Annotated in this window: 35 protein-coding genes (2 of these 35 running past the window's edge); 9 read left to right on the forward strand and 26 right to left on the reverse strand. The window is 35.4% G+C overall.

Annotated features, from left to right (window positions below; genetic code table 11):
• The 3 genes from EV144_RS15600 to EV144_RS15610 form a co-directional block, all read left to right on the forward strand.
• Positions 1-2,184, forward strand: partial view of a PepSY domain-containing protein gene (locus EV144_RS15600; protein ID WP_134150099.1) — the 3' portion only. It extends 12 nt beyond the left edge of the window; only the last 2,184 of its 2,196 coding nucleotides appear in the window; its start codon lies beyond the left edge, outside the window; its stop codon occupies positions 2,182-2,184.
• A gap of 149 nt (positions 2,185-2,333) precedes the next feature.
• Positions 2,334-3,338 carry an FAD:protein FMN transferase gene (locus EV144_RS15605; RefSeq protein ID WP_134150100.1) on the forward strand — a complete coding sequence of 335 codons (1,005 nt, stop codon included), beginning with the start codon at positions 2,334-2,336 and terminating at the stop codon, positions 3,336-3,338.
• Positions 3,339-3,578: 240 nt separating this feature from the next.
• The gene (locus EV144_RS15610; RefSeq protein WP_134150101.1) at positions 3,579-3,977 is read left to right on the forward strand and encodes an NUDIX hydrolase; all 399 of its coding nucleotides are present in this window, start codon (positions 3,579-3,581) and stop codon (positions 3,975-3,977) included.
• 146 nt (positions 3,978-4,123) lie between these two features.
• On the opposite strand, the gene EV144_RS15615 is transcribed toward EV144_RS15610, so the two are convergent.
• Positions 4,124-4,999, reverse strand: a complete 876-nt coding sequence (locus EV144_RS15615) for an NAD(P)H-binding protein (protein ID WP_134150102.1) — start codon at positions 4,997-4,999, stop codon at positions 4,124-4,126.
• 84 nt (positions 5,000-5,083) lie between these two features.
• On the opposite strand from EV144_RS15615, the gene EV144_RS15620 reads away from it, so the two are divergent.
• Positions 5,084-5,449 carry a winged helix-turn-helix transcriptional regulator gene (locus tag EV144_RS15620; RefSeq protein ID WP_134150103.1) on the forward strand — a complete coding sequence of 122 codons (366 nt, stop codon included), beginning with the start codon at positions 5,084-5,086 and terminating at the stop codon, positions 5,447-5,449.
• 106 nt (positions 5,450-5,555) lie between these two features.
• On the opposite strand, the gene EV144_RS15625 is transcribed toward EV144_RS15620, so the two are convergent.
• The 15 genes from EV144_RS15625 to EV144_RS15695 form a co-directional block, all read right to left on the reverse strand.
• Positions 5,556-6,536, reverse strand: a complete 981-nt coding sequence (locus EV144_RS15625; protein WP_243854683.1) for a M20/M25/M40 family metallo-hydrolase — start codon at positions 6,534-6,536, stop codon at positions 5,556-5,558.
• Between the two features lie 7 nt (positions 6,537-6,543).
• Entirely contained in the window at positions 6,544-7,590 is a 1,047-nt protein-coding gene (locus EV144_RS15630) for a sialidase family protein (RefSeq protein WP_134150104.1), read from the reverse strand.
• Between the two features lie 221 nt (positions 7,591-7,811).
• Positions 7,812-9,398, reverse strand: a complete 1,587-nt coding sequence (locus tag EV144_RS15635) for a SusD/RagB family nutrient-binding outer membrane lipoprotein (protein ID WP_134150105.1) — start codon at positions 9,396-9,398, stop codon at positions 7,812-7,814.
• 16 nt (positions 9,399-9,414) lie between these two features.
• Positions 9,415-12,510 (reverse strand): SusC/RagA family TonB-linked outer membrane protein, encoded by a 3,096-nt coding sequence (locus EV144_RS15640; protein ID WP_134150106.1) that lies wholly within the window; start codon positions 12,508-12,510, stop codon positions 9,415-9,417.
• A gap of 255 nt (positions 12,511-12,765) precedes the next feature.
• Positions 12,766-15,426, reverse strand: coding sequence for a glycoside hydrolase family 3 N-terminal domain-containing protein (locus EV144_RS15645; RefSeq protein WP_134150107.1), 2,661 nt, complete (start codon positions 15,424-15,426; stop codon positions 12,766-12,768).
• An 11-nt stretch (positions 15,427-15,437) separates the two neighbouring features.
• Positions 15,438-17,690 carry a GH92 family glycosyl hydrolase gene (locus EV144_RS15650; RefSeq protein WP_410501178.1) on the reverse strand — a complete coding sequence of 751 codons (2,253 nt, stop codon included), beginning with the start codon at positions 17,688-17,690 and terminating at the stop codon, positions 15,438-15,440.
• A 2-nt stretch (positions 17,691-17,692) separates the two neighbouring features.
• Positions 17,693-19,177 carry an alpha-L-fucosidase gene (locus tag EV144_RS15655; RefSeq protein WP_134150109.1) on the reverse strand — a complete coding sequence of 495 codons (1,485 nt, stop codon included), beginning with the start codon at positions 19,175-19,177 and terminating at the stop codon, positions 17,693-17,695.
• Positions 19,178-19,645: 468 nt separating this feature from the next.
• A complete protein-coding gene (locus tag EV144_RS15660) occupies positions 19,646-21,961 on the reverse strand; it encodes a family 20 glycosylhydrolase (protein ID WP_134150110.1) in 2,316 nt (771 codons plus the stop codon).
• 5 nt (positions 21,962-21,966) lie between these two features.
• Complete coding sequence (locus tag EV144_RS15665; RefSeq protein WP_134150111.1) at positions 21,967-25,110, reverse strand: glycoside hydrolase family 2 TIM barrel-domain containing protein; 3,144 nt, start codon at positions 25,108-25,110, stop codon at positions 21,967-21,969.
• A gap of 217 nt (positions 25,111-25,327) precedes the next feature.
• Entirely contained in the window at positions 25,328-26,344 is a 1,017-nt protein-coding gene (locus EV144_RS15670; protein ID WP_134150112.1) for an isoaspartyl peptidase/L-asparaginase family protein, read from the reverse strand.
• A gap of 90 nt (positions 26,345-26,434) precedes the next feature.
• Positions 26,435-27,547 (reverse strand): putative glycoside hydrolase, encoded by a 1,113-nt coding sequence (locus EV144_RS15675; protein ID WP_134150113.1) that lies wholly within the window; start codon positions 27,545-27,547, stop codon positions 26,435-26,437.
• A complete protein-coding gene (locus tag EV144_RS15680; protein ID WP_134150393.1) occupies positions 27,525-28,595 on the reverse strand; it encodes a carbohydrate-binding family 9-like protein in 1,071 nt (356 codons plus the stop codon). Before EV144_RS15680 ends, EV144_RS15675 begins: the two co-directional genes overlap by 23 nt.
• Before the next feature lie 5 nt (positions 28,596-28,600).
• Entirely contained in the window at positions 28,601-29,566 is a 966-nt protein-coding gene (locus EV144_RS15685) for a glycoside hydrolase family 130 protein (protein ID WP_134150114.1), read from the reverse strand.
• A 275-nt stretch (positions 29,567-29,841) separates the two neighbouring features.
• Positions 29,842-31,719, reverse strand: a complete 1,878-nt coding sequence (locus EV144_RS15690) for a sodium:solute symporter family protein (RefSeq protein WP_134150115.1) — start codon at positions 31,717-31,719, stop codon at positions 29,842-29,844.
• A gap of 35 nt (positions 31,720-31,754) precedes the next feature.
• Positions 31,755-33,998, reverse strand: a complete 2,244-nt coding sequence (locus EV144_RS15695) for a GH92 family glycosyl hydrolase (RefSeq protein ID WP_134150116.1) — start codon at positions 33,996-33,998, stop codon at positions 31,755-31,757.
• A 130-nt stretch (positions 33,999-34,128) separates the two neighbouring features.
• Between EV144_RS15695 and EV144_RS15700 the strand changes: the two genes are divergently transcribed.
• Together EV144_RS15700 and EV144_RS15705 are read left to right on the forward strand one after the other, a co-directional pair.
• Positions 34,129-35,187 (forward strand): sensor histidine kinase, encoded by a 1,059-nt coding sequence (locus tag EV144_RS15700; RefSeq protein ID WP_134150117.1) that lies wholly within the window; start codon positions 34,129-34,131, stop codon positions 35,185-35,187.
• A 67-nt stretch (positions 35,188-35,254) separates the two neighbouring features.
• Complete coding sequence (locus EV144_RS15705; RefSeq protein WP_134150118.1) at positions 35,255-35,968, forward strand: LytR/AlgR family response regulator transcription factor; 714 nt, start codon at positions 35,255-35,257, stop codon at positions 35,966-35,968.
• A gap of 491 nt (positions 35,969-36,459) precedes the next feature.
• Here EV144_RS15705 and nagB read toward each other — a convergent pair whose 3' ends face one another.
• Both nagB and EV144_RS15715 read right to left on the reverse strand, forming a co-directional pair.
• The gene (gene nagB / locus EV144_RS15710; protein ID WP_134150119.1) at positions 36,460-38,373 is read right to left on the reverse strand and encodes a glucosamine-6-phosphate deaminase; all 1,914 of its coding nucleotides are present in this window, start codon (positions 38,371-38,373) and stop codon (positions 36,460-36,462) included.
• A 144-nt stretch (positions 38,374-38,517) separates the two neighbouring features.
• Positions 38,518-40,614 carry an alpha-L-fucosidase gene (locus EV144_RS15715; protein WP_134150120.1) on the reverse strand — a complete coding sequence of 699 codons (2,097 nt, stop codon included), beginning with the start codon at positions 40,612-40,614 and terminating at the stop codon, positions 38,518-38,520.
• 392 nt (positions 40,615-41,006) lie between these two features.
• Here EV144_RS15715 and EV144_RS15720 point away from each other — a divergent pair, with 392 nt between their 5' ends.
• Both EV144_RS15720 and EV144_RS15725 read left to right on the forward strand, forming a co-directional pair.
• A complete protein-coding gene (locus tag EV144_RS15720; RefSeq protein WP_134150121.1) occupies positions 41,007-41,594 on the forward strand; it encodes a Zn-dependent protease in 588 nt (195 codons plus the stop codon).
• A 103-nt stretch (positions 41,595-41,697) separates the two neighbouring features.
• On the forward strand, positions 41,698-42,090 hold the full coding sequence (locus EV144_RS15725) for a VOC family protein (RefSeq protein ID WP_134150122.1): 393 nt from the start codon (positions 41,698-41,700) through the stop codon (positions 42,088-42,090).
• Positions 42,091-42,092: 2 nt separating this feature from the next.
• On the opposite strand, the gene EV144_RS15730 is transcribed toward EV144_RS15725, so the two are convergent.
• Together EV144_RS15730 and EV144_RS15735 are read right to left on the reverse strand one after the other, a co-directional pair.
• Complete coding sequence (locus EV144_RS15730; RefSeq protein WP_134150123.1) at positions 42,093-42,596, reverse strand: endonuclease V; 504 nt, start codon at positions 42,594-42,596, stop codon at positions 42,093-42,095.
• A gap of 56 nt (positions 42,597-42,652) precedes the next feature.
• Entirely contained in the window at positions 42,653-43,210 is a 558-nt protein-coding gene (locus EV144_RS15735) for a YdeI/OmpD-associated family protein (protein ID WP_134150124.1), read from the reverse strand.
• Positions 43,211-43,360: 150 nt separating this feature from the next.
• On the opposite strand from EV144_RS15735, the gene EV144_RS15740 reads away from it, so the two are divergent.
• Entirely contained in the window at positions 43,361-43,975 is a 615-nt protein-coding gene (locus tag EV144_RS15740) for a hypothetical protein (RefSeq protein ID WP_134150125.1), read from the forward strand.
• Positions 43,976-44,081: 106 nt separating this feature from the next.
• On the opposite strand, the gene EV144_RS15745 is transcribed toward EV144_RS15740, so the two are convergent.
• The 6 genes from EV144_RS15745 to EV144_RS15770 form a co-directional block, all read right to left on the reverse strand.
• The gene (locus EV144_RS15745; protein WP_243854684.1) at positions 44,082-46,556 is read right to left on the reverse strand and encodes a sugar-binding domain-containing protein; all 2,475 of its coding nucleotides are present in this window, start codon (positions 46,554-46,556) and stop codon (positions 44,082-44,084) included.
• A 105-nt stretch (positions 46,557-46,661) separates the two neighbouring features.
• Positions 46,662-50,177 carry a malectin domain-containing carbohydrate-binding protein gene (locus tag EV144_RS15750; RefSeq protein WP_134150126.1) on the reverse strand — a complete coding sequence of 1,172 codons (3,516 nt, stop codon included), beginning with the start codon at positions 50,175-50,177 and terminating at the stop codon, positions 46,662-46,664.
• Between the two features lie 255 nt (positions 50,178-50,432).
• Complete coding sequence (locus EV144_RS15755; RefSeq protein ID WP_134150127.1) at positions 50,433-53,162, reverse strand: glycoside hydrolase family 20 zincin-like fold domain-containing protein; 2,730 nt, start codon at positions 53,160-53,162, stop codon at positions 50,433-50,435.
• Between the two features lie 143 nt (positions 53,163-53,305).
• Positions 53,306-54,193 (reverse strand): sugar phosphate isomerase/epimerase family protein, encoded by an 888-nt coding sequence (locus EV144_RS15760; protein WP_134150128.1) that lies wholly within the window; start codon positions 54,191-54,193, stop codon positions 53,306-53,308.
• Between the two features lie 181 nt (positions 54,194-54,374).
• Positions 54,375-55,520, reverse strand: a complete 1,146-nt coding sequence (locus tag EV144_RS15765) for a sialidase family protein (protein WP_134150129.1) — start codon at positions 55,518-55,520, stop codon at positions 54,375-54,377.
• A 145-nt stretch (positions 55,521-55,665) separates the two neighbouring features.
• A protein-coding gene (locus EV144_RS15770) for a glycoside hydrolase family 78 protein (RefSeq protein WP_134150130.1) crosses the window boundary here: on the reverse strand, positions 55,666-57,671 show its 3' portion. It continues 748 nt past the right edge of the window; the window shows 2,006 of its 2,754 coding nt (coding positions 749-2,754); its start codon lies off the right edge, out of view; its stop codon occupies positions 55,666-55,668.

The following is a 57,671-nucleotide window of genomic DNA, read 5'->3' on the forward strand; positions in this document are numbered from 1 at the left end:
TTTTGGCGTTACTCTCACTTGGCTTTGGCTTTGTTTTCTTCTGTTTTTTTATTGTTAGCATCGGTTACAGGAACTATTCTGGCTTATGATGCGGTTCAGGAAAAAACGCTTCCGTACAAATCTGCGGATTTTGATACTCTGACTTTAGAAAAAACACTGCCGGTTCTCAAAAAATCCTATTCGGAAATTACAGAAGTCAGCGTAGATTACAACGGTTTTGTAACGCTGCAGGCAATGGATAAAGATGGCAACGATATTAATGCGTACATCGATCCTGCAAACGGCAAAAAGCTAGGAACTCCAATTAAGAAAAGTGAATTTATACAATGGGTTACAAGCTTACACCGCTCCCTGTTTCTTCATGAAACGGGGCGCTTTATTGTTGGTGTAATTTCTTTTTTATTGCTTTTGATTTCGATTTCGGGTTTTGTTTTGGTTTTAAAAAGACAACAGGGAATTCGCAATTTCTTTTCGAAAGTCATCAAAGAATATTTTGCCCAATATTATCATGTTGTTTTAGGAAGATTGGCATTAATTCCGATTTTGGTTATTGCACTTACCGGAACTTATTTATCGCTGGAAAGATTTAATTTTTTCATGGGTAAAGAAGATAAAAAAGAAAAAAGTGAAAAGTTAGAAGTTCCTGCAACTTCAAAAACAGACAAAACTTCTTTCTTTAAAAACACACTTTTATCTGATGTAAAGAAAATTGAATTTCCTTTTACGGATGATCCGGAAGAATATTACATCATTGAATTAAAAGACCGTGAAGTAGAAGTTAACCAAGTTACGGGCGCTGTAGTTACAGAAAAACTTACACCGGTTCGCGCGCAATTGGCCGCTTTAAGTCTTGATATTCATGCGGGAAGAATTAATATTTTCTGGGGAATAATAATTGGTATTGCTTCGCTGAATATTTTATTCTTTCTTTATTCTGGTTTTGCAATTACTTTAAAAAGAAGATCAAGCCGAATTAAAAATAAATTTAAGGCCGAAGAAAGTAAATTTATTCTTTTGGCCGGTTCTGAAAACGGAAGTACATTACGATTTGCCAATGCAATCGCTAAACAATTAATAGCGCATGGTGAAAAAGTTTTTGTAGCAGAACTGAATAGTTTTAGAGCTTTCGCGAAAGCAGAACATATTATTATTTTTACCTCAACGCATGGATTAGGCGACGCGCCTTCTAACGGAAATAAGTTTGCCTCGATCCTTAAAAAACATTCTCAAGATCATAAAGTTAATTTTTCAGTAGTTGGGTTTGGTTCAAGATCTTATCCTGATTTCTGCAAGTTTTCTTTTGATATTGATGCTTTATTAAACAATCAGAATTGGGCAGAACGTTTGTTAGAGGTTCAGACTGTAAACGATAAATCGGCAGAGGAATTTGTAAATTGGGTAAAATTATGGAGTAACAAAACGGGAATTGCATTATCTCCAACACCTTCGTTGTACAATGAAATTCCGAAAGGTTTACAGAAATTAATGGTTTTAGATAAAACCGCTGTTACCGATACAGAGCATACTTTTATACTGACTTTGCACGCAGGCAGCAGAACCAAATTTACTTCGGGAGATTTGCTGGCTGTTTATCCTGCAAATGATAATCGCGAACGCCTCTACTCTATTGGTAATCATTCTGGAAACATTCAATTGGTTGTAAAATTACATCAGCCTGGCTTAGGTTCCGGTTATTTGTACCATCTTGAACCGGTTGATACTATAAAAGCGAGAATCCTAAAAAATCCTGCTTTTCATTTTCCTAAGAAAACGCCTAAAGCTGCTTTTATTTCTAACGGAACGGGTATTGCGCCTTTCCTTGGAATGATTGAACAAAATAAGGCAAAAACGGAAATACATTTGTACAGCGGTTTTAGAATGGAGACACCAACACTTTTGGCTTATAAAAAATTTGCCGGAGTAATGATGCAAAAACAACATTTAGAGCATTTTCATGTAGCTTTATCACGCGAAGCCGAACATATTTATGTAATGGATCTTATTAATCGTGATGCTAAATTTTTTATTGAATTATTGCATGAAGGCGGTGTTATCATGATTTGCGGTTCGCTGCAGATGCAAAATGATGTAGAGAAAATTCTGGATGAACTTTGTCTGACTTCTAATTCTAAAAATCTTACTGAATATAAAAACAACGGGCAAATTTTGACTGATTGTTATTAAATTCAAATTATATAATTTAAACGCTGATTAAACGGATTCGCTATCGCGAAGACGCAGAAAAAAACGGATAAAAAAAATCTGTGTAAATCCGCGTTTTCGCGATAGCGAATCCGTGTCATCTGCGTCTTTAATAATTTCATGTTATTTATATGTCAACTCTTCAAAAAACCATTATACTATCATTATTGCTGTTTTATGGATTTCCGTCAAGCGGACAGGTTTTACGAAAGAGAACTACGCTTTTAATGGGAAGCCGTTTTGACATTACAATTGTGGCAAAAGATTCCCTTTCAGCAGAAAAAAATATTGATGAAGTTATTACTGAAATCTCCAGAATTGAAAATCTTATCTCAGACTGGAAATCAGATTCGCAGGTTTCTGAAGTCAATCAAAATTCGGGAATTCGTCCCGTAAAAGTAGATCGTGAAGTTTTTGAATTAACGAAAAGAGCGATTCATTTATCTGAAATCACCAATGGTGGTTTTGATGTGAGTTTTGCTGCAATGGACAGGATTTGGAAATTTGACGGTTCAATGACCGAAATGCCTTCGGCGGAAGCCATAAAAAAATCGGTGGAGAAAGTTGGTTATCAAAACATAATTTTAGACAGCGTAAATTCTACAGTTTTCCTTAAACTTAAAGGAATGAAAATAGGTTTTGGCGCTTTGGGCGAAGGATATGCTGCCGACAAATGTCGCAATATGATAATGGCGAAAGGCATTAAAGCTGGAATTATAAACGGTTCTGGCGACATGAGTACTTGGGGAAAACAACCTAACGGAAAACCGTGGAAAATTGGAATCACAAATCCGTTTAATCCCGATAAACTTTTGGCTGTTGTTCCGCTACAACAAGAAGCAGTTACGACTTCTGGAAGCTATGAAAAGTTTGTTGTTTTTGATGGTAAACGATATTCGCATATTATAAATCCCAAAACCGGATATCCGGCAACGGGTTTATGCAGTGTTACGGTTTTTGGGCCAAATGCTGAAGCTGCAAATAGTTTGAGTACTTCTATGATGGTTTTAGGACAAACTGAAGGTTTATTGCTTCTTAAAAAATTTCCTGATTATAGTTGTGTGATGATTACTGATAATGGGAAAGTGATTAAATCTGATAACTTTCGTATTAAAAAATTTAAGGCTAAGTTTTAGTTTTAAACCATATAAGTTATATAATCATTTAAAGTTATTTAACCGCAAAGAGCGCAAGGTTTACACAAAGTTCACAAAGTATAGCCTTGCGAACTTTGCGGTTTTTCTTTTGTGCGCTTTGTGGTTAAATCTAGATATAGTAATATGCAATTACGTTTAAACTTACATTAAAAGTAAAATCTTATATTTGATAATTGCATTATACCCAATCAATTAGGTTTCTAATTTAAATTTTAAAATATGGCTAATATCGATAAAGTTGCCTTGATTCATATCAAAGACTTTAAGGTCTTAAGTACAATCTCAAAAAATAAAAACGCTTTTTATTTCCCAGGGGGAAAAAGAGAGAACAACGAATCTGATATCGATTGTCTAAAAAGGGAGATTGAAGAAGAACTTACCGTTACATTAAAAGATGAAACTATAAAATTTTTCGGTTCTTTTGAAGCTCCAGCACATAGGCATCCGGAAGGTGTAAATGTAATTATGAAATGTTACTTTGCTGATTATACAGGCGAATTGAAAGCCAGTAACGAAATAGAAAGTTTTGACTGGCTGGAATTTAAAGACAAAATGAAAACCTCTTTGGTTGATCAATTAATATTGGATGATTTATTTGAAAAGAAATTAATAAAATGATTTAACCGCAAAGAGCGCAAGGTTTTACCCAAAGCTCGCAAAGTTATTACCCTTGCGAACTTTGCGTTTTTTGCTTTGCGCTCTTTGCAGTTAAAATCAACAAGTTCAAAAAAACTTCAAATGAACTTATATGGTTGAAGTTTCATTTAGAATTTCAAAGCAAATTCTTTTGCAAAATCTTCTAGCTTAATTTTTCCATCAACAGAAGCATTTGTTTCCAGAAAGTCTGCTGCAATTTTTCCGTTGCGGAGACCTGTTCCCATTTCGGCATATAGACCTGCAATTTCTTCAGGAATTCCGGCTTGCTTCATTCCGTCAAGAGATTGTTCGTCGGTAAATTCAATCCACGGTAATTCTGGTTTATCGATTGCAGTTCCAAGAGTTTTTGCAATTTCGCCTGGCGTGCGCACATCGCTTACAATATAACGAACGTTGATTCCTGAAGTTGATTTTTGAAGTTCCTCAGCCACAGCGATAGCAATATCTTCTGGATGCACTAACGGAATTTTTGATGTAGCAGCAAAATTACCGCCCATAATTCCTGCGCCTTTTATCATCGGGATATCATTAAAAAAGTTGATGTAAAAATATCCTGCGCGCAAGAAAGTTACTGATGTGTTTAGTTTTTCATACAATTTCTCGATATGATATAAACCTGCAATTGGTCCGTTTCCTGTTGGTAAATCAGCACCAATACTGCTTAACATTACCACACGTTTTACATTTGATTTTTCTATCGCTTCCGCGAAAGCTTTTCCGGCTGCTGCTGTATTTTCGATTACATTAGAACCTCCCATATTTGGTGGTGTCATGGCAAACAACGCATCTGCTCCTGCAAAAGTCTTTGTTAAAAATGAAGCATCGCTTATAGAACCAATTGCTGCTTTTGCACCCAAAGTTTCTATTGCTGCTTTTCTGTCGGCATTGCTGCTTATTACAGTTACATTGTGGCCTTCATTAACTAATTTTTCTGTTAATGACTTTCCGATATTTCCTAAAGAACCTGAAATTATAATTTTCATCTTAAAATGTTTTTTTATTAATAAGGACAAAGGTATATTTGTACTTACTTTTATACAAGTACTTACCCTAAAGTATGTATCATTATGACAGCAATTAAAGAATCTTCGACTATTCAGGAAAACAAGCAATATGCTTTAGAAACTTGTCCGGTAACTTTTGTTATGGAAAAAATTGGCGGTTATTGGAAACCGATTATTCTCTATCATCTTTCGAATACTACACTGCGTTACAGCGAATTGAAAAGAACAATTCCTACTATAACCGAAAAAATGCTTATTCAGCATTTAAAACAATTAGAAGCCGATGGTTTGGTTATTCGCGAAGCAAAACCTGTTGTACCTCCGTTTGTAACCTACAAATTGAGTAATGCAGGAATTGGGTTATTGCCTATAATTGATGCTATGGCTGCGTGGGCTTTTAAAGTAAAAGACGGCATCTATAATATATAATAGACACCGTCTTTTTTAAAACAAATAACTAATTCAACTATTTAAAATCGAAAATCATGCTCCTGATTTTCAATATCATCATCAATTATTATATAAAAATTTATTATTAATCCTGTTTAATAAAATGCAAACCCTTTTCGTAATTGGCTATTGAAATCAAAGCATTATAAATATATTGGGAAACCAAAGCGCCTCCTTCAGAATTGATTAAATCGATATCATCTTCTGGCGTATGATATTGCGGATGTCCGCCGGTGTGAAATCCAACTGCCGAAATCGAATCTTTGTAAAAAGTAACATGATCTGATCCGCCAACATCGCCTGCAAAAACTTGCGGATTTAGTCCGCTGTTTTCTCCTAGTTTTTTCATTAGTTCAACTCCGTCTGGAAAAGTCCCTGCACCACCCATATAAATATGTTTTTCTGCATTTAATCTTCCAACCATATCCATATTGAGCATTACTTTTACGGCTTCTTTTTTTACAGGAAGATGGCTCACGAAATATTTTGAACCCATTAATCCTTCTTCTTCTCCGCTAAACGAAATAAAAATGATACTTCTTTTGGGTTTGTTTTTAGACTTAGAAAGTTCCTGCAGAATACACAACAAAGCCGAAACTCCAGAAGCATTGTCGTCTGCACCGTTATGAATGGCAATGGTATCTTTCTTTTTGCTTCCAGAACCTGTTCCACCCCAGCCCCAATGATCATAATGTGCGCCAATAACAATGTATTCGTTTTTGAGATTTGGGTCTGATCCTTCGAGATATCCAACAACATTTTGGGTTGAAACACTGTCTGATTTCATTTTATTAATGCCTTCTTTTACAAAGACTTTAAAAGGCTGATAATACGAATCTCCAAATTTCTTCAAATCATATTGCTTGAAATATTTTAAAATATACTTTGCCGCATCATTGTTGCCTTTTGTGCCGATAAAACGTCCTTCTAATTTATCTGAAGACAAATATTTGTCATGTTTATAAAAGGTTTCTCCCATAGCATATTTTTGTGCATTTAGGTTAATGCCACAAAACAATGCGCAGATAAAAATCAGTTTATATTTTAACGCTTTAAAATAATTCATAACTAACTTATTTTAAATCAAATGAAACGTGTTTGATGAATTTTCTATCATACGTGTACAAAACATGTACTTTTTTGTCTGTGGTCTGAATAATGGCAGGATAACTAAATTCTCCTTTTTCTTCTTTTTCGAGATCAAATAATTTCTTCCAGTTTATACCATCGCTGGAATATTCAACATCTAAAATATTACGTCCGTAAAACCAGTCTTTTCCTTGCGGCAATGGATTATTCACCAATAAAAAAAGCTTTTTATTTATGGTTAAGGCATCAATTCCAGAATTAGAATTTACTACATTAATTTTATCGGTTTTGATCCAGCTTTTTCCGTTATCAATAGACCAGCTGGAAACTACTCTGTCGTGTTTACTTCGCGAAAGCATCTGAATTTCATCTTTACCATGCAGTAAAAATGTCGGCTGAATGATTTCTAATTGCTTCGGATTATCAATTTCGGTTTTCACCCAGGAATCTGTAGCTTCTGTGTAGGTTTCTACATGTACGCTCCAAATATTTTTTTCTACACTTTCTGTACTGCTTCCGCATAAAATAACGCCTGGCGAAGTTTCGATTGGTTTGTTTCTAATTGGACCTAGAATTCCGTTTGGAAGGTATTTTGGAGCGCTCCAAGATTCTCCATTGTCTTTTGAAACGATCATGGCACCAAACCATTCTCTTGGATTTTTTCCGACTTTATAAAACAAATAAAGGTTTTGGCTTTTACTTTTAAAAAGCACCGGATTCCAACACGGCAATGTGTCGCCTTTTTGTATTAAAGGCTCGATAAGTTCTTTTGGTGAAGACCATTTTTGATCTTTAAAAGTTGCCGTATAAATACCGACATCTTTTGCGCCTTCGTATTTACCGCCAAACCACGCAGCCATTATTTCATTTGGCTTATATTCTACAAGTGTGGAGGCGTGGCTGTTTGTGGTCAGCGGTGGATCTACAATATAGCTTTTTGTAATGTTTTCCGCTTTTGTCTGTGCCTTTACCGAAATACAAGACACACACAAAAGTGCTAAAACTGCTATATAATTAAATTTTAAAATCATTTTTTCTTGTGTTTAACTATAAGTCCTTAGTTTTTTTAGTCCTTAGTACTTAGATTTTAGTATTTAATTTTTATTCTTATTAATTAGTTCTTATACTAGCGACTAAATACTAGGGACTAAAAAGATTAAATACTAACTCCTATATATAACAAAAGGAGAGCTGCCTCTCCTTTTGTATTTTCGCAATGATTTTTTGAATTATCATTACTAACCAAAATTAATTATTTAACGTCCCACCAAAGTTTAGTTCCACCTGTATCAGGTCCTTTTAACTTAGCGATCCCGTCTGTTACACCATCTTTGTTTGAAGAGTATTCGTTTGTAGTGTAAATTGTTCTTTTCATTAATGATTTTCCAACACCAGCATCAACGTTGTCTGTGTGAAGTATTGGATAAAATACTTTTGCATCACTTCTACGTAAGTCTGCCCAAGTTTCCCAAGATTCCGGGAACAATGCTAAATATTTTTGTACTGCAATTTGTGTACGCTGACTTGCTACAGAACCAGACCATGCAACCGGAAGTTTTACTGGTACATCTGCTAATTCTGTTAAAGCTGGATAAGAAGCTAAAATTTGAGGTACAACTGGTAATGTATTTCCTGCGATATAAGCATTAATAACAGCTTGATCTGCAATTCCCCATTGTTTTAGAGATAATGTAATACCTTGCTCATACAAACTTTTAGCTGTACCGCCCATGTTCCATCCGTTCAAAGCACCTTCTGCTCTGGACAAATAACATTCTGAAGCCATTAAAATTTCGATATTTTTAGTTTCGCTGATATTTCCTGCAGAACCGTTTCCTAAAACATTATCATTAAATGTAGAGAATTTAGTTGTTCCAAATTGATCTTCTAAACCTCCAATTGGTTTTCCTTGGTAACCTCCAGTTTCGATTTCAGAAAACCAAAGTGGTAATCTTGGATCGTTGTATCCTTTTAGAATACTTTCCATAGAAGCAGACATTTGGTAACCCCATCCGTTTACAATCATGTTTAAATTGTTTGGCGTAATGTTACTTACTTTAAAGTAAGCACTTTGCTCGTTAGCTTCGATTACTCCTGCAGCAACCGCAGTTTCTGCTTGTGTTTTTGCTTTGGCAGCATCTACATCAGAAATTCTTAATGCAAGACGTAATCTAAGACTGTTTCCAAATCTTCTCCATTTGTCTACACTTCCCTGGTAAACTCTGTCATTTGCTTGTAATAAACTTACTGTAGCTGTACTGCTTGAAGTTAATGTAGCATTTGCTTCGTCTAACAATTTAAAGAAATCTGCATAAATAACTTCCTGGCTGTCGTATCCTACTTTTTCCTTACCATTTCCAGCTTCTGTATAAGGAATTGGTCCGTAAGCATCTGTCATTTGATTGTACATAAATACTTTCCAGATTTTTAATACTGCACTTGCCTGTGTATCGTCTTTAGCCGCTTTTACAGCGTTGTTTAAAGCAGGAACGGCAACAGTGTAAAATCTTGTCCATCCGCGAGATTCAAAACCGCTGAAATCATTTCTTTCTGTACCATATCCACAGCTTAAATACTGGATAAAAGTAGAAGACAAGATTCCTGTAGCAATACCCCAAGTTCCCTGATCATCTACACCAGGTGAAGAATAAGATCCGTTATGGATACCTGCGTAAAGCGCTGAAGCAAATGAAGGTCCAGCCAGCGTTGCGTCTAATTGATCTTCTGTAAGCGAATTTGGATCTGTGTTTATTTCATCAAAATCGTTTGTACAGCTCGAAAAAATTGAGACCAATGACAGGACAACTCCTAATGTTTTTATTTTATAACTATTTTTCATGATTCTCTTTTTTTAATTAAAATCCAAATTTCACATTAACTCCATAATCTCTCGTAGAAGGAATGTTGAAAGATTCTATACCTTGTAAGTTTCCTGTCCCTGCTCCTGCTTCTGGATCAAAATATTTTGCTTTATTCACGAAAAAGAATAAATTTCTTCCCACTAATGAGAAATCAATACTAGTGAAACCTGAATTATTCAAGATACGTTTTGGTAATGAATATCCAAATACAAGCTCTCTTAATCTGATGTTTGTAGCATCATAAATAAAAGGTTCTGCAATTGGAGTTCTTTGTCCTACAGATGTCCAGTATTGTTCTGCTGTAATATTTGTAGTATTTGGTCTATAAGTTCCGTCTCCGTTTGCAACAACTCCAGGAACTACAATTCCGCCATCTCTTCCTGCCAATGTAATTTCATTAACTCCTAAACCAGCTTCTCTAGCTTGTGTATAAGAAATAACTTCACCACCAATTCTAAAGTCTACTAAGAAACTCAATGAGAAATCTTTGTATTTGAAGTTATTTTTGAAACCTGCAGTCCAATCTGGATTAAAGTTTCCTGCACGAACATCAAAACTATTTGTAGCAAGCGGTAAACCAGCAGCATTTACAATAACTTGTCCGTCAGGACTTCTTTGGAAACCTTTGATGTATAAATCACCATATTCTCCGCCAACAACAACTTTACTTCTTACTAAACGACCTTCTCCAAGAACAAGTTCTTCTCTTTGATCGTAGATAGATTTAACTTCTGATTTGTAAGATGCGTAGTTTGCTGTAATATCCCAAGAGAAATTTTCTGTTAAGATTGGAGTCGCTGTAAGAACAAACTCGATACCTCTGTTTTCGATTTCACCACCATTTACAACTCTTCTGGAATATCCTGAAGCTTCTGGAGTATTGATGTAGAAAATCTGATCTTTTGTATTTGTTTTGAAATATGTGAAATCTAAACCAATTCTGTTTTTTAAGAATCTAACATCTGCACCAAACTCTAAAGAGTTAGACATCTCTGGTCTAAGATTAGGATTTGCAGCTGTAGTTTGTCCGTATAACATACCACCGTTACCACCAATATAAGATATTCTAGAACTAGTTTGGTAAGGATCTGTATCGTTACCTACTTTTGCGTAAGAAGCTCTTACTTTTGCAAAACTCATTACTTCTGGTAAAGTTACCATATCTGAGATTACACCAGAAAGACCAACTGAAGGATAGAAGAATGATCTGTTGTCTGCTGGTAATGTAGAAGACCAGTCATTTCTTCCTGTAATATCAAGGAACAAATAGTTTTTGTAACCAATTTGTCCGAAACCGTAAACAGAATTAATTTGTTTATCTGATGCTGTAGAAGTCGATTGAATTGTAGCTACATTAGATAATGCAAAATAATTTCTTTTACTTAATACACCGCCAGAACCTAATGAAGAACTGTTTTGCTGTAACATGTTTGCACCAGCATTAAGACCAATTGTAAAGTCTCCAAATTTCTCATTATAAGAAAGTAATGCATCTGTATTGAACTCGCTTACAGTTTCATAAGATTCACTGTATGAACCTAAATTATTATTAAACTGAGCAGTAGCAAATCTGTCTCTTACCGATTTATTTGTCATTTGGTCTAAACCAGCTCTAACTTGTAAACTTAAAGTATTAGTAAACTCATATTTAAGCGAAGCTAAACCAATAAATCTATTTCTTTTGTCTTTACGAGCATCATCACGTAATGCAGACCAGTATGGGTTACCGCCTGGAGCACCTGTTTCATCAAGGAAATAGTTTTTTTGCAATTGTCCTGCAGCGTCAGTGTATTCGAAATCTCTGTAATCATTAAATTTCAAACTACGAGGCATTAAGTAAACTGATGTACCAATAGACTCCTCACCTGTTCTTAATAAGTTATCGATGTCCTGTACAATGTAGTTTGTTTTTACATCTAATGATAATTTATCCGAAAGTTTACTTGTCAATCTTAAGTTAAGATTGTGTCTGTCTAAAGCATTTCCGCCAACAATACCTTCTGCACGAGTATTCGTGTAAGAGAAATAACCTTGCGCTTTTTCATTTCCTGAAGTAATAGTCAATGTATTCGCTAAGTTATATCCTGTTTTAAAGAAATCCATTGCATTATTTGGCTGTGGTGTATAACTTGTAGTTGCAGGACCAGAATAATTAGGATTACGAACCAACTGCCAAGCCGCAACCTGACGTCCGTCTAATTTTCCTCCCCAGCTTGAGCTAGAATTTGCCACATAGTTTCCTTGAGTTCCTTGTCCGTACTCATTTTGGAAATTCGTTAAATCATAAGCTGTAGAAGCCATAAAGTTAGATGACAACGAAACCGAAGTTTTACCAGCTTTTCCAGATTTAGTAGTAATTACAATTACACCATTTGATGCTCTTGTACCATAAAGTGCTGCTGCAGATGGTCCTTTAAGAACCGTCATAGAAGCAATATCTTCTGGATTAATGTTAGAAATACCATCAGGTTGTGTAGTTCCTCCTGTATCAATATCAGGATTTGTTGTTGAAGTACCATTACTAATTGGCACACCATCTACAACATACATTGGCTGATTGTTTCCGTTTAATGATCTATTTCCTCTTAAAGTAATTCTGGAAGAAGAACCTACACCATTTGAAGTAGTAGAAAAGTTAAGACCCGCAACTTTACCAGATAAAGAGTTGGCAACGTTTAATGATCTTGCTTCAGAAAGCTCGTCTACAGAAATGTTCTGTGCAGAATAGGTAATCGCTTTTTTCTCTCTTTTTAAACCAAGAGCTGTAACCACAACTTCTCCCAACTGCTGAGCATCTGCTCCTAAAGCTACATTAATAGTAGTTTGTCCCGAAACAGCAACTTCTTTTGAAGCATTGCCTACATAAGAAAAAACTAAAACTGCCGATTGGCTTGGAACGGTAATACTGTACTTACCATCAAAATCTGTTGATGTACTTGTCTTTGTTCCTTTAACAACAACATTGGCTCCTGGAATTGGAATTCCGCTTCCGGCCTCTGTTATCGTTCCTTTTACTGTTGTCTGTGCTTCTAGGTTTTGGAATCCGAATAAGCATATGACAAACAGTAATTTTAGTACGTCTTTAATCATATTAGTTGTTTTTTTAGAGTTAATAACATGTTAAACTTAAGAATACATTTTGTTAACAAAATATTATTTCGACAAATGACAATTTTCAAAAGGTGTACGTAATACATTTATTTAAAATTGTCTTTTTTCGACTTAAAATCCTTACTTTTTCAATAGCTTAACATGTTATTTAATCTCAACCAATTCGTCAAAAATTCAGACGTATTATTTATAAAATACTTAAAACTTTAAACATCTTATTCCTTATTACCAAAATCAATCAATAACCTTAAAACCGGCCTTTTGCTGATCTGTAGAATTTCCGCCAACCATCACTTCAAAGTCACCAGATTCTACCACATTTTTCATTTCGCGATTCCATAATGCAAGTTCAGCAGCAGTCAAAATAAACTCAACATGTTTTGTTTGTCCTTTTTCGATGAACAACCTTTTAAAACCTCTCAACGTTTTTTCCGGCGTAGTTACACTGCTGTAAATATCATTTACATACAATTGTACTACTTCATCGCCATCAAAATTCCCAATATTTTTAACATCTACACTTACTTTAACTTCTCCGTCTTTTTTGATTTCTTTAACATTTAAAGCCAGATTAGAATATTCAAATTTGGTATAACTTAAACCGTAACCAAAAGTATAAAGCGGATTTTCGCTTTCGCTAACATATCTGTGTATCGCAGATGGTTTTTGGTTATAATATATAGGTAGCTGTCCAACTGATTTTGGAACTGTGATCGGAAGTCTTCCACCAGGATTATAATTTCCGAATAAAACATCAGCTACAGCTCTTCCTCCGTTTTCACCTGGAAACCATCCTTCTACAATAGCCGGAATATTATCGGCAATCCAGTTTGTAGAAAGCGGACGACCGTTTAACAACACACAAACCACAGGAGTTCCTGTTTTCTGAATTGCTTCGATCAATTCTTGCTGCATTCCGTGTAAGTCTAAAGTTGCCACATCTCTGTTTTCCTCAACCAATTCGTTTGATTCTCCTAAAACTACAATCGCAACATCTGCTTTTTTAGCAATTTCTACAGCCGGCTGTAAATTCACTCTTTCCAGATTCCAACGTAAGTGCGCTCTGGCTCCCCAACCGCCTTCCCACATTTCTATGCGGACTTTGTATTTTTTACCAGCTTCTATATTTTTTGGAGTTGTAACGATACTAGTCGCACCTTTTGTCCAGTTGTCAATAACCAATTGATCGTCAATCCACATTCTTATTCCGTCATCAGAACTTAAACCTAACCAGCCGTCAAAAGCTTTATCTGATTTTATGTAACCCGTCCAGCGAATAGAAAAATCATCATCATTAACACCAACACCCGGAGACCAAGGCCAGTCAAACTCTAATTGATTATCAATACGCGTTAATGCAGGAGTTCCTTCAACATTTCTATTATTAAAATATTCTCCTTTTAATCCGTTTTGTGCTTCATCAGGAGTAAACAAATATTTTGACGGAATTACTTGTCCCATAACGATTAACGGAACTCCTTCTTCGTACATCACATTTGTTTTTGCACCAACAACTTCTTTGATTCCTTCTAAAACTGTTTTACCCACTTTGTTATGAACTGAATATCCTCCTAAACGTGAAGCATTTGCATTTGGTCCGATAACGGCAATATTCTGAATGTCTTTCTTTAGCGGCAGCGTATTGTTATCATTCTTCAATAAAATCATAGATTTTTGTGCAGCTTCAAGAGCAATCTGTTGATTTTCTTTGGTATGAAAACGCTCTTTAATTAAATTTTTATCCGTGTATGGATTTTCAAATAATCCCAATAAAAATTTCAATCTTAAAACTCCTCCCGCAGCACGGTCGATATTTTCCTGCGTTAATTTTTTCTCGTTAACTAATTCGATTATCGTGTTTTGCCAGAATTCATTCGTAAAATCATAAAACTGCATATCAACTCCCGCCGTAATCGCTTCTCTGATACTTTCTTTTGGAGAATCAGAAACTTTATGTGTAGTCTGAATGTATTTAATAGCACCCAAATCTGAAACTACAATTCCTTTAAAACCCCATTCTTTTCTTAAAACATCGGTTAATAACCAGTGATTTGCAGCACAAGGAATTCCGTCTAACTCAGAATATGCGCACATTGTTCCCAATGCACCGCCTTTTGTAAATGCTTTTTGAAAAGAAGGTAAATGATCTTCGCGAGCAGAACGTTCTCCAACCAAAATCGGAGAAGAATTTCCTCCCGCCTGCGGAATCCCGTGTACAGCAAAGTGTTTTGGCTCTGCAATTATAGAACGGTCTGATTTTAAATCGTCACCTTGTAATCCTTTAATAAAAGCCAAACCAATTTCGCTGTTCAAATAAGCATCTTCACCAAAAGTTTCGGCAACTCTTCCCCATCTTGGTTCGCGTCCTAAATCTAAATTCGGACCTAAACCAAAATGAACGCCGTGTGCTCTTGCCTCTTTAGCAATAACTTCACCCACTTTTCCAATCATATTCGTGTCCCAGGTTGCGCCAAGACCAATATTCATTGGGAAAGCTGTACTTCCGTCATCCAGATAACCGTGAAGCATTTCACACATAATCAATGCCGGAATTCCCCAACGGTTTCCTTTTATAACATCAGTCTGCAAATCATTAATCATTTTCGCCGAACGCGGATAAATGTCATGAATCGCTCCAATTCCTAATTTTCCAATTTTCAAAGCCGATTTAGACTTCGAGAAATCTTCTTTTTCTTTAAAGTATTCGCCTTTGTACATATCCATCTGGCGCACCTTCTCCTCAAGCGTCATTCGGCTTAACAAATCTTTTACTCTTTCTTCTACTGGCAGTTTCGCATCCTGATACGGATATTTTTGCTGCGCCGATCCGTGGTTAAAAAAACCTAAAGCCATTATGAAAATAATGGCTTGTTTTTTCATTCTTAATTGTAACATAGTTGTGGTTTTTAATTTTGTATCACTTTGAGTGTCTTTCCATTCACAAAATCATCATGCGAAATAAAATAACCGTTTAGTGTTTTTCCGTCTAATAGAATTTTGTTAATTTTCCCGTCTTTATTGACTTCACGTTCAATAACAATATTTTTATTCTTGTAATATTTTGAATCTAACTCAATCGTAACTTTATCAAACATTGGCGTTGTAATGGTATAAAGCGGATCGCCCGGCGAAATCGGATAAATCCCAATCATAGAATATACCAGCCACGCCGACATTGTTCCCGTATCATCATTGCCGGGAAGTCCGCTTGGTTTATTTTGGAAATATTCTCTAACCAGTTTTTTCACCATTTGCTGCGTTTTCCATTCTTCTCCTTTTACATAATTAAATAAATAAGGATTTGCAATGTCCGGCTCGTTTGCCATATCAAATTGTTTGATGTCGAAGATTTTCTGCAATTGTGCCGAAAAAGCTTTTTCACCGCCCATTAATTTCATCAAACCTTTAATATCGTGCGGCACCATAAAATTATACTGCCAAGCATTTCCTTCAATAAAACCAACATTTTCTTCAAAATTAGCTCCAGAAACAGGATCAAATGGTTCGTACCAATTTCCGTTTGCAATTCTTGGGCGAAGTAATTTTAGGTTTTTATCGAATAATTTTCTGTACGATAACGAACGGTTTTTAAAACGTTCAGCATCGGCAGTTTTTCCTAACGCTTTCGCTAAAAGTGAAATCGAATAATCAGACACATTGTATTCCTGAGTGGTAGAAACCGGCCCGCGGTCGTTCGTCGTTAAAAATCCTTTTTCCATATAATCTCTAAGTCCCGGACGAAGCGGATTATTTTCGATTTGGTCTGCACCTTTCAGCATTGCTTTGTAGGCTTTCTGCACATCAAAATCGCGAATTCCTTTTAAATAAGTATCTGCAATTACAATACTTGCCGGATCGCCAACCATGGTAAAAGTTTCTGTAGAATTTAATTCCCATTTTGGTAACCAGCCGTTTTCATCATACATTTCCAACATGCTTTTTACCATATTCGATTGTTGTTTTGGATAAACCAAAGACATCAATTGATGTAAATTTCTGTAGGTATCCCAAAGCGAAAAAACAGTATAACGCGTTCCATCGGTTTTGCCAATTTTACTTCTTTTAATTTCCGGATATTCTCCGTTATAATCATTCAAAGTATTAGGGTGAATTAGCGTGTGATACAAAGCCGTGTAAAAAATCGTTTTGTCTTCTTTTGTACCGCCTTCAACCAAAATTTTAGAAAGTTCTTCGTTCCATTCGTTGTACGTTTCTTTATAAACCGCATCAAAAGATTTATTTCCCGTTTCTTTTTCAAGGTTTTCGCGAGCGTTTGCAATACTTACATACGAAACTCCGATTTTTACTTCAACCGTTTCTTCTTTGTCAAAATCATAAGAAAAATAAGTTCCAATGCTGTCTCCCACAACCGTTTTGATTGTGTTGTCCATCATTCTCGTTTTTCCGTTATAGCCCATCCATTGTGCTTCTATACCTTCGTATTTTGAGGGCTTTTTCCAAACACCAAATTTGGCTGCAGGTTTAGAAAATTTCGCTACAAAATAAACTGGGTAAGCGTCTTCCGGACTGTTATAACAAAACGAACCAACGCTTCTCATTCCTTCAATTTCAGTAGAGGAAACTACTTTTACCATTGCGCCTTCTTCATTTGTTAAGCCCAGTCCCAGATTTAACAAAATGTTTGATTTCCCTTTCGGGAAAGTGAATTTGCTGACTCCAACTCGTTTTGAAGCCGTAAACGACGCCTTTACATTATATTTATCCAGCGTTACGCCGTAAAAAGCGGTTTTGGCAATTTCGTTAGAATAAGTCGAACCGTATTTTAAATGATTGGTTTCTACTTCTCCTGTTGTTGGCATTAACAAAATAACGCCCAATTCCGGACAACCAACACCGCTTAAATTTACCTGACTAAAACCTGTAATAAATTTATTTTCGTTTACATACGGATTTGATAACCAGCGGCTGTCTTTTTCTAAAGGCAGATTCTGCGGTCCCGCCACATTAAACGGACTTATACTTGCCATACCGCGTGGCGCAATTGGCCCCGGAAATGCCGCTCCGTAATTGGAAGTTCCAATAAACGGATTTACATAATCTGCGGGTTGCTGTGCTGCAACTTTTATATTATTAAAAAACAGCATGAATAAACATGCTGTTTTAAGAAGTATACTTTTATTTAAAACCATAGGTTTCATTTTTATCTGTTAACAGCGTCGATTTTTAAAGTCCACGCTTCTTTTGATGGAAGGTTATTTCTTAAACTTTCCGGAATTACCACTTTAAATCCTTCTCCGTCTTTTGTCCATTTTAAAGAAGTTTTAGAACCTAACATGGTAATTTTTGTTCCTTTTTTAGGAGAAATAGATTTAACCGAAACTTCTGCCGGAATTTTATCTTCTCCGTCTTTTGCTAAATAAAAAGCGTAAACATTTCCCGCTTTATTTTGTGTAAAGCAAATGTTGTTTTCTTTGTAAGGAGCAATTGGTTTTGTGTTGTAAATTGCAACGCTGTTTACTTTCATCCAGTCGCCGTAAGCCTGCAATAAATCGTAAGCGCCTTTTTGCCATTCTCCTTCAGGGCTTGGCGCAACATTTAATAATAAGTTACCGCCTTTTGCTACAACATCAATCAACATATGAATACCTTGTCTTCCAGTTAAATAAGTTGCATCTGGCGTATAAGACCATCCACCTCCAGAAGTAATACAAGATTCCCAAGGATAAGGCAGAGTTTTGTCTGGAACTCTGTTTTCTGGTGTTAAGTAGTTTTGGTTTTTACCGTGTACAGCTCTGTCCACTACAATTAATCCCGGTTGTTTTTTACGAGCTTCAATAACCAATTCGTCCATTTTAGGATCCTGATCTACTACTCTGTGTTTTATGAAACCGTTTTTAGCTTCGTTTTCTGTAAACTTCTCATCGTAGTTTTCTTTGATGTTTTTCTGGTCTCTTTTACGAACCCATCCTCCGTCTAACCATAAAATATCTACTTTACCGTAATTGGTAAGGATTTCTAAAATTTGGTTGTGTGTAAAATCAACATATTTCTGCCATTTTTCCGGATAAAGCGCCGGATCGTAATTTACGTTTCTGTCGAATGGCGGAAAATACGGATCCCAGTAATTTTCGTTATGCCAGTCTGGTTTAGAAAAATAGGCTCCAGTTGAAATATTTTCTGCTCTAAAAGCATTAAAAACTTCTTTTAAAACGTCTGCTTTTGGGTTTGTGCTAAAAGGACAATCTTTGTCTGTTACTTTATAATCAGAATATTTAGTATCGTACATATTAAATCCATCATGGTGTTTGGTGGTAAAAACCATGTATTTCATTCCTGCATATTTAGCGGCTTTTGCCCATTTTGCAGGATCAAATTTTGTTGGATTAAAGGTCTTTTTCAAGCCTTCATAATCTTTTACATATTGATTATAATTAGCAGGATTACTTCCTTTTTTACGTTCGCACCATCCATAATCTTCCGGACAGATCGACCACGATTCTACGATTCCCCATTGACTGTAAGTTCCCCAGTGCATCAGCAAACCAAATTTTTTGCCCTGCCATTCGTCTAAGTTTTTCAATACCAACGGGTCTGTTTCCGGTACGTATCTTTCATCTTCGTAAATTGCCTGGGAAAACATATTTACCGAAAATAAAAGAGCGATTATGAATATTCCTGTTTTCATCTTTAATCTAATTTATGTTTATTTAGTTTTTAGTAGTGTGTTGTTTTTTTGCCACAGATTTAAAGGATTTTTTTAAATCTGTTTGATCTTTTATAATCTGTAGCTTTATTTTTTTATTCTCAATATTATCCTCATTTTTTGTCCTTCTGAGCGTAGTCGAAGAACCGCAAGTAGCTCCGCATAGTAATTCTCCAATCTTTGTAGAGTTACTTGCGGTTCTTCGACTCCGCTCAGAAGAACAAACTCAACGTGAAACTTTGTCAAAGTTTAAATTCCTAAAATTATCCCCAACAGTTTGTCATTTCGACTAAAAGGAGACCCGAGCGATAGCGAACAGGCGAAGCAAATCACACGCGTAACCACAATGGTTATCGATTATTGTTGCGGAGTTTCTAGTGTGATTTCTCCCTCCGGTCGAAATGACAAACTAGACTTTCAAACCTTGACAAAACTGCCGTGCGCAATAAGTTAATTCACCACAACTTCATCCACAAACAACCAAGAACTTTCCCCTTTCGGGCTTTTCTTTAGGTTGCCTACAATTACTTTTACGTATCTCGCGTTTTGTTTCTGAAAATTGATTTTAAAATCTTTCAATTCCGGAAGCGGATTTACAGCATAAGCACGAGTAATTTTTCCGACTTGTTTGAAATTAGCTCCATCATTAGAAATCAAAACTTTTACTTGTATCGGAAAATTAACTCCGGCGCCTTGACTTTCTAAAGCTCCAACACTTACTTGTTCGATGCTTTCTTCTTTTTCAAGATCAACCACCAATTCCATATCGTTTACCAGCCACGCCTGCCATTGTCCGTCGTGAAAGTTTTTAGAACCTCTAATCGTATTTACCATTGTATTGGCATCACCTTTATAACTCTGATTATAAGGCGTTAAATATTTTACTTTGTGCGCCACCGCTTTGTGGAAAATAATAGTGTCTGTGAAAATTTTTCCAACTGGTTTGTCATTTTGAAATAAAGAAGCTTTTAAGATTGTAGTTTCTCTAAATGCAATCGGGCTTACATATTTCAATGCATGATGATCCAAAGCTTTATCTCCCAAAACATAACGAATGTCTGGATTCGGAAACTCATTTTTTAATTCCACCTTCACTTGCTTATTCGCTAAATCTGCCGTTGAAGCAGCCGTAACCAAATAAGCACTTTTTGCATAATTGATTCCCAGATAATCGTAACGTTTTAATAATGAAAACAATCTTGTCGTAAAATCATTCCAGTTGCGTGATTCTTTCGGACTCCAGAGTGTTTCTGACAATGCCGCTAATCTTGGAAAAATCATGTATTCTGAATCTTTTGGCCCTGCAATATGTTCTGCCCACAAATTAGCTTGTCCGCCCAAAACGTGCGTTGCCAGCGTTGGCGTCATTGAACCCGTAGGATCAAATTCGTAAACTTTATTCAGCGGATTATAAGCGTCAAAAGCTAAAGGTTCTTCGTTTTGAGGGCCTTGATAAAAATTAAAATAACAAGGAGATTCTGGAGACATAATTACATCGTGTCCTTTTTCTGCCGCTTCAGTTCCAATTTTTTCGCCTCTCCAACTCATAATGGTAGCAGAAGGATTTAGACCGCCTTCCAGGATTTCGTCCCAGCCAATTAGTTTTTTACCTTTAGAATTAACATATTTTTCAATTCGTTTAACGAAATAACTCTGCAATTCACCAACATCTTTTAAATGTTCGTCTTTGATTCTTTTTTGACAATTTGGACATTTTGCCCAATTGGTTTTCGTAGCTTCATCTCCACCAATATGAATGTATTTTGAAGGGAAAATTTCCATCACTTCATCCAAAACATTCTGTAAAAATTCAAAAGTCGTTTCTTTTCCAGCGCAGTAAATATCTGTAATTGGCCAAAGTCCGCCAGACGGAACGCCAATTCTCTGATTGAAACAAGCCAGTTCGGGATACGCTGCAATGGCGCTGCTTACGTGCGCCGGCATTTCGATTTCTGGAATTATTTCTACATTTTTTGTAGCAGCATATTTTACGATTTCTTTTAATTCTTCCTGAGTCAAAAATCCTCCGTAAGTTCCTTTTTCGTCAGGATTTGTAGTCAGCCTTGCATTCCAGCTTGTATTTTCCTGATCTACTCTCCAAGCGCCGACTTCTGTTAGTTTTGGATATTTTTTAATTTCGATTCTCCAACCTTGATCGTCAACCAAATGCAAATGCAGAACATTCATTTTATGCATTGCCAAACGATCAATCGTTGTCATGATGTAATTTTTATCGAAGAAATGACGTGATAAATCCAGCATAAAACCTCTCCATTTAAAACGAGGTTCGTCTGTAATCGTTAAGTTTGGAATTTCCCATTTTGCTGTAGAAATCGCAAATTTACTTTCGATAGCATCGGGAAGTAATTGTCTAAGACTTTCTAAACCATAAAGAAAACCTGCATTTCCTTTGGCAGTAATGGTGATGCTTTTTGGATTTACATCTAATATGTAAGCTTCGTTTTTTAGGTTTGGATCTGTTTTAAACTGAACAAAATTACTACCCGGAATTTGAGCCGAAATTGCCGGACGAAATCCTGCCGCAACTTCAAATTTGTTAATTAAAGCTGTTGAAGCCTCTTTTTGAAAATCGCCATTGGCAACAAACTTGGTATCTTTATTAAATTGAAAAACACCCGCTTTCATCAAAATCTGCGACGGTTTCGGAATAATTTGAATATCCTTTTCTGTATATATCTTTTGACTGTAAGCTGAACTTAAAACCGTTAGAAAGATTACAACAAGAAATGATTTTAATACTTTCATTTTATTTATTTTAAAGATGGTGTAATTTTAAATTGATACTGATAACTTTTTTCTCTCAACAAGTATTTTTCCATTGGCCATGCCTGCCAGCTGTCTATACCGCCAACACCCATTTGTTTAGAATCAATTTTTAAGCTGGTTAAATCTCTTTCTTTTAATTCTGCAGCGTGTCTTTGGTCTTTTTTAATACCGTCGTCTAAATCTTCGTTGAGAAAATGAAGTGCTGTAAAAGAAAGCAATTCGTCTGATGTTACTGTTAATTTTAATTTATCATTTGATAACGTTACCCATCTTACATCTGTTTTATTTCCAGTCTCTTGCGGACGGATATAAGGATAATATTGTTCTGAAACTGTTTGATTGTAAAGCCCCACTTCTGAACTGTATTTTCTGTCAATATAGTTTTCGTATGGTCCTCTTCCGTAATAACTTACATTGCTAAAATCTTTCGGAATAATAATTTCCATACCAAATCTTGGCAGTATTACTACTTCTTTGGTTTTATCAATATTCAATTGTTCTTTTACGCTCAATTCTCCGTTGCTGTTGATTTCGTAATTCAATTCTAATTTTGATGAAACCTGCGGTAAATCATAAGTCGCTTTTACCAAAATTTTATTGTCTTTGGTAACCGAATTTGTCCAGCTTACCAACGTTGGATTTTCTGTTGCTTCTTTCCAGGCAATTAAATAAGTCTGAAAATTGGCTCCAAAATCATTGTCGTTTGGTGCTCTCCAAAAATTAGGACGCAATTGATATCCGTCTTTTATTATGGGTTGATTTTCGAAAGTATAGGCACTTATAAATCCTGTTTTTTTATCAAAAGCAATTTCTGTTTTTTCACTTTTAAAAACGGTATTATTTGCATTTTTTACCACTGAAATTTTTGCTGCACCATTTACTTTAATATCATTTTGCCATTTGCCTTTATAAGCCAATTGCTCTTTTGCAATTTCAAAACCTTTTGGCAGCAATGGTTCATCTTCTTTTAAAGTATAACTGATGTTTATAAAAGCTTCCTGATATTTTTTGTCGCCTAATTTTATAGGAAGCTGATACGTTTTTGATTGTTTTGGATCGATTGCCAAATAGTCAATTGCGCCGTTTGCTTCTTTAACTCCGTCAAGAATTACTTCCCAGTGAAGGGTTACATTTTCTAAGTTTTTAAACGAAAATTCATTGTACACTTTAATAGTCGCTGTTTCCTGATTTTCCCAAGAAGTCAGAATATTTTGCAATACATTTTTAACTTCAAAAGCATGTGGATTTGGCTTTCTTTCAACAGTAAAAACTCCATTATTTACAAAGTTGTTATCGCTTTTTACATCTTTTGGTCCGAAGTCACCGCCGTAAGCCAAAATTTTAGTTCCGTCCGGCAATGTTTTATAAACCGACTGATCGATCATGTCCCAGATAAAGCCTCCTTGAAAATTTGGATACTTTCTGTAAACGTCCCAATAATCTTTAAAATTTCCCATTGAATTTCCCATCGCGTGTGCATATTCACACTGAATATACGGACGATCCGGATGTGGATTTGCCAGAATGTATTCTTCCATTTTGTTTGGCGAACTGTACATTGGGTCGATGATATCAGAATCCCATTCGTATTTTAAATCTTTTCCGTCCCAAGCGCCCGCAGTCGCTCTTTCGTACTGAATTGGTCTTGATTTATCGCGATTTTTTATCCATAAATATCCTCTGTAAAAGTTGTATCCGTTTCCGGCTTCGTTACCCATACTCCAGATAATTACAGATGCATGGTTTTTATCTCTTTCAACCATACGCTGCATACGCTGAATGTGCGACAACTCCCAGTCTGGTTTATTTCCCAGTGTTTTGGTAATATCGTAACCCATTCCGTGCGATTCTATATTGGCTTCATCAACCACATAAATTCCGTATTTATCGCACAACTCATACATATATTCGTCGTTTGGATAATGTGACATTCTCACGGCATTGATGTTAAATTCCTTCATGGTTCTAACATCCTGCTCCATGCGTTCTCTCGAAATCGTTTGTCCGGTAACAGGATCGGTTTCGTGACGGTTTACTCCTTTTATGTAAATCGCTTTTCCGTTTACTAAAAGCTGTCCGCCCTTAATTTCTACTTTTCTAAAACCAACATTCTGGTTGATAATTTCTACAACAGCGCCTTTTTTGTCTTTTAAAATAAAACTAACCTGATACAGATTCGGAATTTCTGCACTCCATTTCTTCGGATTATTTACCGCAAAATCAAATGCTGCTTTTTTAGTTCCGGCAGTAAGTTCGGCTTTTTTAGAATCAATAATTTTTCCATTATCTTTTAACTGAACTTCAAAAGTATAATTGTCGTTTTTATTTAAATCTGAAAATTGAGTCGAAATTTTAAGACTTCCGTTTACATAAGAAGCGTCAAGATCCGGAATAATTTCATAATCATTTAAATGCGTTTTGTTTCTGGCAATCAGGTAAGAATCTCTGGTAATGCCGCTCATTCTCCACATATCCTGACATTCCAGATACGAACCGTCGCTCCATTTCATTACTTTTAAAACGATGCTGTTTTTTCCGGTTTTAATGTATTTGTTGATGTTGAATTCAGAAGGTAATTTTCCGTCTTCGCCATAACCTACATAAACACCGTTTACCCAAACCGTAAGATTTGATTTTGCAGTACCAATATGTAAAAATATATCTTTGCCTTCCCAGCTTTTATCAACAGTAATTTCTCTTCTGTAAACTCCTGTCGGATTGTAACTTGTAGGAACAAATGGTGGATTTGGTGCCATTAAATAATCAAAATCGTAAGTCGTATTTACATAAACCGGATATCCATAACCGTTTACATCCCAGCTCGCCGGAATTTTAAAATTGTCCCAGTTTTTATCGTCAAATTTGGTGTTTTCAAATCCTGCCGGTAAATCGTTTGGACTTGTTACGTATTTAAATTTCCAAGCTCCGTTTAGGTCTAAATAATTTTGAGATTTTCTATAATCGTTTTGAGCCGCTGCTGCTTCATTTTCGTAAACGAAATAAGAGGCGTGCATTGGTTCTCTATTCTCTTCATTAATTTTTTCGTTCTGCCAATACGGAACTTTTTCCTGCGCCTGAACAGAAATTATTGAAGTTGTTAGGGTTAATAGGAATAGTATTTTTTTCATTGGTTGTTTTTTGGTTTTCTATGTGCTTATTTATTAAACACATAGAAACATAGATTTTATTTTTGCGTTTAATCATTATTGTTTTCAATGGATTAAAATCCGTCGCTACAAAATAATCCGTTCCTCCGGAACTTTTCACAAATGAGCCTTAGGCTCGAAATATATTGTAGGGATGGATTTTAATCCATCAATTTTTGTCAAAATTCAAAACGCAATATTATTTATCCCAAGACATTTTAAATTTTGCGTCTTCCATTCTGTGTCCTTTTTCATCATCAGAAACGGCAAAATTAAAACCCGATCTTAGGCTGTAACCTGCATGTTCTCCGTTTTTATTCAAAGCAATAAAACCAACTTGCAGGTATTCCATGTCTTTGTGGTTTTTGTGTTTGTTGTAAATACGTTCTGTGATTTCTTTGCAGGCATCAAAAGGCGATTTTCCCTGACGCATTAATTCGACCACCATTGCGCTTCCGGCAGTTCTAATTACGGCTTCGCCTAAACCAGTTGCAGCAGCTGCACCAACTTCATTATCCAGAAAAAGACCCGCGCCGATGATTGGGGAGTCACCGACGCGACCGTGCATCTTCCAGGCAGCACCACTAGTGGTACACCCTCCCGAAAGGTTTCCGTCTTGATCCAACATTAGCATACTTATGGTATCGTGATTTTCTATATTTATTACAGGCTTATATTTGGAGTCTTCCAGCCATTTTTTCCAGTCTTTTTCAGATTCTGGTGTCAATAGATTTTCTTCTTTAAATCCTTCTGATAAAGCAAATTGCAATGCACCTTGTCCGGCAAGCATGACGTGCGGTGTATTTTGTAACACTCTTTTGGCAACAGAAATCGGATGCATAATTCCTTGCAGAAAACAAACCGAACCGCAATTGCTGTTATGATCCATAATACAGGCATCTAGTGTAACTTTACCTTCACGATCGGGATAACCGCCATACCCTACGCTTCTTACGTTTGGATCTGCTTCTGGAATTTTCATTCCGGCTTCGATAGCGTCTAAAGCTGGTTTTCCTGCTTTAAGTTGTTTCCACGATTCCTGATTTGCAGGCAGACCGTGATTCCATGTTGAAATAATGATCGGCTTTTTTTGCTTTTTTTCAGTGAATTCAACTTCCTCTTCTTTGGTTTTAGCAAAACCGCTAACGCCTAAAACAGAACTTATTGCAAGGGTTCCTAAAGTTGTTTTTTTGATAAAATCTCTTCTATTTGACATGTGCTGCTTTTGTTTTAAAATTTCTGAAATTAATTAGCTTCTTGGCTCTGCTAATTTAATCAGATAAAATTTTTAATCCTGTAAAATCAATTATAAAGATGCTTTTACTGCTTTTATTGTTTTTAAATTACTGTCTGATAAAGCATTTCCGTCAAAAAAAGAAACGCCTTTTGCTCCGTTATTTTTGGCTTGTAGAATAGCTTCTTTCAATTCTGCATCTGATTTTAACCCCGGAATGTAAATTCCGGTATTTACTTTCGTTTCTTTTCCCTGCAAATCTGCAACGCCTTGTTTTGTAGCGTAACCAACCCAGTCCAATTCTTCATCATAAAAACTATGGTAAATCATTGGGTAAACCTCATCGATATTCCATTTGTCCCAACGCTGGCGCACCATGTGATCTGCCATTTCCGGATAAGGAAATACGGCTGCAGTTAATTTTACATTATGTTTATGTGCAATTTTGTAAGCGTCGTCAACAACTGCTTTTACAGCATTTAATCTGAAGTTTTTCCACTCCATATCAATAGAAGTATTGTGGCTGTTTTTTGGATTTTTATGATGTTCTTTTTCAAATTTGCTTACACACGCATCACAATAACAGAAATCAAATTGTGGCAATTCTGTATCCTGAACTAAATTGTATTTTGGCAATAAACTGATTGGCAAAAAGATATCCGGAAAACGAATGTAATCTAAATGTACACTTTCTATTCCTTCAACTTTTGCTAGTCCTTCAACTAAACCTAAAACGTGGTTTCTGGATTCTTTTTTCGTTGGGCAAAGCCATTGATAATAATCGACATACGGACGATTATCAAAACAAGATTTTCCTTCTTTGCTTACTTGGTACCAATCTGGATGTTGTAACGCAACTGAATCATTTGGGCGGTTCATCGCCATAATCCAGGCGTGTACTTTTAGTCCTTCTTTTTTGGCAAGGGGCACTAATCTTGCTAATAATTTTGGATCGGTTTGTGTATTGATTAAAACTTCATCGATACCACCGTCTTTGTATTTTTTGAATTCTTTTGAATATTCTTCGTTTGATTTTTTAGCATCGGCAGTAGTCCAAACGCCAAAAGTAAATTTTCCATCGGTTTTAGTTTCCTGTTTTCCACAAGAAAAAAGACTTAATGCCAAAGCTAAAAAAGCAATTTTTGACAACTGCCTAAAACTTTTATTTTGTAATGATTGTACCATCTTCTTTTATGATTAAGGTTTTGTTTGAAAAAGGACTTTTTACCGAAATATTAAATCCTGATAAATGATTTTCTAATACTGGTTTTATGGTTTTACCTTCAACAACTATATTTTTTTTACTGAGGTTTTCCAGTGATTTTGACCACGATTCATTTTTTTCGAAATACTGTTTTTGAGCGCGGTACAAAGCGTATAATTCCCATTTTACATCTTCTTCTTCCGGAATTGCAAAAGAATCTTTTTGTCCGATTTCTTTTGAAGAAAAGTATACATAAGCCCATTTTTCGGGCTCATGCATATTTATGACTCCCATAGGCGACCAAACCCAATTGTATTCTGGGAGAAACTTTCCTTCTTTATCTTTTTTACGCTCGTATTTTCCGTTTACAATATCGTGCTGCCAGTTTACTCTGGAAAAATTAACCCTCCAGAACTTGTCTTTCGGAACGTTATCATCAAAATAAGATTTTTTATAAACCGACCACGGAATTGCAATTTCTAATGTCCAGCCTTTATCGGTATCTGATACATTATTTATGGTTCCGTTTACTTTTACAGCAGATCTTAAACCGTCTATATTCCAATCGTTTAAGACTGTATTATTTTCTCGGTAAGGTTTATTTATAAATAAATCCCAAGCGGTGTTTAGAGCGTTGATTTCTAATTCGTAATAATTCTGAGTATCACCATCCGGATCTATAAAAACCTCAAAATCGTTATTATAAAAAATAATAGTATCGCGCTGTTTTAGGTTTGCCCAAACATGCGGTTCTTCCATTTTTGCGAGTATGTAGTAATTTTTATCATCCCAAAGCATTTTTACCTGCGTATTGTACTTTGGTTTTGCAACGCCTTCTATATCAATAAATGGTGTTGTCCACTCCGCTTTTTCCCAAGCCGGATCGGTTTCTTCTCCATCAATTATTATTTCTTTTGAAGTTTTGTAAGCAACGTAATTTTTGGGTGTTATCTCTTTTACCGATTGAGCAAAACCAGAGAAAGCGAAACACCCTATAATCACTGATAAAAATTGACTTTTAATTCGCATCATTTTTATAAACTATTATCTTTTGTAAATTGTATTACTTCGCTTAGTTTACCAAAAGCGATCGCTACAGCTGTATCTGCCGCACCGTAGTAAACTGCTAATTTGTCTTCTTCTGTATTATGAAGCGCTGCACATGGAAAAACTACATTTGGCACGTCTCCTACCATTTCGTAGATTTCTGCAGGCCCTAATAAATAAGGCTGTGTTCTAAATTTTACCTGATCTGGCGCATCTGTTTCTAATAATGCTGAACCCATTGCATAACGGAAACCGTTGCAAGTATTAATAACTCCGTGGTAGATCATTAACCATCCTTCTTCTGTTAAGATTGGAATTGGCCCTGCTCCTACTTTTGTACACTGCCATGCACTTTGCTCAAACGGAGACGGTTTCATCACTAATCTGTGTTCTCCCCAATATTTCATGTCCGGACTGTAGCTGATCCAAATATCTCCAAAAGGTGTGTGTCCGTTGTCACTTGGACGGCTTAACATCGCGTATTTACCGTTTATTTTTTGTGGAAATAAAACCCCGTTTCTGTTGAAAGGAAGGAAGGCATTTTCACATTGAAAAAATTCTTTAAAATCAAAAGTATATCCAATTCCGATAGTTGGTCCGTTGTAACCGTTGCACCAGGTAATCCAGTAGCGGTCTTCGATCCAAACCACACGCGGATCGTATTTGTATGCAGACTCGATCATTTCTGTGTTACCAGACTGCATTACGATTGGTTCGTGGTTGATGTCCCAATCGATTCCGTTTTTACTGAAACCAGCAAAAATATTCATTTGTACCGCTTTGTTATCACATCTGAAAACACCTGCAAATCCATCGCCAAAAGGCACAACAGCACTATTAAAAATACTGTTTGAAGTAGGAATTGCATATCTGTCGATAATTGGATTTTCAGAATATCTCCACATTACGTCATTGCTGTTTTCGGGTCTGTCTTGCCAAGGAATAGTACTCATTTTGTTTATTTTTAAATTATTCTGTTTTTTGTTTGTTGTTTTTTGTTTGTTGTTTGTTGTTTCGCCCAGTTTTGTCCTTCTGAGCGGAGTCGAAGAACACGCAAGAAGCTCCTTCTGGATATTCGCCAATCTTTGCAGAATTATCAGCCGATTCTTCGACTCCGCTCAGAAGGACAAAACTTTACGAATTCTTTGCAGATCTCTTTGTGTTTTTTTTGTAAAGCTTTGTCAAAGTTTTAAAACCTTGACAAAGCGGTTGTTGTTGTCATGTTTAGTTAATCTTCAATTTTTCTAACTCTGTCTAACCAAGTAAATTTCAAGGTAGTTGTCGTTACTAAAAAGACGATTAATGCTGTTATTGCTTTTGGATAATCTTTGATAATAAAGAAAATCGGAAGCAAGATCATACTTGACTGCCAAACAATTCCGATTACGCAATTGAGCATGTCTCTGTAGAAATCATTATTTTTTTGAAAAGATGAATCTTCTAATTTTAATGTTTTATAAACCGGACCCCAGAATCCCCAAGGTCTTACGTTGCTGTAAAAAGATCTTAAAACTTCCATATCAGTTGGTTTGCTCAGGTAAGTTCCTAAAAGACAACCTAAGATGGAGAAACCAAATATTAACGGGAATAAATAAATCGCCTGCACTTGTGATAAGTCATACAAAAGTGACCCTTCGGTTAAATTTCCTTTGTTCATTCCCAGAACAAATTGAAGCGATGCGATCAATAATCCGGCGAACATTCCCCAGAAATAACCCCAGCCGTTAAAACGCCACCAAATCCATTTTAGGAAATTGGCTGCTACGTAACCTCCGTATAAAGCACTTGTAATCCAAAGTGTTAGCGAGTTGATAGAATCTGCGAAGAATCCCATAAATACACCAAGGCCAACAACTACAAAAGAAGAAATCTGGCTTACTTTAATATAATGTGCGTTTGTGGCAACTGGTTTGAAGTATTTTTTATAAATATCGTTTACTATATATGCTGGTCCTGCATTTACAAAAGCAGAGAATCCAGACATAAAAGCAGCTAAAAGACCCGCTAATAAAATTCCTTTTATCCCAACCGGAATATATAAGTTCACGACTTTTGGCATTAATAATTCTAAATCTGCTCCGGTTAATCCTCTGTTTGCATTTAATTCTGGGGCGAGGTTCATTAAAGCGATTACGACAATTCCTGTAATTAATAAATATCTCGGAATGAATAAAATTAGATTGGTAAAACCACTCATGTACGCAGCTTCTTTTACCGATTTTGTAGAAAGAATTCTTTGTAAATCGTAACTTGGCGTTGGCCCGGCAACACTCGCAAAAAAGCCTTTGAATAATGTCATTCCGATAAAAGCGCCAAACATTTTGTAACCTTCGGAATCTATTAAATTATTGAAGGTTTGAAATTTATCACTCCACTGGGTTTCAAACTGCCATCCGAAGAAAACATTTTTCCATTCTTCTGTAATAACCGAATTTATATCTAGCTGTGAATAATTGATAAAAGCGTAACCCGCAATTAAAACTCCGGCAATAATCATGATGATATATTGTACAACTTCTGTTGCCACTACAGAAAACATTCCGCCTTTTACGGTATAAATTGTCGTTAAAAATATGATTAACAAAGCATAAGAACGTTCTGAAGTCAACACAATTAAATCGCCATAATGAAGCGTTAAATCCCACGGAAGAATAATGGTTACAAATTTTCCGATTCCTTCAAAAAAGTAGGCGATAAAACCAATTGTAGAAATAATAGCAAAAATAGCAACGATAATATGCGAAGCTTTTCCGGCTCTGTCGCTTCCAAAACGGGTCAAAATCCATTCTGAACCTGTCATTACTTTTGATCTTCTGATCCAGACTGCGAGGAACATCATCACAAAAATCTGATTCCAAATTGGCCAAAGCCACATAAACATGAAACTTTTTACGCCGTATAAAAACAAAACTCCAATCATCCAGGAAGTTCCCGAAACATCAAACATTCCAGATCCGTTGCTTAATCCAAGGAAATACCATTTGATCGTTTTTCCCCCAAGGAAATAATCATCTAAACCTTTTGATGCTTTTCTGGAAATCCAAATACCAATACCGACCGAGAGGACGATATAGATTAAAATGATTGATACGTCTATTATATTCATTAATTCTTATTTATTATTAGTTAGTTACGTGGTTGTTAGTTGTTAGTTCCCCAATTTTTATTTGGCTCAGCACCCATTACAAAATGTAATACACCGCCTTGTAAAAGTTGTTTGTGCGAAATTGCCGTTTTATTAAATGGTTGTCCGTTTAATGTTGCCGACTGGATATAGAAATTTTTGTTTGAAACATTTTGAGCTTCAATTACAAAAGTTTTTCCCCCGTCAAGATTTATAGTTGATTTTTCAAAAATCGGACTTCCAATTTCGTATTCTCCAGAAGCTGGATTCATTGGGTATAATCCCATAGAACTGAAAACGTACCACGCCGACATTTGACCGCAGTCTTCGTTACCGCTCAATCCGTTTGCTGTTGTATTGTATTGTGTATCTAAAATATGACGCACCCAATATTGTGTTCTCCAAGGCTGTCCTGCGTGATTAAACAAATACGAAATATGATGACTAGGCTCGTTTCCGTGTGCGTACTGACCAATTAAACCTGAAATATCTGCCGAAACATTGTTTCCTGTAATCTCAGAACTTTCGGTAAACAACTGCTCTAAACGGCTTGTAAAAATTTGATTTCCTCCGTGAAGTTTGATAAAATCTTCTACATTCTGTGGTACAAACCAACTGTGCTGCCAAGCATTTCCTTCTGTATAATCAGTATGTTCTCTGTGGTTAGAATGTTTAGCATCAAATGGTTCGTTCCATGATTTCCCGTCTTCTGATTTTCCTCTCATGAATCCTGTTTTTGGATCAAATAAATGCTGATACGCTTTAGAACGATTAAAGAAAAATTCATAATCAGCTTGTTTTCCTAAAGCTTTCGCCATTTGCGCTACACACCAATCATCATAAGCATATTCTAAAGTAATGGTAACCGATTCGTCTAATAAATTGTACGGAATGTATCCGTATTTTTTGTAGAAATTCAGACCGCGTTCGTCCTGCATCATGGTGGCTTTCATGGCTTCGAATGCTTTTTCTCCGTCAAAACCTTTTATGCCTTTTAAGTAGGCATCTACAATTACAGGAATCGAATGATATCCCGTCATCGTATTGGTTTCGTTGGCATAAAGTGTCCAAACCGGCAATATTTTTTTAGTATTGTAATACGACAGCATAGAGTTTACCATATCTGAAACTCGGTTTGGATCTAAGATCGTCAACAAAGGATTTTCTGCTCTAAACGTATCCCAAAGTGATAATGTAGAATACGCCGTATAATTTTTTGCTGTAATAATTTTATCGTCTTCTCTTCTAAATTGTCCGTTTTTGTCGCTGTATGTTACGGGCGCAACTTGTGCATGATATAAAGAAGTATAAAAAATTGTTTTTAGAGAATCGATTGGTGTTTCTACTTTTATTTTACCTAAAACAGAATTCCAGGAAGTTGCTGCCTGAGATTTTACGGCATTAAAGTCTTTATCTCCAATATCAAAATTGTCTTTTGCATTGGCAATACTTACAGATGAAAGCGCCACTTTTACGAATAATTCGTTTGAATTTCCGGCATTAAAAAACAATTGTAAAGCGGTATTTTCACCTTCGGCTTTATTGCCCGAAACTATTTTTTTATCAGCCGTAATAATAGATTCTGTAATTGGTTTAGAAAATTTGGCTACAAAAAATACTTTCTGATTTTTTGCCCAGCCCGTGCTGTATCGGTAACCAGAAATGGTATGGTCGTCTTCTATTGTGATCGAAGTTTTTAAAACTTTGTCCCAATTAATGGCAAAACCTAGATCAACAATTACAGATTGTGTGTCGTTATTATTAAAGGTGTATTTGTGTAAAGCGGTGCGCTGCGAAGACGTTAACTCTACATTGATTTTAGGATCTTCAAGAAAAACCTGGTAATAACCCGGTACTGTTTTTTCGTTAGCATGACTGTATTTTGATTTATATGGAAGCAAATCTCTCGATGTTGCTTTTGTGGTTAGATCTACTTTTTTGTTGATTGGCATAAATAAGATGTCTGCCAAATCTCCGATTCCGGTGCCGCTTAAGTGCAAATGGCTGAATCCGGCAACTATTGAATCTGAGTGGTGATATCCTGAACACCAGTCCCAGCTGGAAATTCCGTTATCCGGACTTACTTGCAGCATCCCGAAAGGAACAGTTGCGCCAGGGTACGTATGACCGTGTCCGCCTGTCCCGATAAACGGGTCTACATAATTTGAAACAAAACTTTGCGGTTTTGTATTTTTATCAGTTTTTATTTTACAACTTGCAATAAAAATTACAATCAAAAGAAGCAATGTAATTTTCCTCATATCAAAACAATATTAATTTAACTTTAAATTTAGATAAACTCAACTTTTATTAAAATAAATTTAGACGGATGACATTTAAACGGAGTTAAACACCAAAAAATAGTAATAAAATATATTTTAAAATGCCACTATGATTTTCAATTCAAACAATCCTTACAAGGTGCCGATACGCTATCATGTTTACTTTTGGCTGACTTATTTTTTGTTTAATACTTTCCGTTGGGGAAGTTATTTTAACGATTATCTCTATTCGCTAAAAACAAACTTATTGGGGTTTCCAATTCACATGGCTTTGTGTTATTTAAATATTTTAGTTTTGATGCCGTTTTTAGTTTATCGCAAAAAATACATCTTATATGTACTCGCTGTTTTGTCGGCCATTTTTGTGATGGTTTTCATCAAATTTAACCTTACTTATTTACTGATTACGCATAACGTCTGGCCAGAAGGACCGGAAACGATTACAAAACTTACCTTAAATTATACGATTGATATGATGATGGGCGAACTCTATGTAATTACGTTTGTCACGGCTATAAAAATTACGTTGGATTTCTTGAAAGAACAAAGAAGGGTTACGGATCTGGAGAAATCACAACTGGAAACAGAATTGCTTTTTTTGAAGTCGCAGATTTCGCCGCATTTCTTCTTTAATACTTTAAATAATATTTATTCTTTATCGGTAGAAAAATCAAATAAGACTCCAAAAGTTGTTTTAAAGCTTTCTGAATTAATGCGTTATATGCTTTATGAAACTAAAGGCAAAAAGCAAAGTTTAGAAAATGAAATTATGTGTATTCAGAATTATCTGGATTTGGAGCGCATTAGAAATGATGATCGATTGGAAGTAAATATTTCTATTTCGGGCGATATTCACGATAAAGAAATCTCTCCGGTTTTATTGCTGACTTTTGTTGAAAATGCTTTTAAACATGGCGTTAATAAAAACACGGGAAATGTAACTATAGACATTAGTTTTAAGATAAAAGAGGACTATCTTTATTTTACCATTTCGAACCCAACGCCAGAAATTACCGTACATAAAGACAATTTTAACAAGTCAAGTGGTATAGGTATTGAGAACGTAAAAAAAAGACTTGAATTAGGTTATAATAAAAGTGACTATAAGCTTTCATTTAAAAATAAAAAGAATATTTTTGTCGTAAAGCTAGTCATAAAAGTCGCATAACCCCAATGCTGGCTTTTTCTAAAATTATACCTACAAAAACCTTACCGGCCAATAAAAGTATACAGAAATGAAAATAAAGTGTTTGATTATCGATGATGAGCCTTTGGCAATAAACGTTATTAAAAGTTATATCGAGCAAATTGAAGATTTAGAATTAATAAACACTTTCAGTAATTCTATTGAGGGTTTAAATTTCTTAAAAAACAATACGATTGATGTAATCTTTCTGGACATCAATATGCCTGTTCTTGATGGTATAAATTTTATAAAAAGCTTAGAAAATCCACCTTTATTAGTCATTACAAGTGCTTACGATCAATTTGCTATAGAAACTTACGAGCTGGATGTTCTGGATTATCTGGTAAAACCAATTGAGTTTCCGCGTTTAATGAAAGCCGTTAACAAAATCAACAAACGCCTTAATAATACAAGTAAAGCTCCATTAGAAACCAATAAAGAAAATGCTTTTATTTTTGTAAAGATTGACAAGAAGAAAATGAAGAAGATTTTTCTAAACGAAATCTTAGTCATCGAAAGCTTAAAGGATTATTTAAAAATAAGCACAACTTCCGGCAAATTTATCATACACAGCACACTTTCTGATTTTACCAATTTATTACCCGAAAGAGATTTTATAAGAATACACCGATCGTACACAATCGCCATTGACAAAATTGATGCTGTTGAAGGAAATAGTATTGAAATTGAAGGTCTTCGCTACGTAATTGGAAGATCTTATATTGATGAAGTGAAGCAGAAGATTTTGAATTCTTCTATATAGTTTTTTAACCGCAAAGTTTTTTTAACCGCAAAGAGCGCTAAGGTTTACGCAAAGCTCGCAAAGTTTTTATTTAAGCTTTGCGATTTTTTTTGTGGTTTGGTTTGTCATTTCGACTGAATGGAGAAATCACACGCGTAACCATCATGCTTGTCAGGCTGAGCGGAGTCGAAGCCCACGTTAGTAATTCCTTGTAGAAAGTCGTCAATCTTTGTAGAGCTGCTTGCGTGGGCTTCGACTCCGCTCAGCCTGACAAAAACGAAATAAATCTTTGTGCCCTTGTGTCTTAGTGGCATTCTTCAAAAAAAAACCTTTGCGAACTTTGCGTAAACCTTAGCGCCCTTTGCGGTTAAAAAAACCTTAGCCGTAAAATTTCACAAATAAATAAAAACAAAAAAAATGCAGCCAACCACGGCTGCATTTTCATTCAATATAGGTAACTAACCAAATAAACCATGAATAGTTTATTATCTTTATTGATCAACAAAAATGATTTAGAAATGATAACGTTTAAAAGCTTCTATAGCCGAGTAATCAGCCAATCCTAAATCGTGGTATTTTTTTGCTGTCAATCTATTTCTGTCTTCAACTCGTACCCAAAACTCCCTGCTGTCATCACCCTGAAACATTACGCCGTCTTTTTGAGACTGGTGATAAAATATCGCATGACGTTTTTTAAGAACCTGGTCCGGACTCATTGGTACAGCCATTTCTATTTGGTACGATTCCCACTCATGCCAAGCGCCTCTGTAAAGCCAAACCCAGCAATCATCCATATAACTATTATGTTTTAATCTTTTTAAAGCTTCAAACAAACTATCCAGACAAACTTTATGCGTTCCGTGTGGATCTGCAAGATCTCCGGCAGCATAAATTTGATGTGGTTTTATTCTCTCGATGATATCGCACATAATTTCAATATCTGCTTCACCAAGATTATTTTTCTTTACCGTTCCAGTTTCGTAAAAAGGAAGATCAAGGAAATTTACATTAGAATCTGGCAAACCTAAATATCTTGTTGCTGCCAGCGATTCGCTTCTTCTAATTAATCCTTTTAATTTTCTAACTTCTAATAAATCAATATCATTGCTCTTTTTGTTTTTCAAAAAGTTAATGATCAGTTCAGATTCTGGAGAATTTGTGTTTAATGCTTTCGAAATCTCTGCAAATTTTAAAGCTTCTTCGTTTGAAACTGCAATATTTCCAGACGTTTGATATGCAATATGCACATCGTGCCCCTGCTCTACCAAACGGTCAAAAGTACCTCCCATAGAAATAACGTCATCATCTGGGTGCGGGCTGAAAATAATAATTCTTTTTCTTTCCGGTGTGGAACGTTCCGGTCTGTAAGTATCATCAGCATTTGGTTTTCCGCCCGGCCAGCCAGTGATCGTCTGCTGCATCTTGTTAAACATCTTAATGTTCAAATCATACGCAGTTCCTTCTTCAGTCAGAAGGCTTGACATTCCATTATCGTTATAATCTTTATCTGTTAATTTAAGAAAAGGTTTACTCGTAAGTTGACTTAACCACGCCACCGCTTTCAGTTTTAATTCATCCGTCCAAATCACAGATTTTACTAACCAAGGTGTTTTTACACGCGTTAATTCAGACGAAGCTTCTGTATCTAAAACAAAAGTAGTATTGTTATGTTCTTGCAGATAAGTTGCCGGAACACGAGAAGAAACCTGTCCTTCTATAGTTTCCTGAATAATGCCCGCTTTGCTGATTCCCCAGCCCAGAAGTACAATTCTTTTGGCATTACGAACCGTTCCAATTCCCATTGTAATGGCTTTTCTGGGAACATTATCAATTCCTAAAAAAGAAGAAGCAGCATCTATACGCGTTAAGTGATCTAAAGTAATACTTCTTGTACCAGAATTAACGTGAGATCCTGGTTCATTAAAACCAATATGTCCAGTCCTTCCAATTCCTAAAAGCTGAAAATCCAGTCCTCCGTAAGACTTAATTTTCATTTCATAATCAATACAATATTGTTGTAATTCCTCTGCGCTTACTTTTCCGTCTGGAATATTAATATTTTCTGGATGAATGTTTACATGATCAAAAAGATGCTCATGCATAAAATGAAAATAACTCTGAATGTTATTTTTATCCATCGGATAATATTCATCTAAATTGAAGGTTACTACGTTGGCAAAACTCAGTCCTTCTTCTTTATGCATTCTTACAAGTTCTTCATACACTTTTACAGGAGAAGATCCTGTTGCAAGACCTAAAACACAAGGTTCGTTTAACTCGTTTTTTCGCTGAATTAAGTTTGCAATTTCCTGTGCAACTAATAAAGAAGCTTCTTGAGAAGAGTCAAAAATTACGTTGTGGATTTTTTCAAAACGCGTTTCCTCAAATTTCCCAGCTTCTCTAAAACCTATATCTTCTTTAATCATGTTTTCGGTTATTCAATTAATTAATGTAGGATAAAATTAAGTTTTTGTTAAATAGCTGCTATTATAATTTCGACTAATAACAAATCATCATCGGTAAAAGACAAAATTTTAAACTCAAAATATACTTTCGCTTCCGCTAAAATTCTACTCTTCTACAACATTAATCTCGGCAATAGAAACCGACTGGCCTTTGCTCACTGCGGCAGTCGCAACAAAACGTAAATATCTTGCCTGCACTCCTACAAAAAGTTTAACCTGTTCAATCGGATTATGTTTGATGTTTGAGAATTCGCCTTCCGATTGTTTCGTCCAATTTACATTATCAGAACTGGTGTAAAATTCGTAGTTAGAAATCAGGTTTAAATTGCTTCCAACCTGCTGCGGTATATAGGTAAAACCTTTTATTTTAAGTAAAGTTCCCATATCAATAATTACTTCTTGCGGTAATTTATTGGTTTCGCTTCCAAAACCCCAATCTGTATTTGGATTACCGTCTATAATTCTATCAGCCGATTTTAAATCTCCGCTAGAAATGGAAATAATTTTCCAGTTTTCTTTAGAAATTCCATACTTCGCCGTTTTCATCGCGCTATTTATTTTTTCTTTTGAATTTCTGGCAATTGCTTTAATTTCAACCGCTTTATTATATTGAAATGGTTTTGTATATAAAGTACTTTTTTCTGAAGGTTTATTTCCATTTAAAGTATAGTAAATCTGATTTCCTTCTTCAGACTTCAAAGTAAATAAACCATTTTTATCTCGCTGAATTTCTGGTATACGCACAAAAGTTGGTGCATTATAAGCCTGAATATTAGATATTACAATACTTGCTTTAGAATCTGTAATATTAATACGAAGTGCCAAAGCTTTTACCCGATCTAATCGTAAAATTCTTTTATAACCAATCGTAGTTTCGCTGGCAATAGTTTTCCAGTTTCCATCAACTTTGGCTTCAACAGTAAAAGCTTTTACACGCTGTCCTAATTTTATATCTTCCTGAAGTAAAACCCTGTCTATATCTGTTGGTTTTGCAAACTCAAAAGTAATAGAAGCTTTAGTAACATTATCGTCTGTTGCCCAATACGAGTTTTTATTTCCATCGATAACATTCTTTGGAGCAAATTCAATACTTTTTCCTCTTACATTGTCGGCGCTGACTTTTGTTCCTGCTAATAATTCTTTTTTGAAATCACTTTTAATAGTTGCAACCAATTCTTTAAGCCTTGCCTCATCATTTTCATTTACCAAGCCGCGTCTATCAACTGGAAGATTCAACAATAAAGTAGCATTACGGCCAATCGATTCATAATAAATATCGACCATTTCGTCAAGCGAACGCACTTTGTCGTCTTCAACCGAATGATAAAACCATCCCGGTCTAATCGAAACATCCGCTTCTCCCGGAACCCATTTTTCGCCATCTTCATGTCCCGACATAAATTCGGTATAATGTACTTTTCCGGCCAATTCATCTTTCTGGCGCAGTAACGACCAATTGGTTTTTCCGGCGCGTCCGTCTTCGTTTCCAATCCATCTGGCTTCAGATGGGCCAACTCCCCAAACTAAGGTTTTTGGGGCTAACTTGTAGATTAATTTATACGTTTCGTCCCAATTATAATACGTAAGCGTGTTGATTTTTCTGGTTTCGTTTGCACCGCCGTAATAACCATCGCCACCGTTTGCACCATCAAACCACATTTCGAAAACATCACCATAATTGGTCAATAATTCTTTTAGCTGATTTCTGAAATAGGTAACATATTCTGGTTTTCCATAATCAGCACTATTTCTGTCCCAAGGCGAAAGATATAAACCCAATTTTAAATTGTATTCTTTGCAGGCTGCAGCCAACTCTTTGACCACATCTCCTTTCCCATTTTGCCAAGGCGAATTCTTAACCGAACGTTCTGTATATGCCGACGGCCATAAACAAAAACCATCGTGATGTTTGGCAACCAGAATAATGCCTTTCATTCCGGCTTCTTTCACTACACGCGCCCACTGACGAACATCTAATTGCGTTGGATTAAATAATTGCGGAGATTCGTCGCCAAAACCCCATTCTTTATTGGTAAAAGTATTTAATGAAAAATGCACAAAAGCATAAAATTCCATTTCCTGCCAATCGACTTGCTTTTGAGTCGGAAGCGGTCCAAAAGGTTTTGGCGCATTGGCTAATTCCTGACTATTACTACTTGATATTATGCCGAATAGACATAAAGAAAGGAAAATATATTTCATCTGGTTTTGGTTAGGTTTGTTATCCTGAGCGAAGTTGAATAATCGCTTATAGAGTCTGGAATATAAATTTATGCTAAATGAATATGTTATCGCATAAAATTTCGACCAATGACGATTATAAACGAGTTTTGGTAAAAAATGTATATTGTTATTATATTTTCGTTATTTTACTTACACACATGCTGGCACGGGCGTCTCGCTCGTGAACGCAAGTTATTCTCGTCCTCAAATAAGTTTACATATTTGTTTCTATTAAAGTAACAAAGAATAAATAAACCTTAACTATTTTAAAATTGACTTTTATTAATTTTATTGCGGGCACGAGCGGGACGCTCGCGCTAGCGTAAAGCTGGATGAATTAAAAAATTTCATAATCACTTCATTTTTTCAATATGAATAAATTAATCTTAATTTTTCTTTTAATATTTTTTTCATGTCAAAAAGCAAAAGTCGAAAGAAATTCAAAAGTTATTGTAATTCAGCCTTTAGGTAATTTTCAATCTGATGCCGCACAGGAAGTATTAGAGAAAATTAGAGAAATTAATCCAAATGTTGTTCTCAGAAAATCTATAGATTTTCCTTTAGGTTCTTATTATAAGCCACGAAATAGATTTCGAGCAGATAGTATTATCAAATATTTAAAATCTCAAGTTGGCACAGATTCTGTAATTGTCGGACTTTCGAGTAAAGATATTAGTACCACAAAAAACGGTCATCAATATTGGGGCATTATGGGACTGGGCTATCATCCCGGAAGTGCTTGTGTTGTTTCTGATTTTAGATTATCTGATAAAAATAAAAAAGATCAATTCTATAAAGTTGTTTTACATGAATTAGGCCACACCGAAGGTTTACCACATTGTAAAACAAAAACCTGTCTCATGCGAGATGCTGAAGGAGGAAATCCAATTGACGAGGAGAAAAACTTCTGTGAAAACTGTACATTTTTTTTAAAATCTAAAAATTGGAAGCTGCAATAATTGCTTTATCTTATAAAAACACAACATTTTACAAATTGGATATAAAAAATAAAACATTGAAATTCATAATTTTACTTTCTTATTAATTATAAAAAATGACAAAATGGAAACTAAAATGATATGGGGAAATTTGTCTTCAAATAATCTCCAAACAACACGTGAATTTTACACCAAACTCGGTTTCAAATTTAATGGAGAACATGATGATGCAGTAAGTTTTGTGTTTGGAGAAAATAAATTCATTATTAATTTCTTTACAAAAGAAAGATTAAAAGACGAAACCAATGGCGAAATAGGAAATTGGGAAAAGCAAAGTGAAGTGCTATTTTCTCTTTCTGCCAAAGACAAAGAAGAAGTCGATCAATGGCGCGAAAAAATATTAGAAGCCGGAGGAACTATTTTCTCTGAACCTCAAAATTATAAAGAAGGCTATACTTTTTGTTTTTCAGATCCTGATGGTCATAAGTTTAATGTTTTGTATTGGCCGGGAATGTAAACTCAGATTTCTTTAGTTAATCTATCCAATTCTTTCAATAAAGTCGGAATTCTAAATTCGCCGTGCATCATTTCAATCTTTTTTAAAGCGTCTTCAACTTCAAGACCAACGGCAGTAATGTACAGTGGTTTAATACTTTCTCCGCGAATTAATGCCAATTTATCTTTCTCTATACTGGCAAAATTTGTTTTGGCAACACCAATAATTGGAATTTCTTTATTTAGTTTTTCATACAAGTACGCACCTAAACCAAACTTCTTTTCATCGTCAAGATATACAAAGCCATCCACCACTATAGCTTCAGTATTTGTTAAATCAATTTTATCCAGCAGACTCAAAATACAAGGTAATTCGCGTCTGTAAAATTCTCCCGGAATATATTCTTCTACGTTTTCTATTATTTCTGAATGAATTTTGAAGTTTTCATTATCATTCCAATTATCAAATTCTAAACAAATTGTTTTTGCTTTATTGTCAAAATAATAGGTATCGAAAGCTAGAATCATTTTTAAATATTATAAATTTTGTGTTTGAACTTTAGACAAATTAACGGCAAAAATAATTACAAAACACGTTTTAATTTTTCACTCTCGCTGATGGTTTTTTCCAATCTTGATTGACGTGTTTTTTCCTGCTTGGCACTCATAATCCAATGAATCATTACTTTTTTGTATGAAGGAGCTTGTTTGTCGAAATATTCCCAAGCTGTTTTATTAGATTTGAATTGTTTCAAATAAACTTCATCAAGCGGAACCGGTTCTTTTTCGTGTGAATAAATTTTCGATTTATTTTCGGTTCTAAAACTGAAAGCTTTTAAACCGGCATCAGTCATTAAACCGGCTTTAGTTAAATCTTCCATTTTTTGGATATTAATAGCACTCCAGATACTTGAAGTTTTTCTGGGTGTAAAACGAATAGTATAACTTTCCTCGTCAATAGATTTACGAACGCCGTCAATCCATCCAAAACAAAGCGCTTGATCTACAGATTCTGACCAGCTCATAGAAGGTTTCTTACTATTGACTTTGTAAAACCCTACCAAAAGTTCTTTCTCTTCTTTGTGGTTTTTCTCCAGCCATTTTCTGAAGTCTTGCTGGTTTGCGAAGAAAGTCGGTTTCATTTTTTTTTATAAATATAAAAAGAATCTCGCAAAGTCGCGAAATCGCAAAGTTTAAAATAAAAAAAATTAAACCATATAAGTTATATAAGTTCAGTTAAGGGAAAATTTAATTCTGTATTTTTATTTTCAAAATCAATTAATCTCACACAGATGAAAAAAATATTTCTCTACATTTTAATGATCATAGCTTTTTGTAATTGTCAAAATAAAAAAGAAAAAACAGGCTTATCTTCTGAGGAAATTAAAGATATTAACGACATTGTTGAAGCCATTATAATTCAGGATAGTTTAGATGTTTTTTATAAAAGTGAAGATTCTACTGCATTTTGTGCTGAACTTAGGAAACTTAATATATACATTCCTGAAATGACAAAAGAAGGAAATATCATTCCACCTCCTCCTCAAGATATTTATATTACTCAAATTTTAAGCAATGAAATAGACAGAAATACTTTTTTTACATCTAAAGACTCTTTGTATCTTTTAAAACAAAATTCAAATCCTGATAAACTTGAAATCAATAAAGCTTTAAAAAATAAGTTGAATACAACTACATTTGCAAAAGCAGTAATAAAACGTAAAAAAGTAGACAATTATGGATTTTACAATATGACTATTCCGATTTTTTCCCTGGATCGACAAAATTCCTATATACAATTAGAATATCATTGCAGCGGCCTTTGCGGACATGGAAATGCATTCTATTTGAAAAAAAATAAAGGCAAATGGAAAATAGTTCGAAAACGAGAAACTTGGATTAGTTAAAAAAAATAAACCATATAAGTTATATAAGTTCAATTAAGCCAAAACTTAAATTATTTATATAAAACTTATATGTTTAAAAATCTTTGCGCCTTCGCGAGATTAAATTTTACTGTACTTTAACTTCAATTGTAGAAGCTTGTAAATTGGCAGTAGTAGCTTTCAACTGAATTTTGTCTTTCTTTCCATTCGACTGAATAATTGCAATACATTTTCCATTAAACAATTTACAGGAATTCGCTTTAAAAGATTCCAAATTGGCCTGATAACCGTTATCAACGCCAACTAATTTTCCTCCGCCAGAAACTTCAAAATTGATCAAATCCATTGCATTTGGAAGCATATTTCCATCTTTGTCAACTAAAGAAACGGTTACGTAAACCAAATCGTAAGTATCATTTTTAATGGTTGTTTTATCCGCTTTTAAATCTATTTTAGAAGCTTCTCCAGCCGTGTGAATTTCCTTTTCTAAAACTACTTTTCCATTCTTTCTGGAAATCGCTTTTAAAGTTCCCGGTTCGAATTTTACCTTCCATGAAATGTGTAAATCATCATTTTGTTTGGATTTCTTTCCGAGAGATTTTCCGTTTAAGAAAAGTTCTACTTCATCGGCATTATTATAATACGCCCAAACATCGATTTCCTGATCTTTTTTCCAGTTCCAATGCGGGAAAATATACAGAACGTCTTTTTTCGACCATTCGCTTTGGTACATATAATACACATCTTTTGGAAGTCCCGCCAAATCGATGATTCCGAAATACGAACTTCTCGCAGGATACGGATACGGATCTGGTTCGCCTATATAATCGAAACCTGTCCAGATAAAAGTACCCGCCATAAAATCCTGTTTCTTGATCGTTTTCCAGTTTTCTTCGTGCGTTGCGCCCCAATACGATTTCACCTGATCGTAAGCCGAAACGGTCCAATCTGCATTTCCGTCAAACGGAGCGCCAAATTTTGTAGGCCAAGCTTTAATTACATCCGATTGATCGTAATGTCCACGCGTTTCTAAAGCCGAAACACTCTCTGATGCCAGTATTTTTTGTCCTTTAAATTTCGTTGGAAAATCTTTATAATCTTCGTGTTTATAATTGAATCCTAAAAGATCTAAAGCACCCGATTGATAAATGAAGTTTTTCTCAATTACATTTTCCGTCAAAGCGGAAGTTACAGGACGAGTTGTATCTAAAGATTTTACGATTTTCGCCAATTCTCTTGTAATTGCAATTCCAGTTGAATCAAATTGCTCACGGATTTCGTTACCAATACTCCACATTATAACCGACGGATGATTTCTGTCTCTTTTGATAAAATCTTCCAAATCCTGTTTGTGCCATGCATCCCAATCTTTGTGGTAATCATTGGTTACTTTTTTCTTTTTCCAAACATCAAAAGCTTCGTCCTGAACGATAAAACCCATTTCGTCACACAATTGCATCATTTCCAAAGAATGCGGATTATGAGACATTCTAATCGCATTGGCTCCCATTTCTTTCAATAAAGTCAGCTTTCTTTTAACGGCATGAATATTTTCTACCGAACCCAAAGCGCCATTGTCATGATGCAGACAAACGCCTAATATTTTGGTCGGAACTCCATTTAAAGAAAATCCTTTTTCAGCATCAAATTTAAAATATCGAATACCAAGCGGAGTTTCGTAATTATCAACGAGTTTAGATTTCTCGTAAATTTTTGTAACCACTTTATATAAATATGGATTTTCAGTATTCCACAATTTTGGGTTATTTACATTTAAATTATGAATCTTTATTGCAGATTTTTTACTGTCAATTTTTTCAATAGTTTCAATTTTAACAACTTCTTTATTCTTAGCATCTAAAATCAAACTTACCAATTTAAATTCTTTCGCAGTATCAGAATCGTTTTGAATCTCCGTTTCAATCTTAACAGAAGCTTTTTCAGCAGTAATTTCTGGAGTTGTAACAAAAGTTCCCCATTTTGCAATATGTAGTTTTTCGCTCGCAACTAATCTTACATTTCTGTAAATTCCAGAACCTGTATACCAACGCGAATTTGGCTGCGCATCGTTATCGACTTTTACGGCAATGCTATTTTCCTTTCCGAAGTTTAAAAATTGTGATAATTCGTAAGCAAAAGAAATATAACCGTTTGGACGCATTCCTAAAGAATGTCCGTTTATAAATACTTCGCTGTTTTTAAAAACCCCATCAAATTCAATTGAAACAATTTTGTTTTTCCAATCAGCAGGAACCGTAAAAACTTTACGATACCAGCCTTTTCCAGCAGGCAAAAATCCTTGTGCCTGTTTGGTTTTATTGTCTTTATCAAAAGCGCCTTCAATACTCCAATCGTGTGGCAATTGAAGCGTTCTCCAATCTGATGCATTGTAATTTGCATTCACAGCTTCTGGATAATCTCCTAATTTGAAGTTCCAGTTTTTATTGAAGTCTTCTATAATTCTGGCTTGTTTTTGTGCCATTATTACTGTTGAAAACAAGATTGCAAGTGTAAGTGTAATTTTCTTAACCATGTTTTTATTATTTGGCTCGCAAAGTCGCAGTCCCGAGGCTTCGGGAGCAAAGTTTTTTTTCTTAACCATATAAGTAATATAAGTTCATTTTAGACAAAACTTAAATTTTCTTATATTACTTATATGGTTTAATTTTCTTTGCGACTCTGCGACTTTGCGAGAGTATTTTTTTATTTATTGAAACTCAAAATTATCAATCAACAACCCTTTCAAATCTTCACCTTCCAAAGTAATTTTATACGTTCCGGCATTGATATAACCTCCCGAAGTCGTATTCAAAACCTTCCATTTTTCTGGTGAAGGAAAAAATTCAATCGTGTCATTTCGCATTAAAATTCCGTAAGCATCTTCCATTTTGAATTTTACTTTTAATGGATTTTCGTTTCGATTCATAAAACGGAAACGCATTAAATAAATTCCCGCAACTCCTGGTTTTACTTCAAACTCGATGCTGTTATTTGTCTTTTTTGTGAATTCGATATAATCGGCTTTTTTGAAATTTCCCTTTTCGATTCCGTCTCCCGATGTTTTGGCTTTTTCAGCTTCGATAATTACAACAGGTCTTGAATCGTCTTTTTCACCCATATCATAAGTTGGAACGACTGCAATCGAAGTTATTGTTTCTGAATTATCAAAAGAAATCTTCTCGCCTTTTTTTACTTTTTTAGTGAAAACATCAAATGAAATTCCATTGCTATTTTTCCCTTTTTCATCTATTTTTTTATAATCCGAAAGCCAGTTTAAAGATTTAATTTTATTATCAACTAAAACATAAATATTCGATTCTTCTTTTGCTGTAAACGAACCTGAACTTTTCGAATCTGTTGAAAATTGAATGAAATCAGCGCCAAAAACTTCCGAAGGTAATTCGGTAAAAAGAACTTCTGAGTTTACGAATTGTTTTGAATTGATATCCAACCACGAAGCAATTTTAAAATCTCTGGAATCTAAACTTACATTCTGAATATTTCTAGCCGATTCTTCAGACGGTCTTGCGTGATAATTTTTTGTTCCAATCGCAATTGCCGAAATTATTGCTTCCCCTGCTTTTGTATTTGGAAACGAAATTTTAATTTTTCCGTTACTGCTTTTTACTGTGAAAGTTTTCTTCAGAGCATTATCGTGTCCGGCTTCTGCCCAAATATCAAAATCTTTAAGAACTACATTATCGTTTATGGCAACGTCAAACAAACGCCAGCCTTTGCAGTCTAAACCTCCGCCAGTTCCGTACCACGGTTCTGTAAAATATAATTCTACTAAATATTCTCCGTCTGGAGCAGGAAATTCATAACTTAATTTATCAACTCCGTATCTAAAAGTTTGAAATAAAGTCTGGTCTTTTGTTCCGTTAATTGGATCAAAAGTACTTCTTTGGCTTGCATAAAAATCTGGAAGTTTTTCAAATTTATCGGTCCAAGATAATGAGCCCCAAGTATTTTGTCCGTTTTTGTGTGTATCGGTTAACCAGGTATTTCCGTTGCTGTCTGTCAATTCAGAACCACCGCAATTTACTCTGTAAATATAATTATAACCTTTTTTAGCTTGTAAAATATCGGTTTTATTCGGAGTTAAAGCTTCTAAATTTGGTGCTTTCGGAAGAGTATTCAAAACAATATAATCTTTTGCAACCGCTTTTCCGTTTACATATCCAACCGCGTATAAAACATTGTATTGAACGTTTACATTATTAAACTGAAAATGATTTCCAACTCCCGGATTTTTTAGTTTTCCTAATGACGTTTTATTCACGTCATTAAACAATTCTACTTCGTCACAATTGGAGTAAATATCGATTCCGCTTTTAATTCCGGCTTTTTCCCAACGACTTGGCCAGGTATGCGAAACGATATACACCATAGGATTGGTTTTGTTCGAAACATAATTGGCGCGGTACATATAATACGCATCCAGAGGTTCGCCCCAAATCGTAAAAAGTCCTTTGTAATTTACGGGTCCAACTTTGTCTATATCTCTAAATCCTTCTCCGTTTTGTACGCGTCCAGGATTTTCGTGTGAAGCAAAAATCCAGTTGAATTGTCCGGCGATTTTATCTTTTACCGATTCTGCTTCACGGACTTTAATTTCCATTAATTGTGAAAATCTGTTCTCGCTTAAAGTCCCTTTTTGATCAAATTCGCCTTCTGTATGTAAATCTGCAGAACGCCAAGCGCCGTACTCGCCGTTTAATAACTGCGTGCTCATTTCGAGATGATATTTTAACGGATCTCCTCCATACGTTCCGGACCAGTTTTGTACGACATTCCAATCTGTTCCTTCTCCACCATTGCAAGTCGTTACGATTCTTTGTGAAGCCGATAACGGATCCATTTCGCGAATGATTTTAGTGCATTCTTCCGCAAATTCTTTCGGAATTGTACTTTCATTCTGTAATCCCCACATTACAACCGACGGACTGTTTCTGCGTTCTTTAATCCATTCGCGCAAAAGGGTTTTGAAATTTTCTTTGAATTCTGGTGTATCGTACCAAATATGCGCCGAAAACTGACTCCAAAATAAGATTCCGTTTTCGTCTAATTCTTTCTGATATGATAAATTATGAGGCTGATGCGCTTCTCTAAAAGCATTAAATCCAGCCGCTTTGATTTCTTCAATTCGAGCGTGGATTTGTTCGTCTGAAAATGAATGGCTGTTTCCAATTTGATGTTCGTATTCACAAACGCCGTTAATAAAAACAGGTTCGTCATTGATGAAAAAACGATTGTCTTTTCCGTCGCGACTTACTGGCCAGCTTACCCAACGGATTCCGTAAGGCGTTGTTAGTTGATCTATTATTTTTCCGTTCTCAGAAATTGATGTTACAAGTTTATATAAATACGGATTTGCCGGAGACCACAAATTTGGTTTTGCGATTTCGGGAAGTGTTAAAGCTATTTCTTTTGTTTCGCCAGAATTGCTTTTGGTTTCTGTTTTTATAGATGAAACTTTTTTTCCTGAAGCGTCAAAAAGAGTATTTTCAATAGTTAAGTTTTGGGTTGAAGTTCCGTAATTTTTGATTTCGGTTGTGGTAAGAAGTATTGCTTTTTCTTTAGAAACCGATTTGTCATTCCAGATATGAACACCAAATGGTTCTATTCTAATATCGTTTGTAATCATTAAAGAAACAGGTCTGAAAATCCCCATTGGCTGAGAACCTTCTGAAAATCCCCATTCGCCGGAACAGCCTCCGCAAACCCAAGGAAGATCTGCAATAAAAGATGGATGTGAGGCTTTTACCAAAATCTGGTTTTCTTTATCGAAAGAAACGGCTTTGGTAATCTCTAAGGTAAAAGTCGTTCTTCCGCCTTTGTGTTGACCTACTTTTTTGCCGTTTACCCAAACATCTGCATAAGAACTTACGCCTTCAAAAAAAAGGAAAAGTTTTTTACCAACCGCAGATTTGTCAAGTTTTAAAGTTTTTTTGTACCACGCAGTCCCGTGTAAATTTCCATGTTTTGTTCTTCTGAAACCATAATACTGATCCCAATTGTGAGGCACACTTACCTTTTGCCAATTGGAATCAGTTTTTGGATTTTCTACAAAATCTTCTTCTTTCAGCGGAAGATTATCCAGCATTACGGTCTCCCAAGATGAGTTCAGCGAAATTTCTTTACGTACAGAACTTTTGCCCTGACTCCAAACAGTGCAAAAACTTGAGAAAAAACAAAAAATAAAAAAAACTATTCTGTTCATATTTTTTTAAACCATATAAGTGATTATAAGGTTGTTTTTTGGTTTAATTTTTATGCTCACTTTTTGTCATTTCGAGGAACGAGAAATCGCACTCGGGATTCGACAAAGATTGTCTCTACTTTGCGGAGCTTCTAGTGTGATTTCTCCTTCGTCGAAATGACAAGATTGTGTTATTAAACCTGACGGGTTTTGAAAACCCGTCAGGTTTAACGTAATCTTGGTTCGCGTGAGGGACACGCCCAAAATACTATTATTTTAATAAAACAACCAATCTATAGCCGCTTTTTCTCCTTCGTCTATATAACCAACATCGCGCGTTGTAATGGTTTGATCTGCGTCTATAAAGCCTAAAATCAATACTTTTCCTTTGCCTAAATCGAGTTTATTTTCGCCCGGTTGGAAAGTGTAGGTATGAATGTTTACACGTGGTAATTCTTTCAAATTCATGGCACTTGCTAAAATAACTTCGGCCTGACCGTAAGCATTTCCGGCTGCGTCTGTTTCTAAACTTGGCGGTAATAAAAATCTCTTTTGATCTGAATTAAAATAACCTACAACCAGTTTTACAGCTTTGTTATTTTTGAATTTCAGATGTGTTCCTTTTTCATTTTGATCGTTTTCTGCAAAAGTGAAACCTTTTAGATTCTGAAGTTCTGGTGCTAATTTCGTGATTTCAGAAATATCGGTTCCATAAATTTTTGTTCCTTTTTTAACTAAATACGATCCTGGTTTTTCATCTATAAAAGCTACATCAGCAGTTTTCCAAGGTTTTCCTTCTACAGTTTCGATTTTACCATCTTTAGACGATTTCAGCTTTTCTAAATTTCTTTTAAAGTTAGCCAATTCACGTTCGTAATGTGGTAATAATTCAATCCATGTTTTATTGTTTCCATCATCGCCACCAATCGGGATTCTACGTTGAGCGGTTTGCATACTATTGGCATACAAGTAATTATCTTTGGTTAAATTTACCAATAATTCGTAATGTTTGATGCTTTCTTCCAGATGCGGAATCGCTTTGTCCAGATCTGAAATATCATTAGAATAGCTGTATCTCAAAACCAATAACGCTGCTTTTACTTTTTCTGAAAAGAAATCGGCGAAAGCTTTATAACAATGTACATCGTTTTTAAGGCGTAAAAATTCTTCTTTATCTTTTGTTACACTTGGTTCTGCTTTGTCGATGGCTTCAACAGCTAATCTTCCGTGTTCTGTGATTTCAGCTATAATCTGTGTTGGAAGTTCACCTGAATGCGGCTCGTGATTCCACTCTTTTTTAGCATATTCCAAAAGCAATTCGCCCGCAGGTCCGCAAGATTCATGGAATCCTGGATAAACTCTCCATTTTGCCGGATTTACCAATTGACTTTCGAACATTCCTAACAATAAGGTTTGACGGTTTCCTTCTGTAATTCCGAAACGTCTTAATGTTTTTGGAGCGATTTCTCCTGTTTCTTCGTAGGCTTTTAAAATATTGTTTGCAGCTTCCTGATCAGTTCCATATTTTGTCGCTAAATCATTATCCCAATATTTAACTTCTTCATTACGATCTCTTTTGCTGTCCCAAGCATATCTTGCCCAAGCTTTGTACCAAATCCAGTCGCGATCCATTTCTAACAATCTTTCGCCAGTTTTGGTTTTATCGGCAGAATATGGCCAATCCCAATAGGAAGCTTGCGGATATAAGTGTAATGCATTGGCTCCGTGTGCGCTGTGCATCGCTTTTACCGTTTTCTGAATAAAATCTGGTGAACCGTACCTGAAAGGTTCTAAATTGGCCAAAATGTGAACATTCTCAATATGGATTGATTTTAAAGCGCTTAATTGTCTGTGCGTTTCTCCCCAAGGTCCCCCCGGCGTATAAGTCGTTAGAGATTCTCCTGTATATTTACTTTCTGTGTAAAGGTTTTTGTATAACGGAAGTGATTTTTCCATAACCAAAGGCCCGTCTGTATCGTGAGAACGCAGGATAATTGGTGGTTCATCTGTTTTCCCGATAGCTTGCAAACCATCGCGCACGCCTGGAATAATTGTTTTAGTAAACCATTCTACGTCGTCATCAACTGTATTTATGGCTTCGCCAAGGCAAACCATTAAACCTACATTTGGATATTTTTCGATAAATGCTGCAATTGATTTTCTGGTATAATCTGATAATAAAGGCGTAATTGGTCTTGAACGATCTTGCGTTTTAATGTTATAATGTTCTGCAAAAGGTTTAGAAACGATAATATTATAAAACATCTGAATTACCCAAATTCCTCTTTTATTGGCTTCTACGGTTAGGAATTTATAAACTTCTTCGTTTTTTTTGAAATCTTCGTCGCTTACTTCTACCGCAAATGGATATTCTTTTAGTTTTACTAATGAAGCAAAAGGATGGCCATTCCATAAATACAAGGAATTCATTCTGTTATCGACCATCATATCTAAATACTTAATCCATAGTTTTTTATCGTAAAACCACGGAAAAGTTTCTGGTGTATACGGATATTCGTAAACATCACGACCCGGAAGATAAACCGGTTTTTGCATTCCGATGCAGGCACCGCGCAAAACCATTTCCGGACTGTCTTCGATATTAATTTCTGAAGGAACTGCGCCCGAAGTTTTAATACGCCCTACTAATTCCAAAGCGCCATACAACGCTCCAGTCGCATCTGCTCCTTCAATAAAAATGATATTATTTTGCGTACGAATCTGAAAACCTTCTTTTTTACTGAGTTTACTATCGTCGATTTTGGCACTTTTGGCGTTTTTTTTCCAAAAGTCTGTTCCTTTTTCACCTATAACAATTACTTGCTCTTTTGACTTTTTAAATTTATCCGAAGAAATAACTTTGATTCCTTTTGAAATTAAAGTTTCTGATAATTTTTCTGCACCAAATTTTGCTCTAGGCGAATTTGCATCACTAACAATTGTGATATTTTGCGCTGTCGCGAAACTGACATAAAAACTTAAAAAAAGTAAACTTAGGTATTTCATTGTATTTTGGTTTTGTATTCTAAAAAATCAGCTTAATCTGCCAGATCTGCGGGAAAAATTTACTCTCGCAGATCTGGCAGATTTGGCAGATATAAATATGATCAATTGGAATGTTTAACTTTTACAGATGATCATTATTTTATTTAATTCTGAAAAATCTTCTTTAAATAAGCAACATTTGCTCCATAATTGGCTTTTACATCATGCACTTGTGTAACATCTCTGGAACGTTCTACAATCAGCCAGCCACTCCATTTCATTTCGTCAAGCGTTTGTTTTATTTTTGGCATATCGATCGCCGGATCTTTTTCTAACCAAAATTTATCGGTGTTTGAAGCGTGAATCTGTGCTATATATTTTTTGCCTAGAATTTTTAATTCAGCCGAAATATCTCTTCCGTTATCAACCGCATTTGCAAAATTGAACGAACTTTTAATGTATTTTGAATCGATTTCTTCTAATAACTTTTTCTCGTCTGTAGCATTCAAAGAGGTTTCTATTGCAATTACACCGCCAATTTTACCAACTTGTTTTCCCGCCCATTTTAATCTTTCAATCACAATTGGACGCAATTCTGGATTTTTAGTCAAATCACTTTGAGTTCCTAAAGGCAAATAAGCTACTTTTACTTTCATGTTTTTCATTGCCAAAACACAATCATTAACCATTTGTTCGATGCTTTCTCTTTTAGCAAAAGACTGCGCATAAAAACCAGACATCGCAATTGAGCTGATTCCAACATTTACTTCTTTCGATTTATCTAAGAATTTTTGTCTTTCTACAGGATCGCCCAGTTTGCTGTCGAAAGTTGGTCTGTTTCCTAAACCGCCCATATCGAGTTCTATACCGTCTGCTTTTATTTCTGATGCTAATCCGAAAGCGCCTAATTTTTGTCTTTTTAAAATCATCCAGTCGCAAACCGCAACTTTATATTGTTGTTTATTTTTTGATGCCTGAGCTGTAGCACAGCTATTAAATGTTGCCGATAAAACAACAAGTAGTGCAATTAATAAATTTCTTTTAGATTTCATATTGGTATTTTTTTGCCACTCCCGATAGCTATCGGGATTAAAGGATTATATGGATTAAAAAATCTGCTAAATCTGCTAAATCTGCGGGAAAAATTTACTCTCGCAGATTTAGCAGATTATGGAGATTAAATTAGAATAAAAAAAATCCTTTTTAATCCTTTTAATCTGTGGCATTATATTTTTACTCTTCTTCTGCTTTTACGGCCGTTACGACTTTGTTTTCATCGCCTGGCCAGATTCCGTTTTTGATTGGAATTGCTTTCAGTTTACTTGGATCGATTTTTACATATTTCAGTTTTTCTCTTCTCCAAGTATAAACGACATGCACCATTCCGTCTGAACTTTGAATTATTGAAGGATAAGAATACTGGCTGATTTTTGAATCTTCTAAAACCAAAGCCGCATTCCAATTAATTCCGTCTTTAGAAACCGAAACATTCAACGGTGTTCTTGGTCCTTTTGCTTCTTTTCCCGGAGGTAAAACGTGATTGTAAACTAAAAGATGTCTTCCGTCTTTAAGTGTTACAGCGTCAGTTCCTGAATTGTTATTTGGAAGTCCGATTAATTCTACATCCGACCATGTTTTTCCGTTGTCTTTGGAGAAAGTACTATAAATCGCTCTGTTTCTGGTTCTACCGATTGCCTGAATACTTCCATCTTTGTGGAATAAAATACTTGGCTGAATAGCGTTGATTTTTTCTTTTCCTCTCGAAAGCGTATCGCCCATTACCCAGGTTTTTCCGAAGTCTGGCGTAGATTCCATACGAAGTCTCCAGCCGTCGCCTTCTATACTTGACGGACAAAGTAAAGTTCCGTTGCTTAATAAAACAGGTTTATTTTTGATTGGCCCTAAGAAACCGTCTGGCATTTTTTCTGCTTCAGACCATGTTTTTCCGCCATCAGAAGATCTTCTGATTACGCCCCACCATTCTGATGGTTTTGGTCCGATTTTGTAGAAAAGCATTAAATCGCCACCCGGAATTTGATATAAAACGGGATTCCAAGTTGGTAATCTTGGGCCTTCTTTCATCACTCCGTCAGCAACTTTTACACCTTCGTTCCATTTATCACTTCCTTTTGGTTTGATGGCCACATAAATACAAACATCAGGATTTCTTTCTGCAGTTCCTCCAAACCACGATGATACTAAATCGCCATTGGTTGCTTCTACAATTGTTACGGCATGACAAGACGGATAAGGCGCTTTGTCGTAGATAAATTGGTCTACTAAAATTCCCTCTTTCCAGGTCTTTTTCTCCAAAGCCGATTTACAGCTTCCGAAAAGGATTAAACTAAACAGGATAAATGTTACTTTTAAAATCTTCATTCTTAGGTTTTATTTTTGAATTACAATTTCTGATATTAAATGCATTCTCAATAATTTTTTACACAAAATTATTTATTAAGTGTAAAAATGACACTAATTTTTTAAATATCTATCCTGCACTGTCCCGAATTAACAGAAAACCCGATTATTTAACATTTAAAACATAAGATCCCGATGTAAGTGTAAGTACAAGATTACCTTTTTCGGTTTTAAATGTATTTGAAGTCTTATTTAGTTTTTGATTATTGATGGTAACGTTAGAAGCATTTTCTGTTGGCAGATAAACAATCGCTGTTGTATTTGCAGGGATTGAAACATTCCAACTTAAGGCATTTTTACTTTTCTTCCAGTCACTTTTTATAGTTCCGTGAATCGATTCATATGATGCATTTACAAAAGTCAATCCAGCATTAAAATCTGGTTTCATGATAATTTCTTTGAAACCCGGAGTTTCTGGATTGCTTTTAATTCCAGCCATGTTTTCGTAATACCAAATCAATAAATCTCCTAAAAGCATTACGTGGTTTTGCGAATTCATTTTAGGATCTGCGGTGTTTCCGTTCCATAATTCCCAAATTGTTGTCGCTCCGTTTTTGGCCATGTAACCCCAACTCGGATAGGTGTTGTTGGATGCCAATTTATAAGATAAATCAGGTCGTCCGAACTGCGATAAAGTTCGCATCAAAAACTGAGTTCCGATTACACCCGTACTAATGTGACCTTTGTACGTAACTTCTACTTCGTGAGTAATATTCTCAAAAACTTTATCTTCAAGATTCTCAGGAACCATTCCGAAAGTCAATGGCAAAAGATTTGCCGTTACTGTATTATTAGCGTAATTATTTGTTTTTGAATTGAAAAACTTAGCATTAAAAGCTGTTTTTATTTTCTGCGAAAGAGTATCGTAATACTGAATATCTTCTTTTCCGGAGTTATTAATCGTGGCAAACTTTTTCATTTTTTGTAATAAATGATAATAGAAAGCACTTGCAATCAATTCGCCATTTGTAGTTCTGGCCGAATCTTTAGAATGAATTAACTCCAGAGATTCTGGCGGAACACACCAATCGCCGTATTTATCTTTGGTCATTAAATCTTTAACCAAATAATTTTTCTCCATATACACTACCCATTTTTTCATTGACGGATAATGTTTTTCGATCACTTTTTTATCGGCAAATTGCTGGTACAACATATCGGCAACCGTAATATATGTTCCAGGCCATGTTACATTATCGCCATAATAACGCCAGAAAGCAGGCGCAACATCAGGGATTCCGCCATCGGCAGTCTGCGCATTTTTAATATCGTCTAGCCATTTTGCGTACAAAGTCTGATTATCAAAAATAAAACTTTCGCCATAAGCGCCCGTTGTACGATCTCCCAGCCATGGCTGACGCTCATTTCGTTGTGGACAATCAATCGGCATTCCTTTATAATTACTTCTGATTCCCCAATAGGCATTTTTGAAAATCTGATTCATCGTTGCGTCAGAAGATTCAAAAGTTCCCGTTGTTTTGATATCGTCGTAAACTACTTTTCCAACGAAACTATCCAAAGTTGGTTTTGTTGGAAATCCTGTAACTTCTACAAATCTAAATCCGTGGAAAATAAATTTTGGTTCCCAGATTTCTTCGCCTTCACCTTTTAAAATATAATGATCGGTTGTTCTGGCGTCGCGTAAATTTTCAATATATAAAGAACCATTAGCCTGCAAAGATTCAGCAAATTTTAAAGTGATTTTGTCACCGCTTTTTCCTTTAACTTTCAATTGCAACCAGCCGACCATATTCTGACCCATATCAAGAATATAAGTGCCACGCGGAGTTTGTTTAATCGAAATTGGTTTTACTTCGCCCATGATTTTCATGTTTGGTGTCATTTGCGCTTCGTAAAATCCGCCCGGTTCCTGAACATATTCTGCGTTCAGCCAGTTTTTATCGTCGTAATTTATGGTGTTCCAGTTTTTTAATTCTTTGCGCGCATCATAATCTTCACCGTCATATTCGTTATTAGATAAAATTGGGCCGTTTGTAGTAACTTTCCAAGTATCGTCAGTTCTGATAACGTCTTTACTTCCATCTGTATATTCTACAAACAATTGCAAAGCCATTTTTGGGTAACCAAAAGTTTTAATTTTATAAGGTTTAA

Source organism: Flavobacterium sp. 270, from assembly GCF_004368785.1.
GTDB lineage: Bacteria > Bacteroidota > Bacteroidia > Flavobacteriales > Flavobacteriaceae > Flavobacterium.

Coding starts and splice junctions, on each gene's coding strand:
- EV144_RS15670 (WP_134150112.1), bottom strand. CDS start 26,344: ATGTCAAATAGAAGAGATTTTATCAAAAAAACAACTTTAGGAACCCTT.
- EV144_RS15695 (WP_134150116.1), bottom strand. CDS start 33,998: ATGAGGAAAATTACATTGCTTCTTTTGATTGTAATTTTTATTGCAAGT.
- EV144_RS15625 (WP_243854683.1), bottom strand. CDS start 6,536: ATGAATTATTTTAAAGCGTTAAAATATAAACTGATTTTTATCTGCGCA.
- EV144_RS15655 (WP_134150109.1), bottom strand. CDS start 19,177: ATGAAAACAGGAATATTCATAATCGCTCTTTTATTTTCGGTAAATATG.
- EV144_RS15690 (WP_134150115.1), bottom strand. CDS start 31,719: ATGAATATAATAGACGTATCAATCATTTTAATCTATATCGTCCTCTCG.
- EV144_RS15700 (WP_134150117.1), top strand. CDS start 34,129: ATGATTTTCAATTCAAACAATCCTTACAAGGTGCCGATACGCTATCAT.
- EV144_RS15715 (WP_134150120.1), bottom strand. CDS start 40,614: ATGAAATATATTTTCCTTTCTTTATGTCTATTCGGCATAATATCAAGT.
- EV144_RS15745 (WP_243854684.1), bottom strand. CDS start 46,556: ATGGTTAAGAAAAAAAACTTTGCTCCCGAAGCCTCGGGACTGCGACTT.
- EV144_RS15675 (WP_134150113.1), bottom strand. CDS start 27,547: ATGGTACAATCATTACAAAATAAAAGTTTTAGGCAGTTGTCAAAAATT.
- EV144_RS15680 (WP_134150393.1), bottom strand. CDS start 28,595: ATGCGAATTAAAAGTCAATTTTTATCAGTGATTATAGGGTGTTTCGCT.
- EV144_RS15705 (WP_134150118.1), top strand. CDS start 35,255: ATGAAAATAAAGTGTTTGATTATCGATGATGAGCCTTTGGCAATAAAC.
- EV144_RS15605 (WP_134150100.1), top strand. CDS start 2,334: ATGTCAACTCTTCAAAAAACCATTATACTATCATTATTGCTGTTTTAT.
- EV144_RS15665 (WP_134150111.1), bottom strand. CDS start 25,110: ATGAAAAAAATACTATTCCTATTAACCCTAACAACTTCAATAATTTCT.
- EV144_RS15620 (WP_134150103.1), top strand. CDS start 5,084: ATGACAGCAATTAAAGAATCTTCGACTATTCAGGAAAACAAGCAATAT.
- EV144_RS15740 (WP_134150125.1), top strand. CDS start 43,361: ATGAAAAAAATATTTCTCTACATTTTAATGATCATAGCTTTTTGTAAT.
- EV144_RS15725 (WP_134150122.1), top strand. CDS start 41,698: ATGGAAACTAAAATGATATGGGGAAATTTGTCTTCAAATAATCTCCAA.
- EV144_RS15615 (WP_134150102.1), bottom strand. CDS start 4,999: ATGAAAATTATAATTTCAGGTTCTTTAGGAAATATCGGAAAGTCATTA.
- EV144_RS15765 (WP_134150129.1), bottom strand. CDS start 55,520: ATGAAGATTTTAAAAGTAACATTTATCCTGTTTAGTTTAATCCTTTTC.
- EV144_RS15610 (WP_134150101.1), top strand. CDS start 3,579: ATGGCTAATATCGATAAAGTTGCCTTGATTCATATCAAAGACTTTAAG.
- EV144_RS15735 (WP_134150124.1), bottom strand. CDS start 43,210: ATGAAACCGACTTTCTTCGCAAACCAGCAAGACTTCAGAAAATGGCTG.
- EV144_RS15720 (WP_134150121.1), top strand. CDS start 41,007: ATGAATAAATTAATCTTAATTTTTCTTTTAATATTTTTTTCATGTCAA.
- EV144_RS15630 (WP_134150104.1), bottom strand. CDS start 7,590: ATGATTTTAAAATTTAATTATATAGCAGTTTTAGCACTTTTGTGTGTG.
- EV144_RS15760 (WP_134150128.1), bottom strand. CDS start 54,193: ATGAAATCTAAAAGAAATTTATTAATTGCACTACTTGTTGTTTTATCG.
- nagB (WP_134150119.1), bottom strand. CDS start 38,373: ATGATTAAAGAAGATATAGGTTTTAGAGAAGCTGGGAAATTTGAGGAA.
- EV144_RS15750 (WP_134150126.1), bottom strand. CDS start 50,177: ATGAACAGAATAGTTTTTTTTATTTTTTGTTTTTTCTCAAGTTTTTGC.
- EV144_RS15640 (WP_134150106.1), bottom strand. CDS start 12,510: ATGATTAAAGACGTACTAAAATTACTGTTTGTCATATGCTTATTCGGA.
- EV144_RS15660 (WP_134150110.1), bottom strand. CDS start 21,961: ATGAAAGTATTAAAATCATTTCTTGTTGTAATCTTTCTAACGGTTTTA.
- EV144_RS15650 (WP_410501178.1), bottom strand. CDS start 17,690: ATGAAACCTATGGTTTTAAATAAAAGTATACTTCTTAAAACAGCATGT.
- EV144_RS15730 (WP_134150123.1), bottom strand. CDS start 42,596: ATGATTCTAGCTTTCGATACCTATTATTTTGACAATAAAGCAAAAACA.
- EV144_RS15645 (WP_134150107.1), bottom strand. CDS start 15,426: ATGTTACAATTAAGAATGAAAAAACAAGCCATTATTTTCATAATGGCT.
- EV144_RS15635 (WP_134150105.1), bottom strand. CDS start 9,398: ATGAAAAATAGTTATAAAATAAAAACATTAGGAGTTGTCCTGTCATTG.
- EV144_RS15755 (WP_134150127.1), bottom strand. CDS start 53,162: ATGAAATACCTAAGTTTACTTTTTTTAAGTTTTTATGTCAGTTTCGCG.
- EV144_RS15685 (WP_134150114.1), bottom strand. CDS start 29,566: ATGAGTACTATTCCTTGGCAAGACAGACCCGAAAACAGCAATGACGTA.